This is a genomic window from Mariniflexile fucanivorans, from assembly GCF_004341235.1.
Lineage (GTDB): Bacteria > Bacteroidota > Bacteroidia > Flavobacteriales > Flavobacteriaceae > Mariniflexile > Mariniflexile fucanivorans.
In genome coordinates, this window is sequence record NZ_SLUP01000004.1 from 288,357 (window position 1) to 346,027 (window position 57,671).

34 protein-coding genes (1 of these 34 only partly in view) are annotated in these 57,671 nt (G+C 36.1%); all 34 read left to right on the top strand.

The features are described 5' to 3' along the window. The first annotated feature begins 8 nt into the window (after window positions 1-8). On the top strand, window positions 9-1,226 hold the full coding sequence (locus EV196_RS10385) for a putative glycoside hydrolase (protein WP_132217689.1): 1,218 nt from the start codon (window positions 9-11) through the stop codon (window positions 1,224-1,226). Between the two features lie 72 nt (window positions 1,227-1,298). Beyond that, window positions 1,299-2,210: a family 43 glycosylhydrolase gene (locus EV196_RS10390; RefSeq protein ID WP_132217690.1), complete on the top strand. Its 912-nt coding sequence runs from the start codon at window positions 1,299-1,301 to the stop codon at window positions 2,208-2,210. A 49-nt stretch (window positions 2,211-2,259) separates the two neighbouring features. Continuing rightward, window positions 2,260-5,061 carry a chitobiase/beta-hexosaminidase C-terminal domain-containing protein gene (locus EV196_RS10395; protein WP_132217691.1) on the top strand — a complete coding sequence of 934 codons (2,802 nt, stop codon included), beginning with the start codon at window positions 2,260-2,262 and terminating at the stop codon, window positions 5,059-5,061. Window positions 5,062-5,291: 230 nt separating this feature from the next. Beyond that, complete coding sequence (locus EV196_RS10400; RefSeq protein ID WP_207902849.1) at window positions 5,292-6,203, top strand: prolyl oligopeptidase family serine peptidase; 912 nt, start codon at window positions 5,292-5,294, stop codon at window positions 6,201-6,203. Between the two features lie 5 nt (window positions 6,204-6,208). Beyond that, entirely contained in the window at window positions 6,209-7,507 is a 1,299-nt protein-coding gene (locus EV196_RS10405) for a right-handed parallel beta-helix repeat-containing protein (protein ID WP_132217693.1), read from the top strand. Window positions 7,508-7,580: 73 nt separating this feature from the next. Then, window positions 7,581-9,842, top strand: a complete 2,262-nt coding sequence (locus EV196_RS10410; protein ID WP_132217694.1) for a glycoside hydrolase family 3 N-terminal domain-containing protein — start codon at window positions 7,581-7,583, stop codon at window positions 9,840-9,842. A 349-nt stretch (window positions 9,843-10,191) separates the two neighbouring features. Then, a complete protein-coding gene (locus EV196_RS10415) occupies window positions 10,192-12,690 on the top strand; it encodes a glycoside hydrolase family 95 protein (RefSeq protein ID WP_132217695.1) in 2,499 nt (832 codons plus the stop codon). Window positions 12,691-12,697: 7 nt separating this feature from the next. After that, the gene (locus EV196_RS10420) at window positions 12,698-14,497 is read left to right on the top strand and encodes a sulfatase-like hydrolase/transferase (RefSeq protein WP_132217696.1); all 1,800 of its coding nucleotides are present in this window, start codon (window positions 12,698-12,700) and stop codon (window positions 14,495-14,497) included. 54 nt (window positions 14,498-14,551) lie between these two features. Continuing rightward, complete coding sequence (locus tag EV196_RS10425; protein ID WP_132217697.1) at window positions 14,552-16,528, top strand: SGNH/GDSL hydrolase family protein; 1,977 nt, start codon at window positions 14,552-14,554, stop codon at window positions 16,526-16,528. A 6-nt stretch (window positions 16,529-16,534) separates the two neighbouring features. Beyond that, entirely contained in the window at window positions 16,535-18,163 is a 1,629-nt protein-coding gene (locus EV196_RS10430; protein WP_132217698.1) for a glycoside hydrolase family 172 protein, read from the top strand. A gap of 11 nt (window positions 18,164-18,174) precedes the next feature. Further along, window positions 18,175-19,740, top strand: coding sequence for a sulfatase-like hydrolase/transferase (locus tag EV196_RS10435; RefSeq protein WP_207902850.1), 1,566 nt, complete (start codon window positions 18,175-18,177; stop codon window positions 19,738-19,740). A gap of 62 nt (window positions 19,741-19,802) precedes the next feature. After that, window positions 19,803-22,448 (top strand): glycoside hydrolase family 31 protein, encoded by a 2,646-nt coding sequence (locus tag EV196_RS10440; RefSeq protein WP_132217699.1) that lies wholly within the window; start codon window positions 19,803-19,805, stop codon window positions 22,446-22,448. A gap of 36 nt (window positions 22,449-22,484) precedes the next feature. Further along, a complete protein-coding gene (locus EV196_RS10445) occupies window positions 22,485-23,930 on the top strand; it encodes a sulfatase (protein ID WP_207902851.1) in 1,446 nt (481 codons plus the stop codon). A 19-nt stretch (window positions 23,931-23,949) separates the two neighbouring features. Next, entirely contained in the window at window positions 23,950-25,302 is a 1,353-nt protein-coding gene (locus EV196_RS10450) for a family 43 glycosylhydrolase (RefSeq protein ID WP_132217700.1), read from the top strand. Between the two features lie 34 nt (window positions 25,303-25,336). Further along, window positions 25,337-26,665: a glycosyl hydrolase family 28 protein gene (locus EV196_RS10455; RefSeq protein WP_132217701.1), complete on the top strand. Its 1,329-nt coding sequence runs from the start codon at window positions 25,337-25,339 to the stop codon at window positions 26,663-26,665. Window positions 26,666-26,692: 27 nt separating this feature from the next. Further along, on the top strand, window positions 26,693-26,827 hold the full coding sequence (locus EV196_RS20225) for a hypothetical protein (RefSeq protein WP_262711337.1): 135 nt from the start codon (window positions 26,693-26,695) through the stop codon (window positions 26,825-26,827). Between the two features lie 19 nt (window positions 26,828-26,846). Beyond that, window positions 26,847-28,253 (top strand): right-handed parallel beta-helix repeat-containing protein, encoded by a 1,407-nt coding sequence (locus EV196_RS10460; protein WP_132217702.1) that lies wholly within the window; start codon window positions 26,847-26,849, stop codon window positions 28,251-28,253. A gap of 153 nt (window positions 28,254-28,406) precedes the next feature. Continuing rightward, the gene (locus EV196_RS10465) at window positions 28,407-29,630 is read left to right on the top strand and encodes a hypothetical protein (protein WP_207902852.1); all 1,224 of its coding nucleotides are present in this window, start codon (window positions 28,407-28,409) and stop codon (window positions 29,628-29,630) included. Window positions 29,631-29,688: 58 nt separating this feature from the next. Next, a complete protein-coding gene (locus tag EV196_RS10470; protein WP_132217704.1) occupies window positions 29,689-31,059 on the top strand; it encodes a hypothetical protein in 1,371 nt (456 codons plus the stop codon). Between the two features lie 26 nt (window positions 31,060-31,085). Next, entirely contained in the window at window positions 31,086-32,720 is a 1,635-nt protein-coding gene (locus EV196_RS10475; RefSeq protein WP_132217705.1) for a GH39 family glycosyl hydrolase, read from the top strand. A 160-nt stretch (window positions 32,721-32,880) separates the two neighbouring features. Further along, on the top strand, window positions 32,881-34,281 hold the full coding sequence (locus EV196_RS10480; RefSeq protein WP_132217706.1) for a hypothetical protein: 1,401 nt from the start codon (window positions 32,881-32,883) through the stop codon (window positions 34,279-34,281). A gap of 26 nt (window positions 34,282-34,307) precedes the next feature. After that, window positions 34,308-34,826, top strand: coding sequence for a sulfatase-like hydrolase/transferase (locus EV196_RS20230; RefSeq protein ID WP_207902853.1), 519 nt, complete (start codon window positions 34,308-34,310; stop codon window positions 34,824-34,826). Next, window positions 34,819-35,673, top strand: coding sequence for a sulfatase-like hydrolase/transferase (locus tag EV196_RS20235; protein ID WP_165876140.1), 855 nt, complete (start codon window positions 34,819-34,821; stop codon window positions 35,671-35,673). Before EV196_RS20230 ends, EV196_RS20235 begins: the two co-directional genes overlap by 8 nt. A 503-nt stretch (window positions 35,674-36,176) precedes the next feature. Further along, window positions 36,177-38,459: a leucine-rich repeat domain-containing protein gene (locus EV196_RS10490; protein ID WP_132217707.1), complete on the top strand. Its 2,283-nt coding sequence runs from the start codon at window positions 36,177-36,179 to the stop codon at window positions 38,457-38,459. A gap of 87 nt (window positions 38,460-38,546) precedes the next feature. Beyond that, window positions 38,547-40,046, top strand: a complete 1,500-nt coding sequence (locus EV196_RS10495; RefSeq protein WP_132217708.1) for a carbohydrate-binding protein — start codon at window positions 38,547-38,549, stop codon at window positions 40,044-40,046. A gap of 170 nt (window positions 40,047-40,216) precedes the next feature. Then, window positions 40,217-40,825, top strand: coding sequence for an RNA polymerase sigma factor (locus EV196_RS10500; protein ID WP_132217709.1), 609 nt, complete (start codon window positions 40,217-40,219; stop codon window positions 40,823-40,825). 66 nt (window positions 40,826-40,891) lie between these two features. Further along, window positions 40,892-42,088: a FecR family protein gene (locus tag EV196_RS10505; protein ID WP_132217710.1), complete on the top strand. Its 1,197-nt coding sequence runs from the start codon at window positions 40,892-40,894 to the stop codon at window positions 42,086-42,088. Between the two features lie 83 nt (window positions 42,089-42,171). Then, window positions 42,172-45,570: a SusC/RagA family TonB-linked outer membrane protein gene (locus EV196_RS10510; RefSeq protein WP_207902854.1), complete on the top strand. Its 3,399-nt coding sequence runs from the start codon at window positions 42,172-42,174 to the stop codon at window positions 45,568-45,570. A 12-nt stretch (window positions 45,571-45,582) separates the two neighbouring features. Continuing rightward, window positions 45,583-47,292, top strand: coding sequence for a RagB/SusD family nutrient uptake outer membrane protein (locus EV196_RS10515; RefSeq protein WP_132217711.1), 1,710 nt, complete (start codon window positions 45,583-45,585; stop codon window positions 47,290-47,292). Between the two features lie 302 nt (window positions 47,293-47,594). Beyond that, window positions 47,595-49,967, top strand: coding sequence for a glycoside hydrolase family 95 protein (locus EV196_RS10520; protein ID WP_207902855.1), 2,373 nt, complete (start codon window positions 47,595-47,597; stop codon window positions 49,965-49,967). Window positions 49,968-50,135: 168 nt separating this feature from the next. Beyond that, entirely contained in the window at window positions 50,136-51,773 is a 1,638-nt protein-coding gene (locus EV196_RS10525; protein WP_132217712.1) for an alpha-L-fucosidase, read from the top strand. A gap of 42 nt (window positions 51,774-51,815) precedes the next feature. Continuing rightward, a complete protein-coding gene (locus tag EV196_RS10530; protein WP_132217713.1) occupies window positions 51,816-53,576 on the top strand; it encodes a hypothetical protein in 1,761 nt (586 codons plus the stop codon). Between the two features lie 78 nt (window positions 53,577-53,654). Further along, complete coding sequence (locus EV196_RS10535) at window positions 53,655-56,027, top strand: glycoside hydrolase family 3 N-terminal domain-containing protein (protein ID WP_132217714.1); 2,373 nt, start codon at window positions 53,655-53,657, stop codon at window positions 56,025-56,027. A 175-nt stretch (window positions 56,028-56,202) separates the two neighbouring features. Further along, a protein-coding gene (locus tag EV196_RS10540; RefSeq protein WP_132217715.1) for an arylsulfatase crosses the window boundary here: on the top strand, window positions 56,203-57,671 show its 5' portion. It continues 409 nt past the right edge of the window; the window shows 1,469 of its 1,878 coding nt (coding positions 1-1,469); it begins with the start codon at window positions 56,203-56,205; its stop codon lies beyond the right edge, outside the window.

A 57,671-nucleotide genomic window follows, 5' to 3' on the forward strand; every position in this document is an offset into this window, starting at 1 on the left:
ATATTAAAATGAAAAAAAAGGAGCTAATTAAAAAAGAATGTATTAAAACACTAAGCGTTATAAGTTTAATCACAATAACTTTGTTTTCGTGTGGAACAAAAAAATCATCATTTCTAATAAGTGATGGTGATAGTTTTGAATCTAAAACATATTTTCCAAAATTCAGTTGGGAAAGTACACCAATGTATTATCATTTTGGTGATATAGACCGCGTGTTACAGCCCGATGAAGTTAAATTTATAGCAGATAGAACCGATTTTATCTGTATTGAAAAATCGCATGCATTCAACGCACTTGGTGACCAGGTACTAGGAACAAAGCATGAAGTGGAAGCGTTTCATAAAGTAAAACCAGAGGCTAAAGTTTTGTATTATTACAATTCCTATTTAGCATGGCCTTACCCTCGTTTCAATCAAGAATTTACTCCAGAGGGTATTGCTAAAAACCCAGAATTAGCCAAATTTCTATATATCAATCCAAAGACTGGAAAATTTAGGGAAAAAACCAGTCCAGGATTTTCATACTATTTTGATGCCTTGAATCCAGATTTTCGTAAATGGTGGGTAAAATCAGCTGTTGAAGGTGTTAAAATTTCAGGAGCAGATGGTGTTTTTATTGATCGTATGAATGTGGGTTTAAATTCAGATTATCCGAATGATCAATTGGTTGAAATTGCAAAAGCCAAAGGAGAGATGATGGCTGAACTAAAAAAACAAATGGGACCCGATAAAATATTGATTGGAAATAACGCTGCAAGAACTGAAGAAGTTTTTCCTCACTGCGATGCCTTTATGTTTGAACATTACAATGGTACGGTTACCAATAAAGAAAACCTACTTCAAGAATGGTACGATATGGAACGAATTGCTAAGGCGGGTAAAATATCCATTTACCGTTTTGGAGCTAAAGGTAAGGGTAAAACCGATATAACCATTGGTGCTACTGGAACTAGTGACATAGAACAAAGATCTAAAAATCAATTGGAATATCACCAGGCTTGTTTCCTTATAGGGGCACAACCGTATTCATATTTTCAATGGAATTGGGGTTGGAATTTACAAGATGGTAACTTGGTAGATTACCCTGCGTTACAAAAACCACTAGGGAGTCCAAAAGGTGCTTTTAAGCGTGAAACCTCAGATGGATGGATTTTTACTCGTGAATTTGAACACGCTAGTATTTGGGTAAATACAGACACTAAGGAGGCTAAAATTACTTGGCATTAATAGGTCATTTTAACATATTTAAAGTCGTTTTCATTTAGTTTTAGCCAATATTAATGAAAGTGTAATAATAACATGAAACAAAATCAATTAGTATTTATCCTTTTGGTTGGAGTTATAAGTCAGTGGTCTTGGTCGCAAAACCCGATTCTCAAAAATACGGATCCTAACTTTTTATATGCTGCCGATCCTGCTGCTGAAGTTTATAATGATAAGGTGTATGTTTATTGTTCTCACGATCAGCCTGATGCTGAAAATTACTCAGGGATGCAAGATTATATTGTTTTGGAATCCTCCGATTTAAAAACATGGATTAATCATGGCGTGGTATTAAAACCTCGTGAATATTCATGGGCTTATGGACAAATGAATGCCCCCGATGTGGCTTACAAAAACGGATGGTACTATTTTTATTTTCCCTATGATAAAACACATATAGGTGTTGCAAAAAGTAAATCGCCAATAGGCCCATGGGAAGAAGCAGTCACCGATAAAATCACGACAATTTTTGATCCTACCGTTTTTATTGACGACGATGGGCAAGCTTACATTTATGGTAATGATACGAAGGTGGATATTGGCGACAAAGGCCGTCATGTTATGGGTGCAAAACTTAAAGATAATATGATAGAGCTTGATGGTCCATGGATGCGGTTAAGCGAGGAAGAAGTAAATGAAGCAGTGCATTGTTTTAAACGTAATGGTAAATACTATTTTATGGGTCGTAAAGGTTGGAAAACGGGTTATTGGATGGCAGATACGCCATTGCCAACTAAACCCTATGCCGAATTTAAAGGCTACATCACAGTAGAACAACGGGATGCTCCGGTACATATGTCGGCCATAGAATTTAAAAACCAATGGTACTTCTTTTATCAACGTGGTGATGTTAATAAAGGTACGTTTCACCGTCGTTCGGCTTGTTTTGATAAAATGACATTCAGAGAAGATGGCACCATAGAACCGATAGTTTATACGTTAGATTAATTATAAACCAACAAAAAACAGTGATATCCGCATTTAATTTTTGAATAAAATGGGAAACATAAAATATAGATTTTTGGTTGCGTTGTTATTGATTGTCATAAATCAATTACAAGCAAAGGAACTATTTGTTTCTCCAATTGGAAATGATAGTCATTCAGGAACTAAAGAAAATCCTTTTGCTACATTTTCAAGAGTCTTGTTAGAAGTGAAAAAGTTTGCAGGAAAGGAAGCTGTTACCGTTTGGTTTCATGAAGGAAGTTATTATTTGGATAAAACCATTTTATTAGATAGTGAATACTCTGGAACATCTTTAAACCCTGTTATGTTTGCTGCCCTGCCTGGTGCAAATGTCACCATAAAAGGCTCCAAACATTTAGAATATTTAAATTGGAAAGCATATAAAAACGGCATTTATGTAACCCAACTACCATCTGGAACGAATTTCGATCAATTGTTTATAAACGGCGAAAGACAAGTTCGTGCACGTTTTCCAAATTACGATTATCAAAATCCACTTCGAGGCGGAAACGGCTATGATTTAGTTGCTGATGGAACCGATAATCGTTATGATACATGGTTTTCATTTAACCCTAAAACGTTTTCAAGTAAAGATTGGAAACACCCAGAAACTGGCATTGTACACGCGTTTCAAAGTCATAATTGGGGCAATATGCAATATCGTATCATAGACATCAATAGAGACGAGCATAAAATCTATTTAAATGAGGGTGGCTGGCAGTTACAAAGACGATATGGTATTGGAGGTAAAGGAGAAAAAGCATCTTGGTTTTTTATTGAAAATATATTTGAAGAGTTAGATGTCCCTGGCGAATGGTTTTTAGATACCACAACCAGTAAACTTTATTATTATCCTGAAACGGGTATCAAATTATCGGAAGCCAAGGTGGAAGTTCCTGTAATAAAAGATTTAATTCAACTTAAAGGAACAAGTAAATCCCCAGTAAAAAATATTCATTTTAAAGGATTGAATTTTACGCAATCCAATTACACATTTATGGAGACTTATGAGCCCGTTGCAAGGGGCGATTGGGCAATCCATCGTGGTGGTGCCGTATTTATGGAAGGAGCAGAAAATTGTTCGGTTGAAGATTGTAGCTTTGAATATATAGGTGGAAATGGTGTTTTTATGAGCGGTTACAATCGAGATAATGCGGTTAGAAACAGCAAGTTTGTCCATACGGGCGAAAGTGCCGTTTGTTTTGTCGGTTCACCCGATGCTGTACGTTTTTATCAAACATGGGACGATAAAGAAATCCACGGAAAAGACTGGGAAGAAATGCGCAAAAACATGGATCTAAAACCTGGGCCAAAAACAGATGATTATCCAAAAAACTGTATCGTTGAAAACTCTATTATGCACGATTTTGGTGATGTTGGTAAGCAAGTAGCCGGCGTTTATATTTCCATGAGTCATAAAATCACAGCATCACATAACAGCATTTATAATTGCCCGAGAGCTGGCATTTGTATTAATGATGGAACGTGGGGCGGACATATTATTGAGCACAACGATATTTGGGAAACCGTAAGGGAAACTGGCGAACACGGACCCTTTAATTCATGGGGTCGTGAACGTCAATGGAAAGGCTCTAGGGGTTCGGATGAAGAATTTATTAAAAAGCTAACAAAGCTTGATGCGATTGATAATGTCATTATTAGAAACAACAAAATAGCCAATTATCGAAAATCCATCAGTGCTGGAAACTGGACTATTGACTTAGATGATGGTTCCAGTTATTTTGAAATATATAACAATCTTAATTTAGGTTCTACCATTAAATTACGCGATGGTATGGCTCGAAAGGTGTATAATAATATTACCGTGAGTGCGGTGCCTTTGGGCTGGCATGTATGGCCAAAAAATTCCGAAGATGAGATATATAGAAACATTTTTGTAATCTCTGGAGCCATTCCAGGAAAAACGGAAGGCACTAAAAACTTTATCCGTCCCGTAGCTTTGCCAACCGAAACGAAATGGAGTACTCATTACGACCAAAATTTATATTGGAATATTAATTATCCAAATGATTTTTTAGTCACTGAAAATTTAAACATGGAAGCATGGCAACAAGAAGGATATGATCTGAATGCTGCCATCGGGAATCCTAATTTTGTAGATCCGTTAAATGGAAATTATCAGGTAAAGGAAAATTCGCCTGCATTAAAATTGGGTTTTAAAAACTTTCCTATGGGTGAATTTGGGCATCAAATGACACGAATTGTACCATTTGGCGGTGAGTTTTCAGAAGAAATTAAAGTAACCTTGAAAGCAGACATTCGTGCAGGAAACGGTGCAAAAGTTTATTTCACATTAGATGGTTCAGAACCAAGTGTGTATGCTTTAGAATATTCAAAAGAAATAAAACTTCACCATACTACCACTTTAAAAGCGCAAACATTCGATGCTAATGGTGTTCCTGTTGGTTTTAAAACGGAAGCTATTTTTAATAAAGTGAAAACGGTTAGTTACCCAAGTTGGTTAAGTACCTTGTTGACTGGTAAATATGAAGGTGAAAAAGCAGTTTCAAAAGCAATCGAAAAAGAAGTGTTTGGAGCATCACTAATAAATATAGCTGATGACCCTGATTTAATCGATGCTACGGGTGGCTATAATTTTGGATGCTATATAAAATCTATTGATGCAGGTAAAGGTAAAATATGGTTAGATGCTAAGTTGGATAGAGATTGGGTTATACAGCAGGTTAATGAGGATATAATTCAGAACATCAGTGACTTGGAAAAGTGTTTTCAAAAATACAAAGGACAAAAAGTAGTGATTACAGGAGTTCGGGATTATAATTCAAAAACTTTTGAGGTAAAATTACCTTAATCATAAGTTAGATAAATATTAGATACAGTGTAGTAAGATATATAGGCAAAGTCATTTTACAGTATCATAACATAATACTTTTGGAGCCGTAATTTAGAAGTGTGCTAACCATAGAATGATTAACATCCGTATTGTTAAATAAACGTTATACAATTAATTATAAAATAAAACTCATGAATATGTTTAGATGTAGTTTTCAGAATAAAAGGAACCCATTATTATGTAAGTTAATGGTTGTTTTTATTTTATTTCTCGTTTGCCAAACGATGGTGTTTGGGCAAACTCCAGAAGAAAAAGAAGTTCTGGATACTTTTAACCATAAAGAAACTGTAGTTTATAAATTGATAGATGGAAAAGAATTAGAAATGACTATTTTCTATCCAGATGCAGATAAAATTCAGCAAAAAAATCCATGGATGTTACATGTTCACGGCGGTGGATGGGCAGGAGGCAGTCAATACAATATATTTAGAAAAGCGTTTCTAGGTACTTTAAAATCTCTGGTTGAAAAAGGGGTTGTTTGTGCCACAATTGAATACAGATTGGCCAAGGGAAAATCCAATGCTTACGATGCGGTTGTAGATGCCAAAGATGCTGCAAGGTTTCTTTTAAAAAATGCAGAAAAATATAAATTGGACAAAGAAAAATATGGCATTTGGGGAGGTTCTGCTGGTGGGCATTTAAGTTTAGTAACCGCCTTAGGAAAAGATACTGATTTTAAAGGTGACCCAGAATTATCGGATTATGCTCCTAATTTTAAATGTGTTGCTTCTTATTTTCCTTTCACATCCTGTATAAATCCAGATTTAAGACCGGGTTCTATTTTTGAAGACGGAAAACTTTTTGTACGTCTGTTAGGTGCGCCTTTAGAAGAAAAACAAGAATTGGCAAAGTTGCTAAGTCCAACGGAACTTTTAGAACAAAATAGTCCGCCCATATTATTATTGCATGGTGATAAAGATACGGTGCTTCCCATCATTAATTCTACCTACATGATGGAAATAGCGAAAGAAAAAAATGCCAATGTAGAGTTATTGACCATAGAAAATGCAGGACATAGTTTTAGCGGAAAAGACATCTCGCCTTCCATGGAAGCACTTAACGATTATGCTGCCAATTTTATAACGTCTCATTTAAAATAAAAAACATGAATAGATTTAGAATAGCTATCTTATTAATGGGGTTTGCTTGTTTAAAATTATCTGCTCAAACCACAATAGAAGTGTCTACTTTATCAGCATTATGCGAAGTTGTAAAAAACAGTAATCAAACTATTGTTTTGAAATCTGGTAACTATGACCTGACTGAACTTCCGATAGACCAAAGAAAAATTCTTTGTTCTGGCTCCAATAACATAATAGATTTATCTGGCGTTTACGTAAATGCGCCTGTGGGTTCTACAAAGCAGAGCTACATTATTATTTCTGGTAATAAAAACATATTTAAAGGTGGCACTTTTGAAGATACTTATGTGAGCGGTTTGGTTGAGGTTTCAGATTTTAGCACCTACAATCAAGAGCGTTCCACATTAGCAAGTGGCCTAAAAGGTCAGGCAGTTTTGGATGTTATAGGTGATGATAATATAGTTTTAAACACAAAGTTAACAGTTAGAGGTTCGTTTCCTTACGGATACGGAAGCATCTATGGAATAGGTCGGGATAATGTATTCGGACTGAATAAACGTTGTGGCATATTGCTAAAAGGGAAACGAAATACAGTAGATAGTTGCGAAGTGCAACAAAGGGCTTTCGGACATGGTATTTATATGCAAGAACCAGCTGATGAATCGGTTATAAAAAATACCTTGGTAGAAGGAAGAATGCGACCTAGTGCCGATTTATATTTAGAAACAAAACCAGAGGATTTACCAGTGAGATCCAATTACAAAACCAATAACAAGCCTATTCCAAAAAACGTCATGTATCCACTTTCAGAAGATGGCATTCGTGTATATACACATGGAGGCAGTGTAACGGTAGAAAACTGTACCGTAAAAAAAATGAGAGGTGGTATCAGGGTATATCTAGCAAGTAAAGCAACAGTTTCTAACTCTAAAGCTATTGATTGTGGAGCGACTAATTTTAATTTACCTCAAAATGGGAAGATTACCAATTCTTCAGGGAATTTCGCTTATGCACCTTTAAGTGATTTCAGGTTATCCAAATCAAATCAGAATATTGAATTAACCATTATTCCATCACCAAATGCCGTGGGAGACCATAATATTGCTGATGTTTTAGGAAGTAATCACACCATCGTTTTTCACAGAACAGAAGGACCGATGGATACGAATTTGCGTCCCATTGTAGTTAAAGATGATAATTCTACCATTAAAAACGAAACGGAATATCCCATTATTTTGGAAGCGTCATCAAGTGGAAATACCATTATTAGTTTAGGTAAAGTTACAGACCACGGAACCAACAATAAGGTAACTCAATTATAGAAGATTAGTGTTCCTATATAAATAATTCACCTTGCATCAATCATCAATTACGCATCATAAAATCAAAAAAGACATGCAAAAACTTATATTCATCCTAATATTTTGCTTTATAGGATTTGGCTTTATCATCTTACCTGAAAAAAAATATAAACAAAAGGATTTGCCTATAGATGTTCGGGTTCAAGATTTGTTATCGCGAATGACCTTGGAAGAAAAAGTAGCTCAAATTAGGATGTTCCATTCTGGACTTGGCGTAGGTTTGAACGAAAAAGACAGTCTTGTACTTTCTGATGATGTGAAAGGCAGGTTAAATTTTGGAATTGCAGGTATAAAGAGCCCTGGCGATTCATATAGTCCAGAAAGAGCAGCAAAACTTAATAATCAGCTTCAGGCTTATGTTATAAAAAACAATCGACTGGGTATTCCTGCTTTTTTCGTTACCGAATCGTATAGTGGCGTTGATGCTCGCGGATGCACACAATTTGGGAGACCAATTTCGTTATCCTCTAGTTGGAATATCGATTTAGTTAAACGCATATATAATGCGATGGGGCATGAAGCGCGACTTCGAGGGCTTCATTTAACACACTCTCCAGAAGCGGATATAGCACGCGATCCACGTTTTGGGCGTATGAGTGAAACTTTTGGTGAAGATACGCATTTGGTAACCGAAATGATAGTGAGTTCGGTTACTGGACTTCAAGGCGATAGTAAAGGACTTAATAGCACACATATTGGAGCTGTTACCAAACATTTTGCTGGTTATGCCCAAGTATCTGGAGGCAAAAATTTTGCTTCAGTAGAAATCTCTCCACGAACATTCATTGATGAAATTTTACCACCTTTTAAAGCAGCAGTTCAGCGTGCCAATACGCTTGGTATTATGGCTTCGCATGGCGATATAAATGGTGTTGCGAGTCATGCGAATCACGAATTATTAACAAAAATACTTCGGAATGATTGGGGTTTTAAAGGCTATGTGGTTTCCGATGCGAACGATATTGGTAGGTTACATTATTTTATGAAAGTAGCTGAAACTCCAGAAGATGCTGCACGACTTGCACTTATGGCAGGCGTTGATGTGGATTTGTATGCAGATGATGCTTATGCGCTTTTGCCAAAAATGGTCAAGACCGACCCAAGTCTTATAAAATATATTGACGAGGCCGTTAGCCGCGTTTTGCGTACAAAATTTACGCTTGGTTTGTTTGAAAATCCATATACCGATATTCAAAAAGCAAAAGAAGTAACACGCAATGATGCTGCTAAAAAATTAGCCTATGAAGCCGATGAGGAATCCATTATTTTATTAAAAAACGAAAACTCCATACTTCCGTTAGATAGAAATAAGAAAATAACAATTGCTTTGGTGGGACCAGTACTTAATTCAGATGCCAAATCATCTTTCGAAACCGTAGCGGGTGCAAACATTAATTTTGTGGATGACAAAGGTTTCAAACTGACTAATGGAGATGCAACGACACCACTTTTAACGCCTGAAAGTGAAACTTTAAAAGGAATAAAACAAATTGTAGATAAAGCAAAATCATCAGATTTGGTGGTGCTATTTGTTGGTGATGATAAGTACACTTCCAAAGAAGCCTATTTTAGTGGTGGTTTGGGTGATAGAGACAATATCGATCCTGTTGGGCAACAAGATGAGTTATTACTCGAATTAAAAAAGTTAGGCAAACCGGTTATCGTCGTTTTAAAACATCGTAGAACCCTTTCTATTAATACGATAGAACAGCATGCCGATGCTATTCTTGATTGTTGGGAACTGAGTGAATTTGGCGATTTGGCGGTTGCAAAAACACTTTTTGGTGATGTTTGTCCTTCAGGGAAATTGCCCGTAACAGTGCCTCGTAACATTGGGCAGATGCCCATTCATTACAGTCAGAAGGAAATAAATTTCAAAAAAGGATATCTTTTTTCTGAAAGCACCCCTTTATTTCCTTTCGGATATGGATTGAGTTATACGTCGTTTGAATATTCTAACCTTCAACTTTCAGACACGGTAGCAAGCACAAAATCTACCATAAATGTTTCGGTTAATGTAAAAAACACAGGTTCTAGAACTGGGAAGGAAGTGGTTCAGCTTTATATCAAAGATATAGCCGGTTCGGTAGTAAGACCTATGAAAGAGTTAAAAGGGTTTCGTAAAATTGAATTGAAAGCAGGAGAATCTCAAAAAGTAACATTCGCAGTAACTCCAGATATGTTGGAGTTTACTGGTTTGGATATGCAAGTAAAAGTCGAACCTGGACAATTTCAGGTACAGATTGGTGGTTCTTCAGATAACGTCTTAATCGGTTCATTCGAAATTCGAAAATAGAATAGCTCTCAATAATATTATTGAATATGAGGTGTTGAACCTTGTAGCATTTGGAGATAAAATCTACAATTCTTATGAGATTGAGAAGTGTAATTTTTATCTTAATTTTGACTATAAGGGGTTTTGCCTGGACTTTTCTATAAAGAAGAAATTCTAGTTCATTTTTAAAAATTCTAAAATTCATAAATTTGTTTTTTAGGTTTAATAACATCAATTTTCGTGAGAATAAGTTATAGTTTAGAAGGATTGACCCATAATTTATACTATAAAATTCACGATATAATATTTTTGTTAAAAATTATATTTTCACGGTATAATGAATAAGTTTTTAAAATTGAAAAAGAAACAGATGAAACACGTATTAAGCATTTTTGTTGTAGTATTATTAGGGCTCGTAAATAGCCATGCACAAGAAAAGGAAGATCTTGTACTTTGGTATGATGCCCCAGCAGCCGATTGGAACGAAGCACTTCCCTTAGGGAATGGTCGTTTAGGAGCCATGGTTTATGGCATTCCAGAGCATGAAAACATTCAATTGAATGAAGGTACACTTTGGGCAGGTGGCCCACATAGAAACGATAATCCGAATGCAAAAGGATCACTTTCAGAAATTAGAAAACTGCTTTTTGATGGTAAATACTCCGAAGCTCATAAGTTAGCTAATGATAAATTCATTTCTGAAACTTCAGCAGGAATGCCTTATGAAACCGTTGGGAATTTGCGTTTAAATTTTTTAGATCATAAAAATTTCACGAATTACTATAGAGAATTAGATATTGAAAGCGCTATTAATTCTACATCGTATACTGTTAATGGGGTTAATTTTAAACGTGAGATATTCACTTCGTTTCCAGATCAAGTGATTGTTATTAAAATAACGGCTGATAAAAAGAAAAAAATTAATTTTTCAGCAACTATGGATCGTCCAGAACCAGCAAAAGTTACTGTTTCTACAGAAAACAATAATATACTGAAAATGGTTGGTTTGAGTAGTGATAATTTAAATAAAAGGCTTAAAAGTAAAGTGCCAATTAAAGGGCAAGTGGAGTTTCAATCGCGTGTAAAAATTGTTCCAGAAGGTGGAAAATTAACTTCAACTAACAATTCATTAACCGTAACAAAAGCAAATAGTGTAACGATTTACGTTTCCATAGCTACCAACTTTGTTAGTTATAATGATATTTCTGCAAACCCACATAAAAAGGCAACGGATTATATTACAGCTGCGGAAAAGAAACCGTATACTCAATTACGAAAAGACCATATATCATTTTATCAAACGTATTTTAATAGAGTATCTCTTAATTTGGGAAAAACGAATGCTGTTAAGAAACCAACGGATGTTAGAATAAAAGAATTTAGCACCAATTTTGATCCATCTTTGGCGGCTTTATATTTTCAATTTGGGCGTTATTTATTAATTTCTTCTTCACAACCAGGAGGGCAAGCTGCCAATTTACAAGGTATTTGGAATAACGAATTAACACCACCTTGGAAAAGTGCTTATACCGTAAACATTAATACTGAAATGAATTATTGGCCAGCAGAGGTAACGAACCTTTCTGAAATGCACGAGCCATTAATTGAATTGGTAAAAGATTTGTCGGTTACAGGAAAAGAAACAGCCCAAGTCATGTACGGAGCCGATGGTTGGGTAACCCACCATAACACCGATTTATGGCGTATCGCAGGACCCGTTGATGGTGCTACTTGGGGTATGTGGACCATGGGCGGTACATGGTTAAGTCAGCATTTATGGGATAAATTCATGTTTAATGGCGATTTAAATTATTTAAAAACAGTATATCCAGCCATGAAAGGTGCAGCAGAATTCGCCTTATCCTTTTTAACTGAAGAGCCAGAAAATGGATGGTTGGTTATTTCGCCGTCAATTTCTCCAGAACATGGTCCAAAAGGACGTCCTAACATGGTAAACATAGAAACGAGTACGACTATGGATAACCAGTTGGTTTTCGATATTTTAACAAAAACAGCCGAGGCTGCCAAATTACTTAATTTAGATGCAGACCTAATTGAGAAGATAAATAATACACTTCCTAAATTGCCTCCTATGCAAGTTGGTAAACACAACCAATTACAAGAATGGATGCAAGATGTGGATGACCCTGAAGACGATCACCGTCACGTATCACATTTATATGGTTTATATCCTTCAAACCTAATTTCACCTTACAGAAATCCTGAATTATTTCAAGGTGCTGAAAATACACTAATCCAAAGAGGTGATCCTTCAACAGGATGGTCCATGAACTGGAAAATTAACTTATGGGCACGTTTGTTAGATGGAAATCATGCTTATAAAATGATGGGTGACCAAATTAAATTAGTAGGCAGACCAGATTCTCCTAAAGGAGGCGGAACTTATGCAAATATGTTAGACGCACATCCACCATTTCAAATTGATGGAAATTTCGGATTTACTTCAGGTTTAACCGAAATGATGCTACAAAGTCATGATGGTGCAATTCAATTAATTCCAGCACTTCCAGATGTTTGGAAAGATGGCGCAGTTACCGGTTTACGTGCTAGAGGAGGTTTTGAAATTTCATCTATGGAATGGGAAAATGGCGAAATAGTCAAAGTGGTTATAAAATCGAATATAGGTGGCAACTGTCGTGTTCGTTCTTATAATGAACTTACTTCTAAAGAAGGTAACTCTTTAAAAATTGCTACAGGAGATAATGAAAATCCGTTTTATCAAACGCCTAATATCAAAACTCCATTGATTTCTGATAAAGCTACTTTAAAAGAATTTAAAGCGCCTAAAAGTTATTTGTATGATATCCCTACTACTAAAGGGCAAATAATTGTTTTAATTAAAAAATAAATTAAATATGAAATATTTTCTTTTTTTGTTTTGTATAGGATTTAATGCTGTGACTATTTATGCACAATCATCAAGCAAACCAAATGTTATTTTTGTGATGCCCGATGATATTAGCCACAGTTCTTTTACATACTACAAAGCAAATGCACCAAAAACACCAAATATTAGTAAGTTCGCTGAAGAGTCCGTTCGTTTAACAGATTTTCATGTGTCACCAAGTTGTTCTCCTACGCGTGCTGCACTTTTAACAGGGCGACCAAGTGATGTAGTAGGTGTATGGCATACTATCAACGGACGCAATATGTTACGGGCTGATGAAATTACCATGGCCGATATTTTTAAAGCCAATGGCTATGCTACAGGCTTGTTTTTTAAATGGCATTTGGGTGATAATTATCCGTTTCGTCCTAAAGACAGAGGATTTGAACATGTATCTTGGATTCAAGGTGGCGGAACAGGTCAGCAGCCAGATTATTGGGGAAATACCAACCAGAGTGCTAGTATGTGGGTAGATGATAAATTAGTTGAAATGACTGATGAAGATGATGGCATTGAAGGAGCATTTACCACTAATTTCTTTATGAATCGCACCATGGATTTTATAGATGAAAATATTAAAAAGAATAAACCATTCTTTGCCTATGTGCCATTAGGTACGGCTCATTCTCCACATGTTTTACCACCCGATGCTCGGGAAGGTGTAAGCGCTAAAACGGGAACCATAGAAAACATAGACAAGAATTTTGGTCGATTACTTCAGTTTTTAGAAGACAAAGGAATAGCAGATAATACCATAGTTGTTTTCACGACAGATAATGGTGATGGAGGCTATCTGCGAGGGGGAAAAGGCTCTAATTATGATGGTGGTACCAGAGTGCCATGTTTTGTTAGATGGCCTAATGGAAACCTAGGCGGTAAAGGTAATGCAAAAGACGTAGAACCTTTAACGGCACACATTGATTGGCTGCCAACTTTTATGGATATTTTAAATTTAAAAGATGTTGAAAACCGACCAGAAAAACTAAAAATTCGTGGACGTAGCTTTAAGCCATTTTTAGATGACGATACTTCAAACGACCCGGTAGATTATAAAAACAGATCGGTCACTATCAATGATATGTGGACCGAGTTTCCTGAAAAGTATAAAAAACTATCAGTAAAAAAGGATGATTGGAATGGTGATGTGATACAACATAAATGGCGTTTGGTTAGAACAAGTGCAACATCAGATTGGGAATTATATGATGTGCTTGTTGATATGAAACAAGAAAATAATATTATTTCAAACCCAGAATATAACGAGATCGTTGCTGAATTAAAAGAGGAATATGAAAAATGGTTTCAGCTTGTTGAAGAACGTTCTAGTGAATACACAAGAATTATTATAGGTAATAAAGCAGAGCCTAAAACGGTGCTTCATGCACACGATTTCCATGGAACGCAAATATGGGATCAGGGAAGTGTTAAAAAAGGAGCTACAGGCAGTGGTTTTATAGCTATAGAATTTGATAAGTCTGGAGCATATAAATTTGATCTTCGACGTTGGCCAAAAGAAATTGAAGGTGAAACGACCTTAACCTCTGCTGGTTCTGGTAAAGCTCTGAATATAGCAAGCGCTCGAATTAAAATTTGGAATGGAGATAAGGTATATGTTGATGAAAAGAAAAATGCCAATCCAAATGAAGATGGCGTAAACTTTACAATTAATAATTTACCTAAAGGACCCGCTTTTATTCAAACATGGTTTTATAATGAAGCAGGCGAAATGGAAGGCGCTGTTTATTACAATTATGTGCAGAAAAAATAAATGAAATCCATATTATAAAACGCTGGAAATTATTTTGATTATTAAATAACAATAATGAAATACAACTGTAAATTCCTATATGCTATTATTATAATGTTCACTTTTTTAATAAAGGCGAACACTATGAATGCGCAGAATATTAGAGGTGAGGCAGTTAAATCAACTTGGAAAGGCTTTAAACGCATCAATTTTAAATGGGGAGGAAAAGAAGCTTTTTTAACGCGTCCTGAAAAACCATTACCAGGAAATCCCTGGTTGTGGCGAGCACGTTTTCCCGATTATCATGCGGAGATCGATAGTATGCTTTTATCCAAAGGATTTCATGTAGCTTATATAAATACCGATAATCAATTTGGAAGCCCAAAAGCTGTTGAAGTTTGGAATAAGTTTTACGATTATCTTACAACTACCTATAAATTACAAGATAAAGTGGCTTTGCATGGGCACAGTCGTGGAGGCTTATTTATCTACAATTGGGCAAAACAAAATGCGGAGAAGATAGCTTGTATTTATGGGGATGCTGTAGTGTGCGATTTTAAAAGTTGGCCAGCAGGTTTTGGTATAAGTGAAGGGAGTAAAAAAGATTGGGAGGTTTTAAAAACAGAATATGGTTTTAAATCAGATGAAGAAGCCAAAGCATACAAAAACAATCCTATAGATAATTTAGATGCCTTGGTAAAAGCAGGAGTTCCTATTTTGCATACAATTAGTTTAAAAGATGGCGTGGTACCTCCCGATGAGAATTCATTAAAACTAGTGAATAATTATATTCATTTAGGTGGAACAGCAACGGTCTCGCCTTGTAGTTCGGGTATTCAAAAGTCAAAAGGGCATCATTATGATATTGATAACCCTAATATGGTGGCCGATTTTATCATGAAACATAGTACCGAAAATGGACCTTTGAATTCTTCAGCATACCATCAAATGCGAACTGGTTTACAAAATAGCCACATTCAATTTCAGCGGAATAAAAAAGGACGTGTTGCTTTTCTTGGTGGTTCGATTACGCATAACAGGGGTTGGAGAGATAGTATTTGTAACTACTTAAAAAACAAATTTCCTGGAACGGAATTTGAATTTATTGCAGCAGGTATTCCATCTATGGGAACAACTCCTGCGGCATTTCGATTAGAACGCGATGTATTATCTAAAGGAAAAATTGACTTATTGTTTGAAGAAGCCGCAGTAAATGATGCTGGAAATGGCAGAACTACAACGGAACAAATTAGAGCCATGGAAGGCATTGTTAGGCATATGCGAAAATCCAATCCTGAAGTTGATATTGTGATGATGCATTTTGTAGATCCTGATAAAATGGAATTGTACAGAGCGGGAAAAGAACCAGAAGTTATTACCAATCACAACCGTGTTGCAGAACATTACGGAATTCCAACTATTAATTTAGCATTGGAAGTAACCGAACGTATTGACCATGATGAATTTACTTGGAAGGATGATTTTAAGAATTTACACCCTTCACCTTTTGGACAAGGGGTTTATGCGCATTCCATGATTCAGTTTTTAGAGAATACTTTTGCGGGCCATCTAGATAATGATGATAAAATAATAGCGCGAAACTTACCAAATCCATTAGATGCATTTAATTATGAAAACGGTGTTTTGTTGGATATTAAAAGTATAAAATTAAGGAAAGGCTGGAAAATTGATCCCGTATGGAATCCAAAAGATGGTAAAAAAACCAGACCTAATTATGTCAATGTTCCTATGCTGATGGGTGAAACTCCAGGAAGCGCATTTAAATTTACATTTGAAGGAAATACTGTTGGAATAGCAGTTGCCGCAGGACCTGATGCTGGAATAATTGAATATAGAATAGATAAAGGAGAGTGGCAAAAACAAAACCTTTTTACCAAATGGAGTACATCGCTTCATTTACCATGGTATTATACCTTGGCAAGTGGTTTAGAAAATAAAAAACATATTTTAGAGTTGAAAATTTTTAACGAAAAATATGAACAAAGTACGGGGTATGCCTGTAGAATTCGTTATGTTTATGTAAACAAATAATATTATATGAAATCAATTTTAAGCACTATTTTTTTAGTTTTTACACTTTTGGCGTCGGCTCAAAATGTTGAGAAAATAACGATTGAATCTTTATTAAACGACATGGTTGATAGAGATGCTGTGGCGCGTTTCCCAAAAACAAATTTTAGATTAAAACAGGAAAGTAGTTATAATAGAGCTTCTAAAACACCAAATGATACCGTGGGATGGTTTAATAATCATGATTATAATAATAAGGATACCGACCATAATTTTATTAGGACGGAGGAAAAAAACGGACAAAAAGAGTGGGTATTGATGGATCATGTGGGACCCGGTGCTATTGTACGTACGTGGATGCCTTTTTTAAGTGCAGACAAGCCCAATACTGATATTAATATTAAAATATATTTAGATGGAAGTTCGGAGCCAGTTTTGGAAGGCAACATGTTAGGATTGCTTGATGGTACGGGATTAATTCCATATCCGTTTGCGCATCAATCACTGCGTTCGTCGGTTTCTTTTTTCCCAATTCCATATGCTAAAAGTTGTAAAATAACTACGGATGCGATGCCTTTTTTTTATCAATTTACATATAGAGCTTACGATGATTACACACCTATAAAAACCTTTACAAAAGAAGATTTTAACAAAGCAATTCCTTTAACCCAGAAGATAGGAGAATTATTGTTAGAACCTAAAAACACAGTTGAGGGTGAACAAGTTTCATTCACAGCTAAATTAGCCTCTAAAAAAGAAAAATCCATAGAATTGCCAAAAGGAAATGCTGCCATTAGAGAACTAAACTTAAAGTTAAGCGATTATAAAAATATAGAAGTAACACGTACAGTAATCTTAAAAATAGAGTTTGATGGGGAACAAACAGTTTGGTGTCCTATTGGCGATTTTTTCGGTAGTGGTATTGGATTGAATCCGCATCAAGGATGGGATATGGTGGTAAGTGATGATGGTACTATGACTTCTAAATGGGTGATGCCTTATCAAAAATCAGGAAAAATATCAGTGGTGAATTTAGGAAAAAAATCAGTAAAAGTGGACTTAAAAGCCACGGTTGGCGAATGGCAATGGGATAGCGAAAGCATGTATTTTAATGCCGCATGGCGCGGACAATATCCAGTAGCTACAAGACCTTTTTCAGATTGGAATTACGTGACGCTTAAAGGTCGCGGTGTATATGTAGGCGATGCTTTAACCGTTATGAACCCAGTTGAAAAATGGTGGGGAGAAGGTGATGAAAAAATTTGGATAGATGGTGAAGATTTTCCATCCATTTTTGGAACTGGTACCGAAGATTATTATGCCTATTCCTGGGGTGGTAGAAGTACCGAATTTTATGAACACCCTTTTCACGCACAACCTAGTTCTTATGTCTACAATAAGTTAAACCCTAAAACCACCAACGAAAAAAACACAATGGGTTATAGTACAGAAATAAGAAGCCGATCGCTAGACATTATGCCGTTCGGTAGTTCTTTACAACTAGATATGGAAATCTGGAGTTGGACCGATTGCGAAATGGGCTATGGTGTTGGTATGTATTGGTATGGTGATAAACAAACCACATCAAACAGAACTCCAGACGAAAAAGAGTCTTTAAATGTACCACCATTACCAAAAGAATTTCCTAAAAAATAAGATTATAATTTATGAAACGTACCATGAGAAGTTCTAAAGTTAGTTTGTTTGTTTTGGTTTTCATACTCGTTGGATGTAAATCAAAAGCAATACAAACTAAAGAAATATCTGAGAGTAAAAACAAGAAGCCCAATATCATCTTTTTAATGACCGACGACCAACGTTGGGATAATATGGGGTGTTACGGTAAACCTGAATTCAATACCCCTAATATTGATAAGTTGGCAGAACAAGGGGTTACATTCGATAAGGCTTTTTACGCAGTAGCTATTTGTATGCCTAGTCGTGTAACCATGATGACGGGTCGTTATAATTCAAACCATAAAGTAGGGTTTGTAGCGCCAGAAGACTATACCTTATCACAAGCCGATTTTGCCAAAAGTTATCCAGCCATTCTTAAAAATGCAGGATATCGCACGGGTTTTATTGGCAAAGTAGGATTCACGGTTACAGAGGAAGCTACACGCCCGAGCATGCCTAACAATCAACTTTATAAAAAATATATGGGCGGGGTTTTCGATTTCTTTGTGGGAACTGAAACACACGATAGAGATGGCATGATTACATGGCCAGAAAATGATGAAGTTTTACAAAACATTTACAAAGAAGGGAGACAAAACTCAGGCAGAACTTTAAGAACAGGGGAAGCTATGATGCATTTTATTGATACGCAACCAGCAAACCAACCCTTTTGTTTATCAGTGAGTTTTTATGCGGTGAAGCATGATAATAATAACGATATGTTCATGCCACATTTTGAGCAATTTAAAGAGCATGATTTTTCAGTTCCAGAAAATTGGGTGGAGGGTGATAATCCTGTTTTACCAGATGTCGTAAAAGAAAATGCGCGTGGGGTATATTTACATCGTCAGCGTTCATCTACTCCCGAAATGTATCAAAGACTCGTGCGCCGTTTTGCGACTCAAGGGTATAGTGTGGATGAACAAGTTGGGTTTTTAGTTGAGAAATTAAAAGCTAAAGGATTGTTGGAAAACACCATCATTATTTATACGAGTGATAACGGACGTTTTCAAGGATCGCATGGCTTATTCGATAAATGTTTATTATATGAAGAGTCTATAAAAGCACCACTTATTGTTTATGATGGACGTGTTGAAGCATCAAAACAAGAACGTCGAGAAAATGCACTCATATCTTCTGTAGATATGGCTCCAACCATAGTGTCTATGGCAGGTTTACAACCACCAGCAAGCATGCAAGGTCGTGATATTACCGGTGTTTTAAATCAAACAGAAGATCTATCCAAATGGCGCGATGCCGTTTTTATGGAAGATTTGTTTTTAGTGGCTATGTTTAACAAACGAAATAATAAGAATGTTGATGAAATCAATCAAAATTTAATAGACACTAATAAATCGTATCGCAGTAGAGGGGTGCGTACAGACCGTTGGAAATACATTGTTTACTACGAACATACCCCAAGAATCGAGGAGTTATATGATGTAAATAACGATCCCATGGAACAGAATAATTTGGCGAATAATCCAGAGCATCTCGATATTCTTAAGAAGTTAAGAAATCAAACTGAATCATTATATCAAAAGGCGATTCAATAAAATGGAAATTGGTGTTTTCTGAATAATAAATATAGAGTAGATTAAAAAAATAAAAATAGGTTATGCAAAATTTTAAAAAAGCTTCGTTTTTCAGTTTGTTCGTTCTGACTTTGTTCGTGGTTGGATGTCAATCAAAATTTATACACAAGTTTGAAAAATCAGACCATGGTCTTACAATTCATCAAGATAGCACCATCATTAAAATTGAAATTGTAAATGAATCGATTATTCATGTGAATAAAATGAAGGTAGGTAGCGAGCCATCATCACTTCCAGATTATGTTACGGTGTTAGAACCACAGGATGTGGAATGGGAGTTGACAGATACTAAAGATTTGTTGACTATAAGCACCGATGCTTTAAATGTTTTTGTGAATAGTGAGGGGGTTATTGAATATAAAACGAAGGATAATAAAAATCTAGTATCAGAAACTAGCGAATTAACTTTTATTCAAACAGATACGACCAAAACACATACTGTTTCACAAGCTTTTAAAGTTGGTGATGAGGCTTTATATGGTTTGGGTCAGTACCAAAGTGGTATCATGAACTGGAAAAATGTACCTATCCGTTTGCAACAATACAATCAGGAAATAGCCATTCCGTTTTTAGTTTCTACAAAAGGATATGGTATTTATTGGCATAATTACAGTCTTACCGATTTTAATCAAACTCAAAACGAAATTCAGTTTGCTTCAACTGATTCTATTGAAACCAAAAGGGAGGAACAAGTGGTGGTGCCCGTTGGAGGTGAAAAAGAAAACGTAGCGGCTTATGCTGCCAAAGAAGCTGCAGAAAAAAATATTCGTGAAACTACTTTTACGCCAACAAAATCTGGAACATATACCTTTTTGGCGTTGAGCGATGATAACGGACGTATGCGAGGTGAGATTAAAGTAACGATAGACGGTGATGACATCATTAATTACTCAACCATCTGGATGCCTAGGAGATATTCAGGTGAAAAACAGTTGGAAGCAGGGAAAACTTATAAAGTCGTTTTTCAGAATACAGGAGCTAAGATTCCAGGGAAATTATTTTACAACGAACCGGATTATAATAAAACCGTTTTCAGTAGTACCAAAGGCAATGCGATCGATTATTATTTAGTGCAAGGAGATAATCCAGCGGAAGTTATTTCACAATATCAAAACCTAACAGGAAAAGCGCCTATGTTCGCCAAAAGTGCTTACGGTTTTTGGCAATGTCGTGAACGCTATCATGATCAAGAAGAATTATTAGTGAATGCCCGTGAAATGAGAGAACGAAAAATTCCTTTTGATAACATTGTACAAGATTGGTTTTATTGGCCAAAAGGCACCAAAGGACCAGAATGGGATCGCGCTAAATATCCCAATCCGGATGCCATGGTTGAAGAATTGACCAGATTGAACATTAAACTTATGGTTTCTGTATGGCCAGAAGTTAATAACGAGCGTTTGGAAGAAAAATACAATCTTAAAAAAATAAAAAGCAGCAACTATGTAGATATTTATGATACAGGCGTAAGCGAGCGGTTTTATCGTATGTTAAGTGATTCGATGTTTCATAAAGGCGTCAGTTCTATTTGGTTAGATGGCACCGAGCCAGAAGGCGTTAAAAATACCAAAGTAAATACGGCCGTAGGACCTTACGAGACCGTTCAAAATCCATATTCACTTTTAGTTACAAAAGCGATGTATGAGGGGAGAAGAGAAGAGTTTCCAATGCAACGCGTGTTTAATTTAACCCGTTCGGCATATTCCGGACAACAGCGTTATGGCGCAGCTTCATGGTCTGGGGACGTAGAGGCTTCTTGGGAGCAATTTTCCGAACAAATTGCTGCAGGTTTAAACTTTACCATGGCTGGTATCCCTTATTGGACACACGATATTGGTGGGTTTTTTAGAGACTCAAAATCTATTAATCCAGAATTCGATAGTCAATATACAAATCCGGAATACATTGAATTGTTAACCCGCTGGTTTCAGTTTGGTACGTTTAGTCCCATTTTCCGTATTCATGGTTATGTTTCTGAAACGGAGATTTGGCGTTACGGACAAGAGTTTGAAGATACGGCACGTAAATTTATCGATTTAAGATACCAACTAATGCCTTATATCTATTCCGAAGCTAGAAAAGTAACTACAGACGGCAAACTATTAATGGCGCCATTAGCATATCAATATCCAAACGATAAAAATACTTGGGGAATTAAAGATCAACTCCTTTTTGGGGAATCTATGATGGCGGGTTTTGTAACCGAATATCAACAACGTGAAAAAGAGATTTATTTTCCAGAAGGCGATTGGTATAATTTCTGGACAAGTGAAAAGATTGAAGGTGGTAAAAAAATATCAGTAAAAGTACCACTCAACGAAACACCGTTGTATGTGAAGGCAGGAAGCATCATACCTATGAGTCCACCGGTACAATTTACGACTCAAAGAACTGAAGATCCTATGGAAATTAGAATTTATCCCGGTAAAAATGCGGAGTATGTATTGTATGTTGATGATAATGAGTCTTATAACTATGAAAAAGGAACGTATTCCGAAGTGATTTTTACCTATTCAGAAAAGAATAAAACTCTTAAAATTAAAAAAGGAATCGACAATTACATGAATTTTAAAGATGTTAACATGTATTTTTATGTTTCTCTGGTTGGAAATGAAAAGGTTGAAGAAATCTTTTTTGATGGCGAAGATGTGAAGGTGAATTTCTATTAATTTGAAAAAAATATGATGAAGTCAAATATTTTTATTTTGATAGTATTCTGTGTCATAACAGGATGCCATTCAGGAAAAAATAATAAAACACAAGAACCAAAAACAACGGGTGTTAAAAATGTACTGCTCATATGTATTGATGACCTGAGGCCTGAATTAAACTCATTTGGTGCATCTCATATTATATCTCCAAACATAGATCATTTGGCATCTATCGGAAGGGCGTTTTCAAATCATTATGTAAATTCCCCAAGTTGTGGGCCTTCTCGGTATACCATGCTTACGGGGCAATATGGTGCTGAATATAGACGTCATTCTAACCAACCATTATTCTCACGTGCTGAGGATAGAGATAAACATCCCGATCAAATAAGCCCAAGTATGCCCGAGTGGTTTAGTAACCATGGCTTTACAACGGTGTCGGTAGGGAAAGTGTCCCATCACCCAGGTGGGCGTGGTGGCGAACATTGGGACAATGATACCATAATTGAAATGCCAAACGCATGGGATAAATATATAATGCCTGTTGGAGAATGGGAAACACCTGAAGGCGCTATGCATGGTTTAGCCAATGGAAAAGTAAGATCGCCAAATCAGCGAGATGTAATTGAAGCCTTTGATGGATCTGACACCAGTTATCCAGATGGCCTTATTGCTGAAGAAGGATTAAAACAGTTGGAAGCATTGGCTTCAGGAGATAAACCATTCTTTTTAGCAATCGGTCTGATAAAACCACATTTACCGTTTGGTGCTCCTAAAAAATATTTGGATATGTACGACAATGTTACCATTCCACCCCCAGCGCATCCAGAAAAACCAAAGGGCAAAACCACCTGGCATCCATCCAACGAATTTATGGGTTATGACCGTGGTGGAAAAGACCCAAGAGAAGACGCAGCCTTTGCTTTGGAATTAAAAAAGTATTACGCCGCCTGTGTTACTTATGCCGATAAACATGTTGGCGACATTCTTAAAAAGTTAAAGGAAACGGGAGCCGATAAAAATACCATCGTGGTTATTTGGGGCGATCATGGATGGCATTTGGGTGAACATGCCATTTGGGGAAAACATTGTCTTTTTGAAGAAGCCTTGCGTTCTCCACTGATAGTTTACGATCCAGGTATGGATAACCCAGGTGAATTTAGCAATGCCATTGTGGAATCTTTAGATATTTTTCCAACGCTATGCGAATTGAGTAAAGTCCCAATGCCAGATTTTGCGCAAGGTAGCTCGTTGGTTCCAATGATGAAAAATCCAAAATTGGAAGGACATTCCGCAGTAGCATATACCTCTGGAGCCACCACGATAAGAACGGACACCTATCGTTTTACACAACATTGCAGTGGCGATTTGGAACTTTATGATCATGATGAAAACCCATCTGAAACCGTAAATATTGCTTCTGAAAACCCCGAATTGGTTATCAAACTCAGAAAACAAATAGAAGAAAAATTAAAGGATCCCTTTAATTGTAATCCTTAAAAATTAAAAATAAAAAACAATGAAATATTTATTAACGCTTTTTATCTGCTTTTCAGGTTTGAGTTTTTCTCAAAACCCTGTCTTTACCCATGTATTTACTGCCGATCCTTCTCCGCATGTTTGGCCAGATGATCCAAATAAACTTTGGGTATATACTTCGCATGATGAGCCGGGTTCGAATAACCATTATGGAATGACGGGTTACCATGCTTTTTCTACTACCGATATGGTGAATTGGACAGACCACGGACGTATTCTACATTTAGAAAATGTAGATTGGGCTGAAAGTCATGCTTGGGCTATGGATGCAGCATACTATAGAGGTAATTATTACCTGATTTATTGTATGAAAGAAGCCGGCATCGGACTTTTTAGAACAGGCATTGCTCGTAGCGATGTTCCGCAAGGGCCATTTACAGATTTAGGCTATGTAAAAGGCGTAGAATTCGGTCAAGATCCTGCCCTTTTTATTGATGATGACGGCAAACCATATTTGTTTTGGGGACATGACAGACAATGTTATGCAGCAGAGCTGAATGCCGATTTAATGTCTATTAAACCAGAAACCTATGTGGATTTAACCAAACAACTAACCCATGTTTTCGAAGGGCCTTGGGTGCACAAACGCAAAGGAAAATACTACTTAACATACCCCGGATTAACACCAAGACGTTGGCCAGAAAAAATGTTTTATGCCGTGGCAGATAAGCCTTTAGGACCTTATGAATTTAAAGGGGTCTTCATCGACGATTTTGAGGGGCAAAGTGGAACCAACCACGGTGGTACAGTTACCTTTCAAGGGAAAGACATCATGTTTTACCACAGCGCATGGTTATCAGGTGGTTTAAGTGAAACTAGAAACGTCATGGCAGATTATTTGAATTACGATAAAAATGGAAATATCATTCCTATTTTGCCATCAAAAGAAGGCTTGGGCAATGCAAAACGTACCCGAACCACCTTACTTTTAGAGGCTGAAAACGGTTTTGCAGCAGGTGGCGAATTGTATAATGTGATTGTGGATACTTGGATAAAAGGCTACAGTGGTAAGGGTTATGTGACCAATTTTGACAATCCATACGACCATGTATCTATATTAGCGCAGGTAGCGAAGCCTGCAAAATATCGTTTTAAAGTAAGATATGCGTCGCCAGAAGGAGAATCAAATCATGATATATTAATCAATAGTCATATATATAGAGAATTTGTTTTTCCGCAATCGGATACTTTTCGTGAAATCGATTTTGGCATCGTGGATTTAAAAGAAGGCAATAATTTGGTGCGTATTTTTAAGAGAGATTGGAAACCATCGAAAGGTGATATAGCTATCGATTATATAAAACTGGAACAAGTTTTTGAAGATGAGCTATAGTTGAAAAGTATGAAACTTTCAAAAAACAGAAAATATGATAAAAGTTTTTAAAAAAGCAATTTTATTGTACAGCGTGAGCTTCCTTTTTGGATGCAATGTTTCTGCTCAAAAAGTAAAAATTTATCCCGCACCTGGTGGTATTGAATTGTCAAAGGCGTTTGTGGTTAAAGTTGAAGGACAAGAGGTACCTGTTTATAAAACAAAAATTCCGTCCGCAGAACCTATTCCTCGATTAAAACCTACGGGCGAATATGGATTTACATCTGTAGCATCTTTCGATATGAATGCAAGTGTTACTGTTTTCATAGATTGCCCTGAAAAAGTGAAGTCCGTTAAAATTTTACCAACTTCCTATGGTATCAAACCAACTTTTAAAGGAAATAAAATCACTTTTCAATTAAAAAATCCGGGTCATGTTACGGTTGAAGTAAACGGGGAATGGCACGAATCTTTACATATTTTAGCCAATCCATTTGAAGAAAACATTCCTGACCCTAACGATCCTAATGTGATTTATTTTGGTCCTGGAGTGCATGATGTAACCAACGTAACGATTTCCGATGGTCAAACAATTTACATTGCAGGAGGTGCATATTTACGTTGTGGTACACTAGATAATGAAGAAGAGATTGAAATACGAGGTCATTTAAGAAAACCACCAACTTTTATTCTTGAGGGGAAAAATGTAAGCATTCGTGGTCGCGGTATTATAGACCAGAGTACGGTACCTAAAAAGGAAAGACGATATACCATTTTAGCGCATAAAGCTGAAAATGTAACCATTGAAGGTGTTACCATTTTCGACCCAAGTCATTGGACGATTCCTATTCAAAGTTGCGATAACGTTCATGTCGATAATATAAAAATTATAGGATGGAGAGGAAATGCTGATGGTGTTGATATTACAAGCAGTAGGGACGTTTTGGTGGAAAACTGTTTTATGAGAACCTTTGATGATGCCGTTGTTATTAAATCTTTTGGAGGCTATGGTGAAGTGAAAAATGTTCATACTCGAAAATGTGTGGTTTGGAATGAATTAGCACATTCTTTAAGTATTGGTGCCGAAGTACATGAAAACATCAGTTATGTGCTTTTTGAAGATTGTGATGTGATCCATGATGTGGGAAGAGAAACAGCTTTGAGAGTCTATCATTGTGATGATGCAGTGATTAGCAACGTCACTTTTGATAACATTAGAATTGAAGAAGCACGTCGATTGATTTCTTGTTGGATTGGAAAAACCAGATGGACAGAAACAGAAGAGCGCGGCCATATTAAAAACGTCATTTTTAAAAATATTGTAGCAACCTCAGCGCCTATTGATACGACACTTACAGGGTTTCAAGATGGTACCGATTGGTAACCCTATATTATTAAAGATCATGCAAGTATGGAGTTGGTAGGGTTTGATGAGGAACACTTGGTTGAAAATATAGTGTTTGACAATGTAGTGCTTGATGGTAAAAAAGTAGAGGCAAAACAGGTGACCTCAAACGAGTTTGTTAAAAATGTTCAATTTAAATAACTAATAGAAAAATTAAAAAATGAATAAGCAAATATTAATGGTGTTTTCGGTTTTGTTACTGTTTTTTTCATGTCGAGCGCAATCGACAGCCAATCAGAAAACAATTATTGAGGTAAATACCCTATCCGAATTTAAAAATTATTTGAATCAGGATAACGTCCATGTTAAGCTCAAAGCAGGAAATAATCAAATTGATGATGCTCAAAAAATTAGGTTTATAGAAATCACTAGTAATAATTCCTATTATGATTTAAGAGATGTCCGGTTTATGGTTGATACTAAGTTGTTTAGTCGTGATGATTTAATTAAAAGTAATGACGGAAATAGTATGTATTGCGCCATAGAAATCTCTGGAAAAAATACAACGCTTGAGGGTTTATATATTGAGACTTATGGCGATACACCGGGCAGACAAAGCAAAAATAAAATTTTTAACATCGTAGGAGAAGATGTGACTTTAAAAGATGTCGAAGTGCGAACGACAGGTTCAAGTCCATGGGGTTATGGGTATTTGTACGGTTTAGGTGGCAACGATGTTCGAAAGATGAATGGTATTCGCGTTGGCTATCCGGCAAAAAACGTAAAATTACTCGGTTGTAAAGTCCACATGCGGGCCATGGGTCATGCTATTTTTTTACAAGGAGCTGAAAACACGTTGATTGAAAACTGTCAGGTTGATGGCTTGCTTCGTACTACCGACGCTATGCTTGCCGAAACGTCAGGCTACGGTTTCGATAAAAAGTTTTATGCGGGTAAAGGCAATTATATAGAAGGCACCATAGTGGCCGAAGATGGTAAAATTTTGCCGGGAGAAATCATATCGCTTAGTGAGGATGGCATCCGTATGTACCCAGACTACAAGGGCCATGAAACGAAAAATACCACCGTAAAGAATTGTACGGTTACACAAATGCGACGCGGGATATGTACGGGGTTGAGCACTTCAGGAGACATGGTAATTGACTGTGTGGTGCGCGACTGTGTGGCAACAGGCTACAACGTGGGAAATGAAGATACTTTAATTAATTGCAGTGCCGATGCTAAATATGGAGAAGCCTTTTGTATTCCCTACACCAATGCCAAAAATGCTAAGGTAGAAATGACCATTTTAGATAGCAGGCATGGAATAGCCAATAATTTACTAGCAAAAATAAATGGCACGGGGCACCAAGTGGTAATCAAAACCAAGTCGTCGGAATATATTCCAGATAGTATGTTTATTAAGTTGTCGGTTTGGGAAGGTTATGGCAATTTTAATGAAAAGGCAACCATGCACGCTACGGAAATTAAACTAGATAATCAAACGGAAACAGAGGTAATAACATTCAATGGGACTGAGAATTTAGACGTAAAAAGTGTTGGAAAAGTACGTGAAGCTACCGATTCAGAAAATGTTATAAATGAAAGTAATCGAACCAAGCGTTAAGGAGTAAAATACGTAAAATTTATGAATATAAAATTTAGTCTATTATTAGTTTGTGCAGTATTTATTAGTAATGTTATCGAAGCTAAAGAAATAAAAATCAGCTCAATTGAAGAATTGGCAAAATATGCTGCGGAAAGTGGTAATACTATTAACATGGCACCGGGAGTTTATAAATTGACAGATTATTTGACCTTAGACGTCATTAATGCGCGTCGTAACAGTAAGGAATTTCAGTATATCATTTTTAGTGGAAGTAATAATGTTTTTAATCTAAATGGAGTAGAAATCGAGTTGGATACAGAGATTCGAACCTTATTAAATCCGCCGATACATTCCGATGAATTTTTAGTAACTGGATCAAATAATTCCTTTTTAGGGTTAACAATAAGATGTATTGGCGAAGGTATTTCCCCTGGAGGTACGGTACTTAAGGTTGCTGGAGAAGTAAATATTCTTAAAGACATCACCTTACATGTGTCAGGATCTTATCCTTACGGATATGGAGATTTATTTGGAAAAGGAAAGCAAAAAGAAACGACCGTAAAACACCAAAAACATAGTGGACTTTTAGTTACGGGAAACAAGACTAAACTATACGGCTGTAAGGTGTTTAGTCGCTCTTTTGGACACTGTTTCTTTATTCAACAAAATCCTAAAAATGTGTATTTCGAGAACTGTTATGCAGAAGGGGAAGTACGTACCACCGATGCGGTTTTGGCAGAAACATCAGGTCCTGCATTTGATGTGAATTTTAAAACATGGACTCAAAATCGTGAAGGCGCATATGTGGTGACTCCTGGTTATATGAAATCGCTTTGCGAAGATGGTTTTCGGACTTATGGAAAATGCGAAAACATAACATTCAAGAATTGTACGGCTAAAAATACGCGTGCAGGATTTGAACTTCGCTTTAATGACAGTGCGCGCCTAGAAAATTGCACAACAATTGGAACAGAACGTGGTTATTGGATTGGCGATAATACCGTTCTTATCAATTCTAAGGGAGATGCCAATTATGGTCCAATATTGTTTGTTGAAGGTAGTCATGTAAATGTAGAATTGACTGTTGATACAGCAGAATCAGATCGATTGGTTCATTCCTTAATGACAGTTTTTGGGGATAATAATAAAATAGTCTTGAAAGCCGCAGACGGAAAAAAGAGAACGCAGGAACTCCCTATCTTGATTGGTTATACGCCGCCTTTACACGGAGAGTCTATGTCCCCTTATAATGAAGCCGAAGTTAGTGGTTTAAACTTGAAAAATGAAATAGGGATGCCTATAAGCATAGGTAAAATGGCAAAAAGCAGCACGATTGAAACCAATGGAAAGATTATTGAGAATAAAGGGGAAAATATTGAAGTAGTAAAAAGATAGTCCACTTCTAAAATTTAAAAAATTGATATAAATACCAAAAAAATTTAAAAAATAATTTATGAATAAGCGACAAATACCTTTGATTTTTGGATTCCTGTTTATCTGCAATTTTATTCATGCAACGGATATAAAAATCAACTCATTAAACGAGCTGGCAAAATATGCAGCGGAAAGTGGTAACACCATTATCATGGCGCCGGGAGTCTATCAAATGGAAGATTATTTAACCGCCGATGTGGTTCGAAATACAAAACCAGATGAGATTCGTAGATATGCTATGATTAAGTTCAGTGGAAACAATAATATTTTTGATTTTACCGGGGTTACCATAGAGGTCAACACCAAACTGTTAAGTGTTTTTAAATCCCGTGTGAGTGAATTTTATGTATCAGGAAATAATGTTCACATTAAAGGTTTAACGGTTACAGATATAGGAAATCATCCAACATTCAGTGGAGGGCATTCATTTACGGTTGCCGGAGATGATGTAAGAATTGAAAAAGTAACTTTATATGTCAGCGGTTCTTCGCCTTATGGTTATGGTGATTTGTTAGGAAAAGGCGATGCGAATCTTGCCACGTTAAAAAAACACAGTGGCATGTGTATAGAAGGGTTGAATGATACGATTATTGATTGCGCTATTTATTCCAAAGCCTTCGGACATTTGTTTTTTGTACAAGGCGGACGAAATGTGCTTTTTGAAAATTGCTATGCTGAAGGTGTGATAAGAACTACCGATAAAATGCTTGCAGAAACCTCTGGTCTTGCTTACGATGTAAATTTTGCAGCGGTATATAAAAATTATGAAGGGAAAAAGATAATTACACCAGGTTACACGAAATCGATGAATGAATGCGGTTTTCGTATGTACGGAAAAGGTGGGGTAAAAGGCATTACAACAGGAGCAGTAACTGCCATAAATTGCAAAGCGAAAAACACCCGCATCGGTTTTGCTTTCGGAAAAGTTACAGATGATATTTTGATAAAAGATAGTGAAGCCGTTGGTTGCGAAGTGGGGTATTATCTTACCGGTGTTAAAGTTGAAAACAGCCGAGGCGATATGGTAAATGGACCATTATTATATGTTACTAAGGGAGAAGTTTCTGATGTAGAATTAGCCTTGATTTCTAATGATTCTAAAACCACAGTACATCTACTTGCTGGTATTGCAGGTGAAAATCATAAAGTGACAATCAAAAAAGAGGGAGACTTAACTAAAGGTAAGGTGCTTCCAATAAAAATAGGAACCACTTCGCCCACAGCAAATAACGGATTTTCTCCGTTAGGAAAAGCGCCTACTTCGGGGATTCTTTTAACAAACTTAACGGGCATGCCTGTGGAATTGAATGCGGTTTCAAGTTCGTGTAAAATAATCACGAATGGGGAGGTTACTGATAAAGGAATTAATAACGAGATAGTTAAAAACTAATTATTATAAAAAAAAAATAATAGAATATGAAAAAAGTATTAATACTGCTGCTTGTAATAGCACAAGTAAAAACAGGTTTTGCACAAAATATTTCTGTAAATGCAAAAGAAAAAGGCGAAAAATTCGAACACTTTTGGAGTAAAAGTGTCGGAGCAGGTCGCGCGAACGAAGGGTTACGTGCAGGTTGGTTAGAGCAATTAGAAAAAGTGCAGGATGAATGTGGCTTTGAATTTGTGAGGTTCCACGGAATCTTTCACGATGATATGTTTCCTGTTTTTGAAAAAGATGGCAAGTACACCTATAACTGGCAATACATCGATGATTTGTTCGACAGAATGTTAGATTTAAATGTGAAACCATTTGTAGAATTGGCATTTTTACCAACACCATTGGCAGCCGAAAATAGCAAGACTCAATTTTGGTGGAAAGCTAATATTACTCCAGACGAGTCTAAATACGGTGAATGGCACAATTTGGTAAAAGCGTTTACACAGCACTGTGTTGACCGTTACGGAATTGACGAGGTACTTACATGGTATTTTGAGGTTTGGAACGAGCCAAACTTACACTACGGGTTTTTTGATGGCACAAAATCTCAGTATTTTGAATTGTACAAACAATCTGTAAAGGCGGTACGTTCTGTCGATAATCGTTTAAAAGTTGGAGGTCCATCAAGTAGTAACTTTGTGGCAGATGGTCGATATGATGGAGAAGTTGAAAGCCGAAGTGGCGATTTAATCACATTTACCGCAGATAATATTAACGATTTAGAATGGAAAGGTGCTTGGATAGAAGATTTTTTAAAATATTGTACAAAAGAAAAGTTACCTGTAGATTTTGTGTCTACACACCCCTATCCAACAGATTATCCTTTTAATCCAACAACGGGGAAAGGAAAAGATTTTTCACGTAATGTAAATTCAACCAAAACAGACATGGAGTGGTTAAACAGCGTGATAAAGAAAAGTGCTTATCCTAATGCTGAAATCCATTTAACAGAATGGAATACAAGTCCGAATAGTAGAGATGCCATGCACGACTTTTTACCACCCGCAGCTTATATTACTAAGGTGAATTTAGACTGTATTGGGTTAGCCAATTCTTTAGCATTTTGGACATTTACCGATATTTTTGAAGAAAAGGGAGGCGGAGAAAGTATATTCCATGGTGGTTTTGGAATGATTAATTATCAAGGTTTGGTAAAACCATCGTATCATGCCTACAGAATGTTGCATCATTTGGGAGATGAAAAATTGTTTAAAAACGATTACTTATTTGTAAGTCGTAAATCAGGAAACGGAAAAGTTATTGCTTTGGCATATAATTATCCTGAAGACCATTACAATGCAGTTCCTGCTAGTATTAAAAAGATAGATAAATATGAGCAAGGTGCTACCCGTCAATTAAAAATGGAACTTACCAATTTAAAACCGGGAACGCAGTTTAAATTAGAAACCTTGGATAAAGATCATGGTAATATTTACAATTACTGGGAAAAAATGGGTAAACCAGAGCCACCAACACGCGAGCAAATTAAGGTAATGAAGCAGTTTGCTGAAAATTTAAAAACTGAAATTTTCACAGTTGGGAAAGATGGTAAATTTACTGTCAATCGTGAAATGTGTCCGTGGAGTTTGGTGCTTATCGAACAGATTAATTAAACTCTTTTAATTATTAATAAAAATTGTTAAAATACCAGATGTCAGTCTGAGCGCAGTCGAAGACATTGGGAGTATTGTTTTTAAAGCATTTCGACTGCGCTCAATGTGACACACTTTTTAATTTTTGTCATGTGCTAAGTTAAATTCTAATAAAATTTCAATGTTAAATAAATATTTCCTTTTAATAATTCTTCTGATTGCACCATGTTTAAAATCACAAGCGCAAATCGTGGTAAATTCTTTAAGTGAATTAATGCCTTACCTAGATGACAATAACGTAGAAGTTACATTGAAACCAGGTACTTACACAATCACCGCTAAAGATATCCATGAAGGCGATTTTTCAAGTGCTACTGTTGTTAAAAACCGTGCGAACGTGCTCTTCCTTTTCTCAGGAAATAACAGTGTTTACGATTTTACTGGAGTTACCGTCAATGTAAAAACAGAAGTATTGAGTGCTTTCCCCAGTAAGAATTCAGAATTTTACGAAATACAAGTTATTGGAAATAAAAACATCTTAAAAAACCTGACCATAGTAGATGATGGTTCCGTTCATGATGCACCAACCAGACGTGCCACCAACATTGTTATGGATGGTTCAGAAAATAGAATTGAAGGCTTTCACATCACCACAAGAGGTTCTTATCCTTATGGTTATGGAGACGCTTTCGGAAAAGGCGGAAAAAGTGTCATCAACCACAGAAAACATTCCTCTTTTTTGGTGAGAGGCTATAAAAATCACGCCAAAAATGATACCATTATTCACCGTTCCTACGGTCATGCTTTGTTTATGCAAGCAGCCGATTGGCCTGTTATAGAGGGGTGCTACATTGAAGGCGCTATGCGTTCTACCGATGATATGTGGACGGAAAAAGGAACAGGCTCGGACGCTGATAAAGTAGATTTTGAAGCGGTATATAGTTATAAATTACCTAAAGGCTATATGATGTGTTTAGGTGAAGAAGGTATACGAGCCTACAATGGAGGTGAAACTATTATTGACGGCAAAGAATACAGAAGAGGAACATCAAATCCAACTATTATTAATTGTACTATTAAAAATATGAGAGCAGGGGTTACATTAACACATGCGACAGGAAAAAAATATGTGGAAGGCACCACAGCCATAGGTTGTGAACGCGGTTTTTGTATTGGTACTGGTGATATTGTAGATTGTTATGCAGATACTCAACATGGTCCAGCATTGGGAGTCGATTATCCAAGTGATCAGGGCATGCATGCTGAAATAACGTTGTTGCCCTATGAAGGAGCATCGTATAATGGTAGTAAACACGCTGCCATCATCATAGGAAGCAATCATAAAATAACACTTCGCAATAAGGTGCAAAATGCAGATCAAGATTTGAAAATTAATATAGGAGGCGACAATCGAACTATAGGTCTTCTTAATCGAGATGAAAACTACTCAGCTTCCAATATTGTAATTGATAATTTTACAAACTATCCAATGGTGTTGGATGATAATAGCCAAAACTGTAAAGGTACATCAGTTGGAAAGGTGACGGATGAAGGAACCAATAATCATATCATCCTAAAATAAATAGAACTAAAAATTATTAACTATATATGAAAACAAACAAAATAATTCAAATTCTAATGATAGCCGCAATCAGTTTTGTGTTGAATAATTCATGTTCTGTTGCTAAAAATATTGAAAAACCAACCAATTTTATCATTATTTATACAGATGATTTAGGCTACGGCGACCTCGGAAGTTACGGTGCGCAAGGTTACCAAACCCCACAATTGGATAACATGGCAAATGAAGGTATGCGTTTTACCGATTTTTCAGTGTCAAGTTCCATTTGTACACCATCGCGAGCAGGTTTGTTAACAGGTCGATACGCCACACGTTGGGGACATGACGACAAGGTGTACTTTCCGCAGAGTAAAGATGGTATGCCAGCTTCTGAAATTACCATTGCCGAATTGTTAAAACAAAAAGGATATCAAACGGGTATGGTTGGTAAATGGCATCTTGGGCATCAACCCGAATATTTACCAACGGCTCAAGGGTTTGATATGTATTTCGGAATACCATACAGTAACGATATGTGGCAAGCTTCTGAAAATTCCTTTGGCTAAAAATCATGTTTTCAATGAAGGTTTAACACTTGCCGATTACAATAGTGAAAACCCTAGTAAAAAATTCAGAAATAAAGTGCCTTTAATGTTAGGTAACGAGGTTATTGAGTGGCCAGTAGACCAATCGCAATTGACTCGAAAATATACAGAAAACGCCCAAAAATTCATTATTGAAAACAAAGAAAAACCATTTTTCCTTTACGTAGCACACAGCATGCCGCATGTGCCACTTTACGCTTCAAAAGATTTTGCAGGTAAAACCAAACGCGGTTTATTTGGCGATGTGATAGAAGAAATAGATTGGTCGGTAGGCGAAATCTTAAAAACCTTAAAAGCACAAGGCCTGGACAAAAATACTTTGGTGATTTTTGCTTCGGATAATGGCCCGTGGTTAAGCAAAAAATTAGATGCAGGAAGTGCTGGCCCATTTCGCGATGGTAAATTTAGTCCATACGAAGGCGGCAGTCGCGTGCCTTGTATTGTTTGGCAACCCGGTACAGTATCAAGCGGTGTGGTTTCAAATTTGCAAACGTCAACGCTCGATGTATTTCCAACCATTGCCAAATTTGCAGGGGTAAACATTCCTCAAGATAGACCTATGGATGGATTGGATATCACATCGGTTTTCACAGGAAAAAATACCGAAAACATCAAACGAGATTACTTTTTATACCGTGGTGATGCCATTCGAATGGGCGATTGGAAATATGTAAAAGAGAAAGATTCTGAACAACTTTTCAATCTTTCAACCGATAAAGAAGAATCTAAAAACGTGATTAAGCAATATCCTGAAAAGGCAAAAGCATTAGCTGAGAAATTAGAAAGTGTTAGGGCTAGTTTCAATTAGATGGAGAATTTGCACAGCGTTTTATAAAAAAATAATTCAGCATTTATATATGGATTTTAAAACCAGAGTTTTGAACGCTCTGGTTTTTTAGTATTTCCTACAGTACATACATTGAGATTAGGACAATAGGAAAATAATTGTATTTAATTTATTGGGTGTAATTATTCTAAAAAGTCAATTTTGTACCAATTGTCACATTGAGCTTGTCGAAATGTTTCTTTTATGAAGTCTTCGACAATCCCGATATCTATCGGGACAGACTGACATTTAAATTCTAATTGTCTTATGAGTTTCAAATAAAAACTGATTTTCATTACTTATATCCAAGGGTTTGTATTTTACTAACATATGAAAAATATGTTAATTTTAACGATGTTTATTGATGTTCATAGAATGTGTTTTTAAAATAGTTGATGGTTTATAGGTAATGAGCTATAAGTTATAGATGTTTGTTTTATTTAAATTTAAATTTGTTGTCATTGACATAACTAAACTAAAATATTATGAAAAAAACATTACTCGTATTAATAGCTTTTTTTACTATTACATTGGCATCGGCCCAATTTACTGATGGAGATTACACTTTTACAGTGGTTGGCTCCGATGCTTTTGTTTCTGCAACAACGGCCACTGGAGACGTAACTTTTCCTACCAGTGCCACAGATTCAGCCACATCAACAACTTATAATGTTACGGGGGTTGCATCTGCTTTTAATAGTGCGGGTAATGGTGCAAGTATTACATCTGTTATTATTCCTTTAGGTTATAAAACATTTCAAGCAAATTGTTTTCGTAGTATGACAAGTATGAACTCTATTGTTTTCCTTGATGGAGAAACGTTTGGTGATAAAGCTTTCCGTAATGTTGATAGTCTTGAATCGGTAGTTTTGCCTCCAAATGAAATTACTTCCTTTGGTATTCAAATGTTTTGGCAAAGCGATAATCTAACTTCTGTAGATCTGGGGGGGCTAACTTCATTACCTAATGGAATATTCAAAGCTTGTCCTGGCATGACTACATTAACAATTCCTGCAACTTTAACGGCCTTTGATGCGGCTTCATTTCAAGGTTCAACTGTAGTAACTTTAATAGTAGAGGGTTCAGTACCAGCAACCATTGATGCACTTTGGGAAGGTGTTCCAGCAAATATAACGGCCTATGTGCCAACAGAAAATGTAACAGATTATCAGAATGCCGCCATATGGAAGGATATGATTATTAAAGATAAGGCCATTTTAAGTGATCCACAAGTAGTAGTTAATACTTTGGCAGATTTCAAAACTGCCGTACAGTTTAGTGATAGAGAAGTTACTTTGTCGCCTGGAAACTATAATCTTGAAAATGATTTGCCAATTGGTTCTAGGGTAATTACGCTTTCTGGATCAAACAATAATATAACCTTAACTGGCGCCTATATCCAAGTTCCTGTTGGTTGTGTTGGGGAATCTTATATGCGAGTGACGGGTAATAATAATACAATTATAGGTGGGGAAATTGAAGATACTTACAGAAATGGGTTAACCGAAATAACAGATTTTAGTGCTTACAACCAAGATCGGACTAATTTAGCCTATGGTCTTGGAGGTGATGCGGTTATGACAATTTCGGGTACAGATAACTTACTTGATGGACTTACATTAACAACAAGAGGTTCTTTTCCTTATGGCTACGGAAGCATGTACGGTATTGGTGCTGGTAGTACCTTCGGCTTAAATAAGCGTTGTGGGATATTGCTTAATGGCCCACGAAATACCATTGATAATGTGGTGCTTCACCAAAGGGCTTTCGGACATGGTATATTTATGCAGGGTGATGCCACTGAAACCGTAATTAAAAACACAAGTGTAGATGGTAGAGTACGTCCTACTGGAGATTTATATTCCGAAACTAATACTTACGATTTGCCTTATAGAGCAAATTATCAAATGCCGTTTGAAGATAATAGGCCACTTCCAACCGATGAATATCATTCACTTTGTGAAGATGCTTTTAGAGCCTACACCGGTAGTGGAAGTACTACTGTAGAGAATTGTACAGCATATCAAATGCGAGGTGGTTTTCGTTTTTACTTAGGTGGCGCAGCTACTATTAGTAACTCTACCGCTACAGATTGTGGTAGTTCAAATTTTAATTTGCCTGCAAATTCAGGAGTAATTACTAATTCATCGGGTAATTTTGCTTATGCGCCTTTAACAGATAATGCGGGAAGTAAGAACGGGTATAAGGCCGAATGGACCATTATTCCATCACCTCATGCAACAGGACCTCATAATATAATGGATCTAACAGGTAGCAATCACAATATTGTGTTACATAGAACCCCAGGACCCATTGATACAACAGATCGTGCCATTGTAGTTACTGGAGATAATTCTACCATTGTAAACGAAACGGAGTACCCTATTATTCTTGAGTCAACTGCAAATGGAAATACCATACGTGGTTGTGAAGGTGCAACAATAACTGATAACGGAACTAATAATACAATCATATTATCTGATTGTGGTGGTTTATTATCAGTACATTCAAATTCCTTGGCTGATAACATACATGTTCTTCCAAATCCTGTAATTAACGAGCTTACAGTGTCGTTAACAAATACAAATTTAAATAATAGTGATACTAAAATTTCTTTATATAACATTAAAGGTCAGAAAGTATTGGAAGTAAGTCCTATAAACAATAATAACCCAGTACTCAATGTATCTAACTTACAAAGCGGTATTTACGTTTTAAAAATTAGTGATAATGCTAGTGTGTTCACAAAAAAAATAGTTAAATTATAAGTCTCACAAATAATTTAGACTGCTGTTGAAATGGATTATAATTTATTTCTTCTTTACGTAAGAATAAACTAAAAAAATAAGATCAAAATGAAAAAAACTACACTCTTAATGATTGTTGGATGTATCTGTTTTATAGGATTGTCTGCCAACCTTAACGCACAAACTTTAACACCATCACATAATTTTGATGATGGTTCTATGGAACCTTTTCATGATTGTACAGTAAGATTGCCTAATTACACAGCCGTTGCTAATGGTCGTGTAAAAACATTTTGGACGTCGGAGTGGTTTACAATGGGAACACCTGCAGGCGATGTGAACCGTACAGATAAAGGTTGCGAAATGTGTATTTTAACCGAACGCTTCCATACTCAAAAAGAAGGCTGGTACGGGTTTACAATGAATGTTGGGTCAGATTATAGAACAGACTCCAATGCAGGTGTTGCTCAAGTTTTTGGCTTTAGTAATAACTATTACACTTGGGAAGCCATGCTAAAAATCACTAATAATGATTTAATTATGGGATATCGAGGTAGAGGAAACGAACAACCTGGGGCTGATGATATAACAGACACGACGGTTCTACCAAGTGTTCCTCGAGATACAGATTTAAATATTATAATTCATTTTATATTATCGGCATCCAACAATGGTGTTATGGAAGTTTGGATTGATGGTGTTAAAAAAATGATTCATACCGGTATAAATCTTGGATTTGGTACTTGGGTAGATGATGCTGTAGATTGTGGAGAAACAGATGGTATACCAAACTGTCGAACAGAATTTAAGGCAGGTCAATATAACTATGATCCCGATGGTTATATGGCTAACGAAACAAGAACTATTTATTATGATAATGTAACGTGGTACAATGGCTCAAATGGGTATGCTATAGTAGATCCTTCAGGGAATACCAATATAGGTGATACCCGAAATTATGAACTTTTACTAGCAAATGCTTACAATATTAAGAGTGGAATGGATATAGAAACAGATAATCAGAATTTGGGAAATATTGGTAGAGACGATTATGCGCTGTATATTGATGTAGACTTGTCTTCAATAAAATCTGTAAAAGCATTAACGTCAACCAAACGCGATGGAGGTAATATTGAAGTGCGTTTAGGTAGTAAAACGGGGGAGTTAATAGCTACTATACCAGTTCCTAACAATGGGCAATGGCATGATTACAAGCCGCAAGCTGTAGATTTAACCACTTCTAAAACAGGTATTCATGATGTTTATTTTGTGTTTAAGAATGAATCAAGAAGTACTGGGTTATTTAATGTAACTTCATTTGGGTTTTCTGGTCAATCATTGTCAATAGATTCAAATTCATTGTCTAATAAAATTAAATTATATCCAAATCCAGTATCTAAAGAGCTTACGGTTTCTTTAACAAATGCGAATTTAAGCAACAATACAAAAATCACTTTATATTCTATAAATGGCCAAAAAATATTGGAAGTAAGCCCTAAAAACGATAGAAACCCATCGCTTAATTTATCTAACCTTCAAAAAGGTGTTTACTTTTTAAAGATTGACGATGCATCGAATTCAATCACTAAAAAGGTGGTTAAGATTTAATAAAAAATTATAATTAAACACTGAACAATTTTAAAGCTAATTTAAAGTTATTCAGTGTTTTTTTTTTTTTTTTTATTTTGTATTATAAAATTTGATTTTTTCAAATAGGCGCTACTAGGTGTTTAAACAAAATATATCAACTATATTTGAAGATATTATCAAAAAGACTCATGGACAACTTTGAAAATAATATAGATAATTTATGGAAATCGTTTCTCGATGGAGACGACAAAAGTTTTTCTGTATTATATAATCAACAATCAAAAAAACTATTGGAATATGGCTATAAATTATGTCATGACCATGAGTTAGTCCATGATAGTTTACAAGAAGTTTTTATAGATTTATTTCTTAAACGCGACAAGAAAACATTAACGGTTGAAAATTTAAAATCATATCTTTTTATTTGTTTCCGAAATTCCATAATAAAGAAAATAGCTAATGGGCGGAAGTTTGAAAAACTATCTATAAGAAAGGAAAAAATAGATGTTAAATTCAATACGGAATACTCGTATCAAACCAACTTAATTAACGAAGAAATTTCCAAGGAAATATCGCAACAACTTAGTAAAGCAATAAATGCGTTACCATCAAAACAAAAGGAAATTATTTATTTAAAGTTCGAACAAGGTATGGAATATGCTGAAATAGCTGATATAATGAAAATTTCAGTAGAATCCGTAAGAAAGCTTATGTATAGAACGCTTTTAGCGCTAAGAAAAACGCTTGATACAAAGCTATTTCATGCATTAATCTTAATTTTTTCAAAAAAAAGTTAAAATTTGTTAAAAAAAGTGTCCATGTTTTAGCAATTTAAGACCCTTTAGTATATACACTGGTTCTAAATGGATGACTTTTTAAAATATTTTGAAAATAAAGATTTTGTACAGTGGGTATTAAATCCGAATGCAGAATTGGATACCTATTGGCAAAATTATATAAAGGATAGCCCCCAAGAAGAAGAGCAAATCAAAAAATCTCGATTGATTATCCTTGCTCTTAAATCGAAAAAAACACTGCGTTCTAATAATCAATTAGATGCCGTATATTCAAATATACTTCGGGAAATAAAAAGCCAAAAGAAAACAAAACCTGTTCGCAAGCTCTTTTTTACAGTTTTAAAATATGCCTCCGTATTTCTACTTTTCATTTCAATATCGGTTTCTTATTACTACTACCAAAAAGCAAATGAATTGAACAAGATTGCTAATCAATTAATTGAGGGCGTCGATCAAAACAATTCACAGCTTATTTTGGCTAACGGCAACAAGGTATTAATAAGTGAGAAAGAATCGGAAATCGAGTATGGCAACAATGGAGAGATTGTTATAAATAAAAATGACACGCTTAATTATAAAAAAGAGGCTAATACTACCAAACAACAATATAACCAGCTAATAGTGCCATTTGGGAAAAAATCATCCATCACCTTGTCTGACGGAACTATAGTACATATAAATGCTGGATCAAGATTAATTTATCCAGCTACTTTTATGGGTTCTAAAAGAGAAGTGTTTTTGTATGGTGAAGGTTTTTTTGAAGTATCTCACAACAAAAAGAAACCTTTTATAGTAAAAACCAATAATCAAAGTATTGAAGTTTTAGGAACTAAATTTAATGTATCAGCTTACCCATCTGATAAGATAGTGGAGACTGTTTTGGCTGAAGGTTCTGTAAAACTTAAGCCCAATGAATTTTCCTTTTTTCAAGACGATTATATTCTAAAACCGAATCAAAAAGCTAATTACAATATTGGAAGTAAAGAGGTTTCGGTGTCTCAAGTGAATGCAAGTAAGTATGTTTCTTGGTATTTAGGATATTTAAATTTTGAAACATCAGAATTAAAACAATTAGTAAAAAGAGTAGAAAGGTATTACAATATTAAAATAGATATTCAAAATAAAAATGATGATGCCATATCAAAAACAATCACTGGTAAACTGTTGCTAAAGGACAATGTGGAAACGGTATTGAAGGTTCTGGCTACAGCTACAGGAATGGAATTAATAAAAATAAACGAAATAACATATGTTTTAAAATAAAAGAACCAGACGGAATCCGACCTCCATCTGGTTTTTAAGTACGATTATCAACTAAGTATTAATTAAATAACCTAAACAAATTTATGAAAAATTCACCAACTTGGCATTCCAGTATATGGAATGATGCCACAATCATTCGAAAAATGAAGCTCACCACATTTTTTTCATTTGTAATGACCTGCGGAATTTGGGCCACCCCACTTTCGCAATCCACAAAAATTAGTTTAAATCTAGAAAACGCAAGTGTTTCCCAATTCATTAAAAGTATTGAGGAAAAAACCGATTTCTATTTCATCTATCAGGATAATGTTTTCAAAGAAGACCAAATGGTATCTATCAATGTAGATAAAATGCCATTGGATGCTGTTCTTGCAGAATTTGAAAAACAAACATCTGTTGTTGTAAAAGTTTTTGATTATCAAATAGTCATGGCAAAAAACAGGAGTGAAGTAAAAAAAATACTCGAATCTGTAAATGCAACCATAAAACCCATTCAGCAAATTCAAGTAAAGGGTAAAGTAACTTTTACGGATGGTATGCCACTACCTGGTGCCAATATCATAGAGAAGGGAACGACTAATGGAACACAAGCAGACTTTGATGGTAATTTCACCCTATCAGTGGCCAGTAAGAATGCTATTTTGGTTGTATCCTATATTGGTTATGCCACAAGAGAGATTTCATTAAATGGACAAACCAATTTAAACATTGTTTTACAGGAAGATGCTGCGGCATTGGATGAGATTGTAGTTGTTGGTTATGGTACACGTAAAAAGGAGACTTTAACAGGTTCTGTTTCAAGTGTATCAGGTGAAGTTGTTAAAAGTCCAACCGCTAACGTTACAGCATCTTTACAAGGTAGGTTACCTGGTATAACAGCAACTCAACGTACTGGTGAACCAGGGCGTGATGATCCAAGTATTCTAATTAGAGCAACAGCAACCCTGGGGGCTAATGCACCGCTTATTATTATTGATGGTGTTCAACGTTCAAGTATGGGGCAGTTAAACCCAGAAGATGTTGAAAATTTCTCTATTTTAAAAGGTGCTTCGGCGGCTATTTATGGAGCGCGTGCAGCCAATGGCGTTATTTTAATTACTACTAAAAGTGGTAGAATAGGAAAGCCAAAGTTCAGCTTATCAGTTAATACCGCAATAACAAACCCTACAATGCGTTCTGAAATGTTGGGTTCTCCTTTATATGCAGAGGTATATAATGAAGGACAACTTTATGATCAAGATGATCCAAATACTCCAGGGTATAACCCTCGGCCAGGTTATGTACCTTTTTATACAGACCAAGATATTGAAAAATATCGTAATGGTTCTGATACAAATTCGTATCCAAATACGGATTGGGTAAATGAAGTATTGAAAAACAACGCTATGCAAAATCGTGTAAATTTAGAAGTTACTGGGGGATCTGAAAACACCAAGTATCTAATGTCCTTTGCTGCATTAACCCAAGAGGGCAACTATAAAAATAACCCAACAAACTATAATCAATATAATATGCGTTCTAAGTTTGATGTGGATTTAACTAATAATTTTAACGTGGGTGCCAATATTAGTGCCATTGTTAAGAACAAAGAGTTCTCATCTCAAGGAGTTGGTGTGAATTTCATTAATATATTATTGGCTTCTCCAACAGATGTTGCTGTGTACGATAATGGCTTAATTGCTCCAGGACGTTTTGGGCAAAGTCCACTTTTATTAGATCGAAGAGGTTACAATCATACGGATGAAATTCCAATCTTCTCTACTTTTACGGCAACTTACAAGGTGCCTTTTGTTGAAGGATTGAAAATCGATGCTTCATACAATTATGATTTAGAAACACGAACTAGTAAAACATGGGACCTTCCTTATACTTCTAATTTATACGATGTAAATACGGGTGAATATCCTATATCTCAAGTTGGGATAGTGTCGCCAGTGCTTACAGAAAGATACGATAAGCTTACAACAAAACTGTATAATTTCAGACTTACTTACGATAAGACTTTTGGAGATCATACACTTTCTGCCATGATTGGGCAAGAGCAGCAGGTAAATAAATCATCTTGGATTCAAGCTTATAGAAGAAATTATGTAAGCCCAAGTATCGCAGAAATTAATGTTGGAAGCAATGCGGCCGATGATAAGGATAATTCAGGGACATCAAGTGAAACGTCTCGTAATAATTACTTTTCTAGGCTGGAATATAACTACAAATCTAAATATTTTGCTGATTTTGTGTTTCGTAGAGAAGGTTCTCAAAATTTCCCTAAAGACAGCCGTTATGGTAATTTTTATGCCATTTCTGGTGCTTGGAGGTTATCTGAAGAAAATTTTATAAAAGATAATTTTAAAAATATAGATCAATTAAAATTAAGAATAGACCATGGTTTATCTGGTAACGATAATGTAGATGCGTTCCAGCATTTACAAACCTTTAATTTTGGCAGTAACTATGTATTTGGTTCAACGGATGTCCCTGGTATTACTGAGGGTAAATTGGCCAATCCTTTTATAACTTGGGAAAAAGCTAGAAAAACAGATGTTGGTTTAGAGGGTTTATTTTGGAATGGTTTATTTGGGTTTGACTTAACCGTTTGGAAGGAACATCGTTATGATATTCTGATAAATGAAGCCCCTGTGGTACCAGTTACCTATGGTCTTCCAGGTTTCCCAGATGTAAACAGCGGAATTGTAGACAGTCATGGTTATGAACTTATATTAACCCATAAAAATACAATTAACGAATTGCAGTATAGTATTACTGGAAATATTTCGTATGCCGATAGTGAAGTAATATTTAAGAATGAAACGCCACGTGATGAAGCCTATCAAAATGAAACAGGATTAATGGTAGGTGCAGGATTGTATTATGAAACAGATGGCATTTATAATACACAAGAAGAATTGGATGCGAGTGTACATCACCGTAGCACTAAGGTTGGAGATGTTGTAATTGTAGACGTTAATGAGGATGGTGCCATTACAGAGGCAGATCAAATTAGAATTAATAAAACAAATACACCTAAGTACATATTCGGTATGGATTTTGGCTTTAATTATAAGAATTTCGATCTAAACCTATTTTTTCAAGGACAAGCAGCTGCTGTGAACTACGACAGTAGATATGCGAATTTAGGAAATGCGAATTTCGAGAACAGTTTTGTACTTCGCGCAGAAGATCGTTGGACGGTAGATAATATAAATGGAACTAAACCAAGATCTCGTGGCTACCTTCCAGGGGATAATACATTCTTTTTACAGGATGCTTCATTTGTAAGATTAAAATTTGCTGAATTTGGCTATACTTTGCCAGAAAAAGCAGTATCGAAAGTAGGTTTAACAAGTACTCGTATCTATCTTAATGGTAGTAATCTGCTTACTTGGGCTAAAGAGATTAAACATGTGGATCCAGAAATTAGTGGACAAGCAAATTACTATCCGCAAGTGAGAACTATCAATGTAGGTGTTAATCTTAATTTTTAAAACTAAATAAAAATGAAAAATATATTTATAATAACAATTATTATATCCATGTCGCTCTTTTCATGTAATGACGATATATTGGATATTACCCCAACCGATAGTGTTTCTGCAGGTTCGGTATGGAATGATGCAAGTTTGATTATGGCTTATCATAATACCTTATATACAGGAATAGGAACAGGAAATAGCCGAAATATGTTGGCTAAAGCCACTGATGAGATGGCTTACAAACCGCAAAGTGGTTATCCTGGTCCTATATTAGATGGTACATTAAACCCTGATAATGTTACTAATAGAATTAACTTTGGCGGTCCAGGTACTGTTTATACATGGAATCTTGATTACAGTCTTATTAGAAAGATAAATGTTTTTCTTGAGCAAATGGAAACTAGTGATGCTTTAGATCCTGATGTGGAAAGCCGGTTAATTGCAGAAGCTCGGTTTATACGGGCATACATGTATTTTAAACTTATTGTAAGATTTAGAGGGGTGCCAATTATTGATGAAGTAGCCACTCAAGATAACCTACCTTCTCTTGCGCGTAATACAATTGATGAATGTGTAGCATATATTGAGGCAGATTTAGCTGCTGCATTACCAGACCTTGATGCTGCATATCATCCTGGTGATGGTAATTTTGGAAGGGCAACGCAAGGCGTCTGTAAGGCCTTGCAGTCCCGTATGTATTTATATTTAGCATCACCTCTTTTTAATACAACTAATGATGTGTCAAAATGGCAAAAAGCCGCAGATGCAGCACTAGATTTAATTGATGATAATACATTTTCACTGCATCCTAATTACTCCACCCTTTTTAACGCAGAGACGGGGTCTCCCAATAACGAAATAATATTTGCTAGAAACTATACAGCATCTAATAAACATGATCAGCCTATGTTATATCTTGGGCGCCGCTGGGGAGCTTTCGGTGGTTGGGCTGCTAATGGTGGTATTGCTCAAAACCTAGTTGACGATTACGATATGGCAAATGGAGAACCAGCATATATTAAAGTGAATCATGTAAACACTACTGTAAATCCAGCGTCTGGTTACGATCCGCAAAACCCTTATGCTAACCGTGACCCTCGTTTAGAATACTCGATAAATCATGATGAATCTGTATATCGTAGTTCAACGCTGGAAATGTGGGTTTCTGAGGATGGGAACACATGGGGTTTTGATTCCTATAAACAAAGTAATGATAATCCTGAGGCTGGAACGTTCTTGAGAAAATTCATGCCTGAGGATGAATCAATCGTTTTGGATTTTAGTACACCTTTCACTGCGCCTTTTATATGGTTTCGATTTGGTGAAGTATATCTTAATTATGCAGAAGCTATGTTTGAACTAGGAGATGAAGACACATGTAGAGAGTATATTAATAAAATAAGAGCTAGACCTACTGTTAATATGCCTCCAATACCCGATTCGGTTACTGGAGAAGAACTTAGAACAAGGCTTTATAACGAACGACGTATTGAGCTTGCTTTTGAAGAGCACAGATACTTTGATATAAGAAGATGGGAGATTGCTCCATTTACACAAGCACAACCTACCATGGGTATGCACATTTTTAAGGATGTTCAGGGTGCTGGCGAAAAAAGATACGCACCTTATGTTGTGAATCCTACAGTATGGGACGATAAATTGTATTTTCTTCCAATTGAAAATGCTGAAATTCTAAGGAGTGGTGGTGAATTAACGCAAAACCCAGATTACTAATAGAAAACCTGTTTATAAATTTGATAAAAGACCACTAGCTTTTTTCTAGTAGTCTGACAAAATAGCCTATAAATATAGTAGTTAGTTTAGTTTGTTATCGTGAGAGAAAGGCTTGTTATTTATAAAATATAACGGCCTTTTTCTTTTTATTCACCTTAAAGAATATAAATATAGGATTGCTATTTGTAAATTGAATCTTCTTATTTCGCAAATAAAAGTCTATATCCAAAAATTCGACCCCTATGGAAAAATTACTATATGGATATACTATGTAACCGCTAAAAAATAAATAATATAAACATATGAAAAACAAAAAACTTGAAAATTCAGTATTCGGTCTATTTCTATTTTTAGCAAATATGATATGTGTTGAAGCCTACGCTCAAGCTAAGATAGGTTCTGAAGATTTGAAATTTTGGTACACACAACCAGCTAAAGAATGGTCGGAAGCATTACCAATTGGTAATGGTAGACTCGGAGCGATGGTTTATGGAGGCATTCAGATGGAGCATTTACAGCTAAATGAAGAAACCTTATGGACGGGTGGGCCTCATAGTTATGACAACCCGGATGCTTACAACCATCTTGAAGAAGTTCGCAATTTACTAAAACAGGAGAAATATAATGAAGCTGAAGATACAGCCGAAAAAATGATGGGCATACCCAAATATCAAATGGCGTATCAACCTTTTGGCGACCTATTTCTTATGTTTCCTCAAGGAGCAAAATCAAGTAATTATCGTCGTGAACTCGATTTGCAAAAAGCCTTAAGCACCGTTTCTTACAACATAGGTGAAACAAAATTTACTAGAAAGGTATTTGCATCGTACCCCGATCAGGCTATTGTTATGAGGCTTGAAAGCGATAAATCAAAGCAATTAACTTTTGATTTGATATTAACAAGTCCTCATACTTCTAAATCTGAAGTAGTCAATGAGACTACACTTGTAATGAGCGGTCAATTGGGCAAACAAAAAGAAAGAAGCCTAATAGGTGCATGGGAGGGCGAAGGATTAAAATTTGCTTCACAAGTAAAAGTGATTGCCGAAGGTGGTGAGGTTATTGCGCAAGGTGATAAAATATCGGTTAGAAATGCTAATGCGGTCACCCTTATTTATGTGGCTGCTACCAGTTTTGTAAACGCAAACGATGTAAGTGCAGATCCATTAAAGCGAATAAATGATTATTTAGCGGCAACAACAGGAAAATCTTTTGAACAACTTTATCAAAGGCATATTGATGATTATACAAAATTATTTAACCGTGTTTCCATTAATCTAGGAAGCACAGACGAAAATAATAATATACCTACAAATGAACGACTCAATCGAGTTAAAGAAGGGGCTTCAGATCCACTTTTAACGGAGCAAGTGTTCCAATATGGCCGTTATTTAATGATTGCAGGCTCGCGTCCAGGAACACAGCCTTTAAACTTACAGGGTATTTGGAATGGTACCATAAATCCACCGTGGTGCAGTAAATATACCATCAATATCAATATTCAAATGAATTATTGGGTGGCCGAAGTTGGAAATCTTAGTGAATGTCACGAGCCTTTTCTTCGAATGGTTCACGAATTGCAAGAACCAGGAAGCAATACCGCTAAAACCCATTATAAAGCAGATGGTTGGGTAACGCACCATAATACCGATTTATGGCGTGGTACAGCGCCAGTTGACGGTGCGCATTGGGGCATGTGGCCAACAGGAGGTGCTTGGTTATGTCAACACCTTTGGGAGCATTATCTCTATACCGGTGATGTGGATTTTCTAAAAAAATCATATCCAGTTATGAAAGCCGCATCGGAATTTTTCTTAGATGTGCTTGTTGAGAATAATGATGGTAAACTTATTACGTCTCCATCCATTTCGCCAGAGCATAGCCATGGTGGTACAAATAAAGACGGCATGAGTTCTAACAGATCGGGTGCGGCAGTTATTGACGGCCCAACAATGGACGGACAAATTTTACGCGATTTATTTGCAAATTGTATCAAAGCATCAGAAATTTTGGGTGTCGATAAAACATTTCGCAAACAAATAGCCGAAACTCGAAACCGATTAGCTCCAATGAAAATTGGTCGTCATGGTCAGCTTCAAGAATGGCAAGAGGATTGGGATAATCCAGAGAATTCACATGCCCATGTTTCACATCTTTACGGACTTTTTCCAAGTAGTCAAATAAATCGCAATGATACCCCAGAATTGTTTGAGGCCGCACATACATCATTAATTCAAAGAGGTCAAAATGATGGATGGTCTGGTGCTTGGAGAATAGCATTATGGGCGCGAGTTGGTGATGGCGATATTGCTTACACAGCGCTTAATAGTCACGTTTTGCATGGGTTTACCACAAATATGTTTAGTGATAGAACGGTGTTTCAAATAGATGCTAACTTTGGTGCTACGGCTGGAATTGCCGAAATGTTGCTTCAAAGTCATAATAACGAAATTCATGTATTGCCAGCACTTCCTAAAGCATGGCCGAATGGTTACGTTAAAGGATTACGAGCACGTGGTGGTTTTGAAGTGGATATCGAGTGGAAGGATGGTAAATTGGTTCAAGCAACGATTCACGCGGATAATGATGGAACATTTAAAATCGCATCTCAAGGGAAATCTGGAGGAAAAATGTCGATTAAGAAAGGACAATCAAAAGTTTGGAAAGGTGTTTAATCGCCCTATTGTAAAATCAACTTTGTAGATTAAATAAAATGAATTGAACATATCTAATAAATCAAATTTTAGGTATGTTTTATTGATAATCATCATGGTATTCAGGCAATTTGTAACTATATTTAAAAGTTCATTTTTTACCACGAATCAAATTACTAAAAATTAGATATGAAGCTATCAAAACTTAAAAAGAAGCTACAGGTGAAATATATGCTGTTCATGTTTTTCGCAATAGGTTTAAGTACGGCTACCTATGCTCAAGACAAAGAGCTTTCATGGGAAGCGTTGGGTAAACAGTATGAAATTCCTAAATGGTTTACAGATGCCCGATTTGGAATTTGGGTACATTGGGGTGCTCAAACCGTACCAGAATACGGCGGCGGTTGGTATGCCAGACATATGTATATGCAAGATGTGGGTAAAGAAACTTTCGGAAAAAATGCCTATCCGTATCATCTTAAAACATTCGGGCATCCATCGGAAGTAGGTTATAAAGATGTGGCTAATGCTTGGAAAGCCGAAAATTTGGATACCGATAAGCTCTTAAAGTATTTTACCGAAGATTTGGGTGCCAAGTATTTTATGGCACTCGCACATCATCATGATAATTTTGATAACTGGAATTCAAAGTACCAACCTTGGAATTCGGTAAATGTAGGCCCTAAACGCGATATTATAGGTGAGTTTTCCAAATCTGCAAAAAAACAGGGCGTACCATTTGGAGTGAGTACACACAATGAACGTTTTTTTGAATGGGGTTTGCCCGCATTTGGTGCCGATACTTCTGGAGTATATAAAGGAATACCCTACGACGGGCGTTTAACAAAAGAAGATGGAATAGGTACATGGTGGGAAGGTTTAGATCCTTCAGACTTATATGGCTTACCGCCTGAAAAAAGAACGCCAGAATGGGAAGAAGCGTGGAAACAAAATTGGTTGCTTCGAATGAAAGATTTGCTCACCAATTACGATGTCGATTTTATGTGGTTCGATGGTCGCGGTTTTCCTTATGGAGCATATGGTAAAGAAGCATTTCGCACCTATTTAAATCATAGATTAAACAAGGATGGTAAAATAAATGCACTTATTGCGGGAAAAATTCCAGGAGGGGATCCAGCTATTGTAAACGACATTGAACAAGGGGTAGAACTGGAAATAAATCCAGAGCCTTGGCAAAGCATCTGTTCTTTTACGCATTGGTTTTATAAAAAAGACGATCCATCCAGACATGATTCAAGAAGCACGATTGAATTATTAATTGACGTTGTAAGTAAAAACGGAAATTTTATGCTTAATGTGGAATTGCTGCCAGACGGTACAATTCCTCCTGAACATAAGGCGATTATGGATGAGTTTGGCGCTTGGTTAAAATTAAATAGTGAGGCTATATATGCCAGTAAACCTTGGAAAGTACATGGCGATAATTTTTTCTCAGGTTTTTTAGATGAGAATTCGAATGCCTCCAATTTGGCGAATACGGATCAAATTGAAAATCAAAAGAAAAAAAGTAAACAATTCAATAATAGAACGAAAGACAGTGAGCCTTATGGGCATGACGAAGTTCGGTTTACAACAAAAGATGGTGTTTTATATATATTTGTGATGAATCCTTCCGAAGGAGACATAAAACTGTCTTCACTTGGTTTAAAGTCAAAATATAAACCTAAAAAAATTCAATCTATAAAACTGATTGGAAGCGATGAGACAATAAATTTCAAACAAGATCATAATAATCTTATTTTAAGTGTTCCTGCAAAAAGACCAAATAAGTACGCAGCAGTATTTGAAGTGAAAGGAGCACTTTAAAAAGCGGGTTCAACATTAAGAACAAACAATAAATATCAGCATATGAAAAAAATGTACATCCCGTTATTTCTGATAACCGTTATAGCTAATAATGTATGGGCACAATCTGATGATGCAACCAAGAATAATTATTGGAACGTTAATACACCATTAGTATCTTATCGATTGCCACCACCGCCAACTAATTATAAACCTACTTTAATTGATTTGGATAAAGATGGCGACCCAGATATTATGTATTCAATCACCATACATAACACGCCTATTATTTGGATTGACGATGACGATGATATGAAATTTGATGATTTGGAAGGCGACATAGATAGCGATTGCCTGCTTATTGATGTCAATAAAGATGGCAAATACTGTGATGAAAGTGATATTGCGGTGGATTGGATTGATACGGATGCGGATGGGAAATCAGATATGCAAGTGTTTATTGATAATCCCGCCGAGGACAAAACTAAAAGGAGGGGTTCTGGGCACTACATGTGGGTAATTGATAATGACAAGGATAATGTATTTAATTACATCGATTGGAACACGTTTGAATTACGGGCATGGCTTCACGAAGGAAACTCTAATTTTCTTGAAGATTATGTTGGACAAAGCACCTTTTTAAAAGCACATGCAGCCACGTATCAGATGAATGATGTACGGTTGAATTGGGAAAACCCATTTTTATTTTTTGATACAGACGATGACGGATTAACAGAAATGGCTTTTCGGGCGTTAGACCGACCAGTCTCCCGAGAAGGTGGCTTTACCGAAGGGAAAATAAGTTATGTAGGTGTATCGTATGATCTAGATAACGATAATGCACCCGGTAATGAATTTGATTTTGATATGTCACTCCGCTTTACAGGAAAAGGCTTTGATTATATGAATCAAGTCCATAAATTCAATAATACAAGAGTTGTTGAAACGGATACGCTTTTCAGAGACCCGAGATGGAGACAAGTAGCAGAACTTATTTACCCAGGTTTTGATACCGCTTTAAATTTAACTTATAAAAAAGGCGAATGGGATAACATCTTTTTTGTGTATGATGAAGATGATGATTGCGAACGCTGGGAACGCGTTGATTTTTATGAGCCTGAAGACCTTTTTAAAATAGGAGGAAGAAACGGTGGACTTGATAATAATGCACAAACGGATGCCATTGGGGACCGAGGCGAGTGGGATTTAGATAATAGTGGTAAAGCTAAGTTGTATATTTCAAAATTTGATGGTCGTTTGCATTTGTATGGAGCCGAATGGGGCGCATGGCGCGTGGACCAATTGGCATATTCATACCAAGGATGGGGAGGTTTGTATGACACCTACCAGCCAAAATGGGAACGCAAACAAAAAGAATTCTCTCCTTTTAGCACTTTTAAATATGAAGACACAGATAGCAATGGTTTTATTGATAAAATTGAAATGGATATTGATGGCGATACCATTTTTGAAAAAACAGTGCTGCTTAAAGAATTAGGTATTGATGATAGGTGTGAAACCATCAACACAGCCGAAATGACATATGAAGATTATAGAAAACTTCACACCACCATGTCGAACAATATTTGGCAACAGGCCGAAAATGCTATGAAGGTTGCAGAATCACACAGTATCAATACATCTTGGTATGCATTTATGAAGCATCCGAAATCTGAAAATCAGAAGTACCAATATGGATATTGGCTGCAATTTTACATTTATATGGATTTAATAGATCAAGCAAATCGTACTGGTAAAAAAGATAAACTGTTAACTATTGATAAAGCATATTTTGGAGGCAACTGGGAATTGTTAGCAAATTGATAACGTCACGGTATTTATGCTAATGAGAAGTTGCAAATTATAAAGAATTTATACCAATTAGATTTAAAAAAATAAACAATGAAAAAATTATTTATTGCCATGTTGCCCATATTGTTATTTTCGTGTAACAAAATTCAGCAAACAGATATGACCATAGTAACACCCAAACCCTTTTCTACTCCAGAGATTGAAGCTCGTGTAGATTCCATCATGGCTACCATGACTTTGGAAGAAAAGATAGCACAAATTCAAGGAATTCGTCCAACCGAGCTTATAGTAGACGGCAAACTTTCGATTGAAATGTGTCGTGAAAAGATACCCAATGGAATAGGGCATATATCGCAGTTTTCTTCTTCATTTACTATGGAGCCTGAAGAATTGCGCGACTTTGTTCGTGAGGTTCAACATTATTTAATGACTGATACTAGGTTGAAGCTTCCTGCTGTTTTTCACGAAGAAGCCATTACCGGATTTTCTACTAAAGGAGCCACCACGTTTCCGCAACAAATAGGTATTGCATGTTCATGGAATCCAGAAATGGCAACCAGAAACTCCTTGTCAACTCGAAAAAACATGAAAGCTGTAGGCGCTAATTACGCATTGTCTCCCATGCTCGATGTGATACGTACGGCGCATTGGCCAAGGATTGAAGAGAGTTATGGTGAAGATCCTTACCTAACTTCAACCATGGGAGTCGCTTTCGTTAAAGGGTTGCAAGGCGATGATTTTAGTACAGGCATTGCTGCAACCACAAAACATTTCGCAGGTTACGGCGCCAATACTACCAACGAAAAAGATTTTTTTGAAGATTATTTGATGCCGCATGAAGCAGTCATTAAAGCTGCCAATGTAAAAAGCGTGATGCCATCGTATGCTGCCTATAAAGGTGTTCCCGATGTGGCTAACAATGAATTACTTAATGAAATTCTTCGAGGTAAATTAGGTTTCGATGGCATTACGGTGAGCGATTATCATTCCATCGATCATGTACATGGTAAATGGGAACAAGCAGATTCATATAAAACGGCAGGCGTTATGGCTTTAAAAGCTGGTAACGATTTGGAACTTCCTGTTCCAAAAACCTATGAATTTCTACCAGAAGCTATCGATGAATCCATGATAACTATGGATGTGATTAACACAGCTGTGAAACGCTCCTTAACCATGAAAGTAAAACTAGGATTATTGGATAATCCTGTTTTTGGTGTGGATGGCGATTTGGATTTTGATCCTCCTACAAACCGAAAACTGGCTTATGATGCGGCGTGTCAATCCATTGTTTTACTAAAAAATAATGGAATTCTTCCTTTAAAAGTGAATGATATAAAGAATATTGCATTAGTAGGACCGAACTCCGATAATGTATTTTGCTTGTTAGGAGATTATACCTACCAGTCGATGATTACTTATTTCTGGGGACAAACTTTTGATCCGAATTCACCTAAAATTGTAACTGTTTTAGAAGGACTGAAAAATAAACTTGGAGATAAAGTGAACATCCACAATGAACGAGGATGCGACTGGGCAGAGCCTTTAGGAACCACCATTGACCCAAATAGTTATGGAGATAGTGAGCTAGGTACTGCAAAAAAGAACATTCTGAGTAGAGTCGCACAACCAAATCTTGAAAACGCACTTTCAATGGTTGGAAAAAGTGATGTTATAATCGCAGTAATGGGTGAGAACACGTATCTGTGTGGAGAAAACCGCGAGCGTGAAGGTATCAGGTTACCAGGAGAACAAGAACTTTTTGTTGAAAAACTAATTGAAACAGGAAAGCCCGTTATTTTAGTAATTACTGGTGGAAGACAACAGTTAGTCGACAAATTTGAAGATAAATGTGCGGCCATTATTCAGGCATGGTTTCCAGGGGAAGAAGCTGGTAATGCTTTAGCTGATATTTTAGTTGGAAATGTGAACCCAACAGCTAAGCTTTGTGTTAGTTATCCAAAAGATGAGTCTAAGGAAGAATTAAATTACCAACATGGATATGCCAAAGTTAAACCTCAATATCCTTTCGGTTTTGGACTTTCATATACAACGTATGCTTATTCAAATTTCAGTATGCCTTCAAACGCTAACTTAATCGATAATCATTTCATGATATCATGTGATGTAGAAAATACAGGTGCGATGGATGGTGCTGAAATTGTTCAATTATACGTTTCGCCTTCTGATAAAACTTCCACTATGGATGCCATTCAATTGAAGGGATTCAAACGTGTGGATTTAAAAAGTGGTGAAAAGAAAACAGTTGTTTTTAAAGTATCACCAAAACAATTAATGCAATATAAGGACGGAAACTGGAAAGTGGAAGCTGGTACTTATAAATTTAAGATAGGGGCATCTTGTGTAGATTTACCATTGCAAGGAGACATAGTTTTACAAGGAGATAATTTACAGTTGGATAACCGAAATGTGTTTTTCTCAGAAAGCAGTGTAACGCCTTAATTTTTTTTGGAATTTTAAAACCTCGATGATTCACTTTGGAGGTAGCTTATTCGTTGTTTTTAGATTGTTTTGTTTCAAAAGAGAGATATCTTATATAGATTGAACTATAAGTTATAATCAAAAGATTTGGATTTTTATAATTTCGGTGCTTATCCAATTTTACAATCTTTTTTTAATGAACTTTCACATCATAAAAAATAATCCTAAAAAATTACTGAGACCAAATTTTAAAGATATAACAAGTCTTTCGCTATTAATATGTATTCTGTTTGTTGCATCCTGTAAGTCTGAAGTAAAAGAACCAAAGACCGAAAAAAATGAAAAACCAAATGTCATCTTAATTATGGTTGATGATGTGGGTTATGGAGATATAGCGGCGCATGGTAATGAATGGATTAAAACACCAAACATTGATGGATTATATGCAGAAAGCACACGTTTAACCGATTATCATGTGAGTCCTACCTGTGCGCCTACAAGAGCAGCGATCATGACGGGGCATCACAACTACAGGACAGGCGTTTTTTTTACCATAAAAGGGCGATCACTTATTCTTGAAAAAGAGAAAACAATGGCTCAAGTTTTCAAAGAGAACGGCTATAATACGGCTATGTTTGGTAAGTGGCACTTGGGTGATAATTATCCGTTTAGACCTCAGGACAAAGGTTTTGATGAGGTCTTGATGAATGCCGGTGGAGGCATAGGGCAAACCATGGATTATTGGGATAATGATTATTTTGATGATACCTATATTCACAATGGTAAATTTGAAAAATTTGAAGGGTATTGCACCGATGTATGGTTTGAAAACGCCAAGCAATACATAGGAAAACAAAAAGGAAAACCATTCTTTTGCTACCTTTCAACTAATGCAGCACACTCGCCTTATTGGGTTGATGATACATATTCTGCGCCATATAAGGATAATGAAAACATTCCTAATGCCGACTTTTATGGTATGATTGCCAATATTGATGAAAACATTGGTAAGTTGGTAGCATACCTAAAATCTATTGATTTAATGGATAATACCATTCTCATTTTTACGGCGGATAATGGTTCTGCTGCTGGAAATAAGATGGGAGAAGGAGAAGATAGATTGGATGGTTTTATTGCTAAAGGAAATAATGCAGGCATGCGTGGTGTAAAAGCGAGTATGTACGAAGGTGGGCACCGTGTGCCTTTCTATATTCATTGGAAAAATGGTGGGATTAGTGTTGGGAAAGATATTAATGACTTAACGGCTCACTATGATATATTACCAACTTTAGTCGATTTATGTAAATTAGATGTTAAAGAGGATTTAAAATTTGATGGTTCTAGTTTAGTGCCTTTAATGAAAGGTGATAGTACTAAATTTGACGATAGAATAGTATATGTAAACACACAATTTTCTACCGATCCTGTACCTTGGAAACGAACCGCTTTGATGCATCGTAACTGGCGATTGGTGGAAGGAACGGAATTGTATGATTTAGATTCAGACCCAGAACAACGCACCAATATTGCAGATCAACATCCTGAAAAAGTAAAAGAATACAAAGCCGCTTATGATACGTGGTGGGCTGAAATTTCTCCAACGTTTGTTGAGAAGCCATATTTCATTATTGGTGATAAAGCAGAAAACCCAACAACGTTATTTTG

Bases quoted from the DNA above. Each gene is read 5' to 3' on its own strand.
- EV196_RS10395 (WP_132217691.1), top strand. From the start codon at position 2,260: ATGGGAAACATAAAATATAGATTTTTGGTTGCGTTGTTATTGATTGTC.
- EV196_RS10460 (WP_132217702.1), top strand. From the start codon at position 26,847: ATGAATAAGCAAATATTAATGGTGTTTTCGGTTTTGTTACTGTTTTTT.
- EV196_RS10385 (WP_132217689.1), top strand. From the start codon at position 9: ATGAAAAAAAAGGAGCTAATTAAAAAAGAATGTATTAAAACACTAAGC.
- EV196_RS20230 (WP_207902853.1), top strand. From the start codon at position 34,308: ATGAAAACAAACAAAATAATTCAAATTCTAATGATAGCCGCAATCAGT.
- EV196_RS10525 (WP_132217712.1), top strand. From the start codon at position 50,136: ATGAAGCTATCAAAACTTAAAAAGAAGCTACAGGTGAAATATATGCTG.
- EV196_RS10480 (WP_132217706.1), top strand. From the start codon at position 32,881: ATGTTAAATAAATATTTCCTTTTAATAATTCTTCTGATTGCACCATGT.
- EV196_RS10475 (WP_132217705.1), top strand. From the start codon at position 31,086: ATGAAAAAAGTATTAATACTGCTGCTTGTAATAGCACAAGTAAAAACA.
- EV196_RS10405 (WP_132217693.1), top strand. From the start codon at position 6,209: ATGAATAGATTTAGAATAGCTATCTTATTAATGGGGTTTGCTTGTTTA.
- EV196_RS10390 (WP_132217690.1), top strand. From the start codon at position 1,299: ATGAAACAAAATCAATTAGTATTTATCCTTTTGGTTGGAGTTATAAGT.
- EV196_RS10410 (WP_132217694.1), top strand. From the start codon at position 7,581: ATGCAAAAACTTATATTCATCCTAATATTTTGCTTTATAGGATTTGGC.
- EV196_RS10510 (WP_207902854.1), top strand. From the start codon at position 42,172: ATGAAAAATTCACCAACTTGGCATTCCAGTATATGGAATGATGCCACA.
- EV196_RS10435 (WP_207902850.1), top strand. From the start codon at position 18,175: ATGAAACGTACCATGAGAAGTTCTAAAGTTAGTTTGTTTGTTTTGGTT.
- EV196_RS10470 (WP_132217704.1), top strand. From the start codon at position 29,689: ATGAATAAGCGACAAATACCTTTGATTTTTGGATTCCTGTTTATCTGC.
- EV196_RS10500 (WP_132217709.1), top strand. From the start codon at position 40,217: ATGGACAACTTTGAAAATAATATAGATAATTTATGGAAATCGTTTCTC.
- EV196_RS10535 (WP_132217714.1), top strand. From the start codon at position 53,655: ATGAAAAAATTATTTATTGCCATGTTGCCCATATTGTTATTTTCGTGT.
- EV196_RS10415 (WP_132217695.1), top strand. From the start codon at position 10,192: ATGAAACACGTATTAAGCATTTTTGTTGTAGTATTATTAGGGCTCGTA.
- EV196_RS10465 (WP_207902852.1), top strand. From the start codon at position 28,407: ATGGCACCGGGAGTTTATAAATTGACAGATTATTTGACCTTAGACGTC.
- EV196_RS10455 (WP_132217701.1), top strand. From the start codon at position 25,337: ATGATAAAAGTTTTTAAAAAAGCAATTTTATTGTACAGCGTGAGCTTC.
- EV196_RS10440 (WP_132217699.1), top strand. From the start codon at position 19,803: ATGCAAAATTTTAAAAAAGCTTCGTTTTTCAGTTTGTTCGTTCTGACT.
- EV196_RS10400 (WP_207902849.1), top strand. From the start codon at position 5,292: ATGGTTGTTTTTATTTTATTTCTCGTTTGCCAAACGATGGTGTTTGGG.
- EV196_RS10490 (WP_132217707.1), top strand. From the start codon at position 36,177: ATGAAAAAAACATTACTCGTATTAATAGCTTTTTTTACTATTACATTG.
- EV196_RS10425 (WP_132217697.1), top strand. From the start codon at position 14,552: ATGAAATACAACTGTAAATTCCTATATGCTATTATTATAATGTTCACT.
- EV196_RS10520 (WP_207902855.1), top strand. From the start codon at position 47,595: ATGAAAAACAAAAAACTTGAAAATTCAGTATTCGGTCTATTTCTATTT.
- EV196_RS10430 (WP_132217698.1), top strand. From the start codon at position 16,535: ATGAAATCAATTTTAAGCACTATTTTTTTAGTTTTTACACTTTTGGCG.
- EV196_RS10450 (WP_132217700.1), top strand. From the start codon at position 23,950: ATGAAATATTTATTAACGCTTTTTATCTGCTTTTCAGGTTTGAGTTTT.
- EV196_RS10515 (WP_132217711.1), top strand. From the start codon at position 45,583: ATGAAAAATATATTTATAATAACAATTATTATATCCATGTCGCTCTTT.
- EV196_RS10530 (WP_132217713.1), top strand. From the start codon at position 51,816: ATGAAAAAAATGTACATCCCGTTATTTCTGATAACCGTTATAGCTAAT.
- EV196_RS20225 (WP_262711337.1), top strand. From the start codon at position 26,693: ATGGAGTTGGTAGGGTTTGATGAGGAACACTTGGTTGAAAATATAGTG.
- EV196_RS10505 (WP_132217710.1), top strand. From the start codon at position 40,892: ATGGATGACTTTTTAAAATATTTTGAAAATAAAGATTTTGTACAGTGG.
- EV196_RS10420 (WP_132217696.1), top strand. From the start codon at position 12,698: ATGAAATATTTTCTTTTTTTGTTTTGTATAGGATTTAATGCTGTGACT.
- EV196_RS10495 (WP_132217708.1), top strand. From the start codon at position 38,547: ATGAAAAAAACTACACTCTTAATGATTGTTGGATGTATCTGTTTTATA.